Genomic DNA, 47,654 nt, shown 5'->3' on the forward strand with positions numbered 1-47,654 from the left:
AGAGATGCGGTTCTATGTCCCTCGTGGCACTGAAGGCACAGGAATGGCTGGCTTGCTGTAAGGAGATGCCGATGTTGACTGCCATGAGGTCTGTGGCAGGAAGAGCAGTCATCTGTGTTGTCAGCATGCTCAAATACGAAAGGTCCTTCTTTGTCAGCGTGGCACTGTGTGCAGGTTGCCTTTACAGTTTCTTTTCTCAGGTTCTTTTCCCCAAGCGTTCCATGCGGCTCATGACAATCTGTGCACAGAACCTTTTTTTCAAGCACAGGGTGATGGCTCGGAAGGGAAAACTCTAACTTTATAGCCTCGTGACATTTTGTACACATCTGAAATGTCTCCCTCGGCTTTACTATGAGGTCAGGACCTTCATGAATCTTGTGGCAGTCAGAGCATGAGACATCATTTATTGCATGTAAGCTCGTATTCCAGTTATGTAGATTGAATGTAGCATTTGCAGTATGGCATTTAAGGCATATGAGGCTCATTGCAGGTGCAGGAATTGGCTCCTGCTTAATAAGAGTCTTTTCAAGTCCTGTAAGTGGTATAAATGTCTCATACTTACACGCTGTCTCTATGCCTTTTTCTTTATCCGCCGTAACTGTTTCTTCTGTGATACCTTCTACTGCGAGTGAGCCTGGGCCATGGCAGGACTCACAGTCAACGAGGGGAAGCCCTGATTTTGCTGAAAGCTGTGCACCCATTGTGCCTGCCTCAAAATCCCTTTTTATCTTGTCATGTGTGTGGCATGCCTTAAGACAGTTGTTTGTGCCTATGTAGTTGGCGTCGAATCTTCCAACTATCATTTTTTCGTATTCTTTTATGGGCATTATGGGCTTAGATATTCTGAGGCTCTCGCACCCCGAAATAGCAATAAACAGAACGAAAGAGGCAAAGGAAGCAATAACGAAAAACTTTTTAAAAGAAACCATCTTACCTCCTAAAAAAAAGCAAGTATGTGATAAAATATCAAATTAAAATGGGGAATGTCAAGGGTAATTATTTTCCATGTCAAACTCATGAATAAGTTCAGATACATATGAGACTGAAATGTTGTATATAAATTATTTTTATTTCCCACCCACTCGCCCCCTGTCTTAAGGTATGGGGGCAAAGCCCCCATACCCCCTATTATTGTCATTCCGACTTGTTCGGAATCCATCTTTCTTTTAAGAAGGATTCCCGACGCGCTTCGCTTGCGGGGAAACCCTTCCCCAGAAGTCTCTATCAGATATGCTCTTTGAGCTTGGAGCAGTTAAAAAGGATATTATAGAAAGGGTATCTAAAAAGAGAATAGAGAGGCTCATATACCAGATTTTGCTCTGGCAGGACGGAGAGTTTCAGTTCGAGCTGGACGACCTCGATATAGACGGAAAGGTCGATGTTACCGACCATGGATGGGAGATGTCAAAGGGACTCTCGCCTGAATATCTTCTGATGGAGGGAGCAAGGGTTTATGACGAGACCACACACGGAGTTTTTATCCCTGAGGAAGAGTTCTCTGCCGAAACATCCGATGACGAATGGGACAGGGAATGGGCAGGCAGAGAGGAGGACAGGAGAAAGGACATATCCTCTTTGAAGGCACTCACACAGGAACTGAGATTTCCAAATTCAACCTCTGAGATAACCCTCCTCATACTCAGGTTTGCAAGCGATATATTTCAGAGGGGAGTGCTTTTTACGGTTGGAGAGCGGGATATACGGGGGCTTGGGCAATTCGGTCTCGATATGGAGGAGGCAGACAAAAAGATAAGACATATAATCTTTCCTTATAACAAAAGTCCCTTCCTTTCGGGCATTATAAGGGAAGGCCGTTCGTATAAAGGGGCTATAGAAAAAGACCTTGTTGTGGAATTAATATTTACTGAGCTGGGAGAGGAATGGCCTCAAAAAGCTGCATTCTTTCCGATTATTGCGAATGAAAAGGTGGTGGCACTGCTTTATTGCGATAACCAGTCTTCGGGTGAAGAGTTAGCAGAGGCAGAAGGGCTTGAGATATTCGTAAGCCAGGCAGGTCTTGCGCTGGAAAAGGCAATTCTTCATCGCAGGCTCAAAGAGCTTGAGAAACAGGAGCAAAAATGAAAAACATCCTCATCGTTGAAGATTCCACAACAACCAGAGCGATGATAAGGAGCCTTCTCGAGGATACAGGAGATTTCGACATGGTAGAGGCCGCAACAGGCTTCGATGCCCTTAAAAAACTTCCGACGAAAAACTTCGACCTCATTATAACCGATATAAATATGCCTGACATAAATGGCCTCGAGTTTATAAGCTTCGTAAAGAGCGACCCGAGATATGCCAACATTCCACTACTGATAGTCAGCACAGAGAAAAGCGAGGAGGATAAAAAACGCGGCATGGCATTGGGTGCAAATGCATATATCACAAAGCCATTTAAGGCAAAGGAGCTTCAGGATATGGTAAAGGACCTTCTAAAGTCATGAAAGGCTCGGAAAAAGAATTTATAGTGGAGTCCGAGGAAATCCTCGAAGATGCAGGCAGACTTCTTCTTGAGATTCAGGACACACATAAAACAGGCATTGACCCCGATACTGTAAATGCCCTGTTCAGAAGCCTGCACACCCTGAAGGGGCTGTCAGGCCTGTTCGGATACAGTAGTGTCACTGAAATCAGCCACGCACTGGAGTCCATACTCGATGAGATAAGACTCGGAAAATTAGAAATTACCGAAGATTCCATTAGATTCCTTTTCAAATATATCGATACCTTGAAATACATAATCTCCGAGCTAAGACAAGACAGGCAGATAGATGTAGAGGCATACCTAAAAGATATCTCCGACTTTAGAGTATCCATCACATCCGTGTCCTCATCCCAAAGTCTTGAGGGCGTTATCGATAGCTCAATCCTTAAGGTTCTATCAGAGTACGAGGAGCACAGGCTTAAGACAAATGTTAAAGAGGGCAAGGGGATTTATCTTGTGAGAGCTGTTTTCAGCCTCGATGATTTCGATAAATCACTGGAGAACTTAACAAAGGTCATAAAGTCCATAGGAGAGCTTATCTCTACCCTTCCAACATCCCAGAATCTGCCTCCAAATTCCATAGGGTTTAATCTCTTATTGGGAACCCTCCTGCCTGCCGAGGAAGTTAAAAAGACAGTAAAGTTCGATATGACCGAGCTTTTAGCTCAGAAGATTTCTCAACCTCAGGCTCCGCTCATAAAAGAGACATCCGTTAAAACAGTATCCTCGACAGTAAGGGTGGATATAGAGAAGCTCGATAGAATCTTAAACACAATCGGAGAGCTCACCCTCGCAAAGGGCGCAGTGGCAAGAATCAGCAATGAGATGGCTGAAAATTACGGCTATACCCCTGTTGTCATAGACATCCACAAGGTGTCTCAAACCCTCGAAAGAAGGCTCGTTGAACTTCAGGACCAGGTGCTCGAGATAAGGATGGTGCCTATAGGACAGATATTTGGTAGGCTTTCGCAGGTCATAAGGAGATACTCAAAGGATGTGGGAAAGCAGATAGAGCTTCTCATGTATGGCGAGGATACGGAATTGGATAAATCCCTTGCCGAAGAGATAATAGACCCGCTTGTGCATATTGTGCGAAACGCAATAGACCATGGCATAGAGCCTCCTTCGGAAAGGCTAAGTAAGGGCAAAAAGGAAATAGCAACTGTCTCCTTAAAGGCATTTCAGAGGGGAAACCATGTCGTTATCGAGGTAAAAGACGATGGTGCAGGAATAGATGCCGAAAAGGTCAGAAAAAAGGCTTTAGAGAAAGGATTGATAGAGGAGGGCATGAAGCTTCAAAAAAAGGAATTGATAGAGCTCATATTCATGCCGGGCTTTAGCACAAAAGAAATCGTAAGCGAGGTCTCGGGAAGAGGCATAGGACTCGATATAGTCAGAGATAAACTGTCCAGTTTTGGAGGCTTTGCAGATGTTGACACAGAAAAAGGCATAGGCACGACATTTACGCTTACCATGCCTATAACGCTTGCAATAATCAAATCCCTTATCGTAAGGGTAGGCAGGGAGAGGGTTGCCATACCGCTGACATCGATAACAGAAACATTTATTGTGGAGCATAGTTTAATCCAGAACATCGAGGCAAGGGAGGTCTATAACCTGAGAGGTGCCATGCTTCCCTTGATAAGCCTTAAGAGAATGTTTAGAGTTAATGACATTGCATCCAAGGAAGGAGAAAAAAAGTCCTTTGCAGTCGTTGTTGGTTTTGGCGAAAGAAGGACAGGGCTTTTAGTAGATGAGCTTATGGGACAGCAGGAGATAGTTATAAAAAGCCTTGGAGATTACCTGAAAGGGCTAAAGGGGTTTGCAGGCGCAGCCGAGATAGGTAAGCACGAGGTCATATTAGTTATCGATGTAGAGGGTGTAATAGAGGAATCCTTACTGAAACAAAAAAGTGGTATCCATGTATAAGGAATTCTATAACCTACATTTGAAACCTTTCAGCAAAACACCTGACCCGAATTTCCTTTTCTTAAGCCGGACTCACGAAGAGGCACTGGCAAGACTGCAATATGCAGTGGAGGAAAAAGAACTTATTCTCTTAACAGGAGAGATTGGCTGTGGAAAAACCACCCTTACCAGGGCACTCATAGACTCACTTGGAGAAAAACATAGGATAATACTTATTCTTAATCCGAGATTGACTCCATCTCAGTTTCTTAGGGTTATTGCAAAGAGATTCGAAATCGATGTGCCAACGAATTTCAAAGACAGTCTGCTCGATGCCATATACGAAAAGGTTTATGCGGATTACGAGGCAGGAATCACTCCTGTTATAATCATAGACGAATCACAGCTTGTCCCTGACAAGCAGACCTTCGAGGAGATAAGACTCCTTACGAATTTCCAGCTGGATGATACCAATCTTCTGAGCCTCATCCTCGTAGGACAGCCTGACCTTAGGAGAAAGCTCAATTATAAGACATACCAGCCGCTCAGACAAAGGATAGGGCTTTTCTATCATGTAGGGCCGCTTGCAGAAGACGAGATAAAAGGATACCTGAAGCACAGGGTCTCTGTTGCAGGCAGAGCCGACACCCTGTTTACAGAGGATGCTATTTCTGCCATCTACAGGTATTCAGGCGGCATACCGAGAATGATAAACAGTATAGCAAATGCCGCACTCATCGAGGGCTATGGTATGGGCTGTCATCTGATAGATATTTCACTCATAGAGTCAGCAGGAAGAGAGATGGGATTAGACCAGAGGAATAATTAATTCAGAAAATCCCCCATTTCTTTTTGACCTTTGCCCCTAAGATAGAGGCATGTATCTCTTTAATGGCATTCGATAATTCTGTCTGTTTTGCCTTCAGCTCCTTTATTTCCCTTGACAGCTCTAAGAAGGAGTTTTCTACTAAGGAGGAAAGTCTCGAAAAGCTCTTCAGGCTTAGCTCGGCTCTTGAGTCCTGAGCATCTTTCGATAACCTTTCGATTGCATCCTTTATGGAGCTAACAGTGGTTTGCAGGTCAAAAAAACCTTCTTTCAGTCCCTCTAATTCGGGGTAACCACTTACCACTGCCTCCTCTGGAATACTTGCCCTTAATATTTCTTGCTCTATCTCGGGAATTTCTTCCTTCAATCGAGGAGCTATCTCCTCTTTTATTTCAGGAGCCATCACCTCTGTTGTCTCGGAGATGAGCAGTTCCCTGATGTCGGAAATTACCTTCTCGTTTATTTGAGGAGTAGGCTCTTTTATCTCGAGAGCCTGCTCCCGAAGTTCGATTATCTGCTCTTCTTCTAAGGTTTCCACTTCCTCGGGGAGTTCTTCTGTAATGGGGACCTCTACAGGTGCTTGGAGAACTGCCTCTGAAGGTGCAGTCTCCTCTTCCATTGGAGCTATCGATATTCTGTGCTTTTTCGAGATATCTTTCATCAGCTCCTTAGTTATCAATTGAAATGTCTCCTCGACCCCAGTGCCATCTATAGCAGATGCAGACACATATGAATAGTCCTTTGTGTTGAGGTCCCTATTGAGCTCTTCTATGGAGAAGATATTATTCAGGTCTCTTTTGTTGTATTGGAGGACAACCGGTATATCGTCGGGGTCTATGTTGTTTGAGGTGAGGTTTTCCCTCATATCGAGAAGGCTTTCTATATTTTGTTCCCGCATGTCTTTTTGAGAGTCAGCGACGAACACAACTGCATCGGCACCCTTAAGCACGAGTTTTCTCGTTGCATTATATCTTACCTGTCCTGGCACTGTATAGAGCTGAAACCTTATGCAGAAATCCTTTATCTTTCCAAGTGTAATAGGCATGAAGTCAAAAAACAGTGTTCTGTCCGATTCTGTTGCTAAGGATATGAGCTTGCTTTTTCCTTCCTTATCTAAGATTGGATGAAGATACTGGAGGTTAGTGGTCTTTCCACTGAGGCCCGGGCCATAATAGACCACCTTTAGAGTTATCTCTTTTGAGGCGTAATTAAAAAGAGCCATTTCAGACTATAGCAAACACACCGTTTCTCGTAGTGTGTTTGACTCTGTACATTGCCTCGTCAGCTACCCTCAGAAGGTCCTCTTTTGTCTTTGCAGATTCAGGGTATGCGGCTACCCCAAAGCTCGAGGTTACCTTGAGGCTATAGCCTTCTCTCCTTAAGAATGTATTTTGCTCTATTGCCTTTCTGATTCTCTCTGCAATTATAACCGCATCCGCGGCATTGGTCTGTGGTAGGACAATGACGAACTCATCGCCGCCATATCTTGCAACTATGTCTATGGTACGAAGCTGGTTTATGAGTATCTGACCCATCTCCACTAAGACCTTGCTTCCAACGAGATGGCCGTAGTTGTCATTGATGAGCTTAAAGTAATCTATATCCATGAATATCAGAGACAGGGGCGAATGGTATCTATTGCTCCTTATGACCTCTGTCTCTATGGTTCTGTTCAGGTATCTCGTATTAAAGAGCTTTGTAAGGTCATCCGTTACCACAAGCTCTTCCATCTTCTGGTAAAGGGATGTCCTTTCGAGAGCAAGTGCGGTCTGACTCGTAAGCCTCAAAAGGAGATTAAGGTCATCGTCGTTAAACGGCTCGCCGGTCTTTTTATTTATGACCTCAAGCACAGCAATGGTCTTTCCCTTGCTTTTGATTGGCACACACATGAGGGATTTAGTATTGAAATGTGTTTCCCTGTCTATCTTCGAGCAGAACCTTTTGTCCGTTGAGACATCAGGCACAACCACAGGAATGCCTTCTTTTGCGACCCACCCTGCAATGCCCTCTCCGGGCTTTAACCTGAACTTCTTTATTGTCTTTTTTGCCCTGCCCTCTGTCTTTTCAAATACGAGGTCCCCTGTCTCCTCATCCACCATAAGGATTGACCATGCCTCTGCCTTTGTCAGGTCTTTTAGCTTTTTCATTATCAAGACTAATATCTTATTCGTCTCGATGGATGATGTAAGGACTTTATTTATTTCCTCAAAAAACGAAAGCTCCTTTGTAACGATATTGAGCTTGGATTTAAGGTCAAGGTTTTTTTTATATAGCTCTTTTTCTCTTAGTATGCGGTTTACATGGTATATGAGTTCCTCCGCAGAAGGTTTATGCACCGCAAAAGAAAAGGGCTTTTTAAGCCAAGGAAGTAGGCTCTTTTTTGAATTCTCAAATGATACGACCAGTTTCGGGATGTCTGCGGATGACCTGATGATGTCGCTAACACCTTTAGAGGCATTATCGATTACTAAGATGTCTGCTTTATCGAGCCCAGCTATGACCTTCTTCTGACCTAATGTAAAACTTCGTACCTCATAGCCTCTCGATAAAAAAAGCTCTTTATGGCTATCGAGGTTTTTACCTATTAAAAAAATCTTAGGCATTTACACACCACAGCATTTCTTGTATTTTTTCCCGCTTCCGCATGGACACGGCTCGTTTCTGCCTGTTTTTTTACCTCTTACTACTGGCTCTACACTACCCATATCTTCGCCCTTATTATAGCTTAATCTATGTTTATTTGCAGTCTTTTTTAAATCTGCCTGTACGCTGACCTGAATCTTAAACAGCCTACTTAGGGCTTCCACAGAGAGTCTCTCTGTCATGTCGGCAAACATGGAGAATGCCTCTTTTTTGTACTCTGTAAGCGGGTCCCTCTGTCCATATCCCCTCAGTCCAATGCCCTCTTTTAGATGGTCCATTGCAAGAAGGTGGTCTTTCCACTGAGAGTCAACTATCTGAAGCAGGAGCACCTTTTCGAGGTGCCGCATCATCTCAGAGCCTACCTCTTTTTCCTTGTTCTCGTAGGCAGTCTTTACTTCATTAATAAGGAACTCCCTTAAAGGCTCGGTTTCTTTAGTCAGGCTCTCAAAAGGCACTGATATGGAGAATATGCCGTATAAGGCATCCTTGAGTCCGTTAATGTTCCATTGCTCTATGTGTTTTCCTTCGGGGCAGTAAATAAATAGGAGTTCATCTATAGCATCCTCTGCCATCTCGAAAAGCCTTTCCCTAAGGTTTTCTCCTCCCTGAAGGATTTCACGCCTGAATGCATATATCTCTGTTCTTTGTTTGTTCATCACATCGTCGTATTCAATGAGATGCTTTCTTATATCAAAGTTATGTGCCTCGACCTTTTTCTGAGCATTCTCCACTGCCTTAGAAACCATCCTGTTTTCAATGGGTATGTCTTCTTCCATACCGAGCCTGTCCATCAGTCCCTTAATCCTGTCAGAGCCGAATATTCTCATGAGGTCATCTTCGAGGGATAGGTAAAACCTCGATGAGCCCGGATCCCCTTGTCTTCCTGAGCGCCCACGAAGCTGATTATCTATTCTTCTTGCCTCATGTCTTTCTGTGCCCAATATATGAAGTCCGCCTGCACTTATGACCCTTTCCCTGTCTTTTAAGCATATCTCTTTTGCACGCTCGGATGCCTGTTTTTGCTCCTCTAAAGGCTCTTTTTCGTCTGCAAGGAGTTCCTTTGTCAATCCTGCTGGATTGCCTCCGAGGATTATATCCGTGCCTCTGCCTGCCATGTTTGTGGCTATCGTAACTGCTTCACTTTTTCCTGCCTGTGCAATAATCTCTGCCTCTTTTTCATGGTATTTTGCATTGAGCACAGAGTGGGGGATGCCGATTTTTTTAAGCATCCTGCTTAGAACCTCTGATTTCTCGATAGATATAGTGCCAACCAAGACAGGCTGTCCTTTCTTATGCCTGCCTTGTATTTCATTTACGATGGCAGAGAACTTATTTTTTTCGGTTTTATAAATAAAATCCGATGCATCCGTTCTTATCATAGGCATATGGGTCGGAACGACTATGACATCGAGGTTATATATCTTGGCAAACTCCTCTGCCTCTGTGTCAGCAGTGCCTGTCATGCCTGAAAGCTTTCTATACATCCTGAAGTAATTCTGAAATGTTATTGTAGCGAGTGTCTGGTTTTCGGACTCTATCTTTACAGCCTCTTTTGCCTCTATTGCCTGATGAAGGCCATCCGACCATCTTCTGCCAGGCATAAGCCTTCCTGTGAATTCGTCCACTATTAGGACCTCTCCGTCTTTCAGGACATAGTCCACATCCCTCTTGAAAAGGTTATGAGCCTTTAGTGCCTGAAGCACATGATGAACAAGCTCTATATTCGATGGGTCATAGAGGTTTCCTGCACCAAGCAGTTGTTCAGTCTTTATATTGCCTTCCTCTGTGAGTATTGCTGTTTTTGCCTTTTCATCTATTGTGTAATCCGTGCCTTTTATGAGTTTAGGCACAATCTGATTTATCCTATAGTACTTACCAGTGGATTCCTCGGAAGGCCCTGATATGATAAGTGGGGTTCTTGCCTCATCGATGAGTATGCTGTCAACCTCATCCACGATTGCATAGTTAAGCTCTCTTTGGACATAGTGGGAGATATCGTACTTCATGTTGTCCCTGAGGTAGTCAAAGCCAAACTCGTTGTTTGTGCCGTATGTTATATCCGAGTTATAAGACATCTGTCTTTGCTCATCGGTCATGCCATGGACAATAACGCCTACACTCATACCGAGGAAGTTATAGATTGGTCCCATCCAATGTGCATCCCTTCTTGCAAGGTAATCGTTCACTGTGACTACATGGACACCCTTGCCTTCAAGGGCATTGAGGTAAACAGGCAGGGTGGCAACGAGGGTTTTTCCTTCGCCTGTTTTCATCTCTGAGATCTTACCTTCGTGAAGCACGATTCCACCTAAGAGCTGGGCATCAAAATGCCTCATCTCAAGTGTTCTCTTTGAGACCTCCCTTACAACGGCAAATGCCTCTGGCAAGATGTCATCGAGGCTTTCTCCTCCTCCTTCATCGAGCCTTTTTCTAAACTCATCTGTCTTAGCCCTAAGCTCTGCATCGGAAAGAGAGGCTATCTTTGGCTCAAGAGAGGTTATCTCTTCTACAAGAGGCCAGAGCCTCTTAATCTCCCTTTCGTTTTTTGTGCCAAAGATCTTTCTTAAAAGTATTTGAACCATATATCTTATAATAAATTACCTATGAGATTATTGCAATGGAGCGAATTGCCTCATCAAAAATCTTGACGAAAAGGGATACTCAGGTATTGGGGCTTTGCCCTAAACCCTACTTCTTTTCTTAAATGCATAAGAAAAGAAGCAACTGAGATTTAACAAAAGGGCTTCCTTAAGCAGTTACTGGCTTTTCTACCATTACTTTTTCAAATGCCTGAATAATAAGCTGTTTGGTGTCTGCTTTTTCTGAAGCTGAAAGAACTTCAATTCCAACAACATTGCCGTCTTTATCATAGTCCATGATTATATCTTCGGTTATCTCATCAGTATTAGCGATATCGGTTTCTTTTAGCCTGATATAAATCGCATCTGCTTCATGGGAATAATGTATTCTCATTAGTCTCCTCCTATATATTTCTTAACCTTGTCGGTTAAGTATACCGTGATAAGGCTTTCACCCTCTGTTACTACTCTAATAAGCTTATCACCCATTATCTTTTGATATATTTTACGGTTTTTCTTTCCAGTTACCACCTTATCAGGATTGTTAATAGCTTTTTCAACTAACTCTTTTGAAATTTTTCTCTCAATCAGTTGTATTTCTATATGGTCTGTCCACCTCCATTCCATAATAAATTATAGCATATTGATGTGTATAGATTTTCTTTTCATGTCAGGAAAGATGTGGGAAGGTTTTCTATGTTCTTTTTAGGGGTAATGCCATTATCTTTAAGGAATTGCAATGGTTTGCATGGTCTTATATATCACCAGTCAATTCCCTGTGACCTTAAAAACTCCTGAGCAGGCTCATAACCTAATCTTGCGGCTATTTTATAGTCATTAATAGCTCTCTGATAATCGCCTAAAAGACTATAAGCAAGCCCCCGATTGTAATAAGCCTTGGCATATTCAGGGTTTAACTCAATTGCCTTGTTAAAGTCCTTTATTGCCTCTTGATAATTGCCTACAAGACTATACGCAGAGCCCCGCATGGTATAAGCTACCGCATCTTCAGGGTTTAGCTCAATTGCCTTGGTATAGTCATTAATTGCCTTGTTATAGTCATTGATAGCCCTCTGAGAATCGCCTAATTTAGCATAAACAAGCCCCCGACTGTAATAAGCTACCGCATCTTCAGGGTTTAGCTCAATTACCTTGTTATAGTCTTTTATTGCCTCTTGATAATTGCCTAATTTTCCATAAGCAAGCCCCCGATTGTAATAAGCAGAAGCATAATCGGGCTTTATTTTTATTGCCTGCTTATATGCCTCAATAGCTTCTTTATACATGCCTGATTCGGTATAAACAACACCAAGATTAGTATATGCAACGCCTAGATTAAGACAAGCATATGCATCAGCAGGCTTTAACCGAATTGCTTGTTTGTATGCATTTATTGCATCTTTATTCATACCTAATCCATGCAAGACAACACCAAGATTAAAATGAGCATCAGCAAAATCAGGCTTTATCTGGATAGCCTGCATGAGTGCCTCTGTTTTTTCTTCATCCATACCTAACTGACCATATGCATTACCAAGATTAAAATAAGCTTCTTCATCATCAGGTTTAAACTGAATGGCCTGTTTATATGCTTCTATGGCTTCTTTATATCTTCCTAACTCGGCGTAAGCGAGACCAAGAAAAACATAGCCCACTTCGGAGGTAGGGGCAATTTTTACCATTTGGTTGAATACCTTAACTGCTTCTCTATGCATGCCGTATTTACTGTATGCAACGCCAAGATTAAGATGAGCATCAGCACTATCTGGATTTTTCTCAACCTCAGCCTCAGCCTTCTCAAGCTCATCTATAGGCTCAAGGCTTGAAGTCGTGGGTTCTGGCATTGATATTTCAGGAACAGGTTTTGTTTCATTTAATCCTCTGGCAATTAATCCCTTCTTTTTCTGAGGGTCAAACTTTACAAGGGAATCGGTTTTTTTAATTAATGGGTTTTTATTTTCTTTTTCCATTAAGCCAAATCCTTTGCAAGATTTTTGAATTCCTGTTTTACTTTCCTGAGGTCTTCTTCCTTTTGCTTTATTTCAGCCATTAACTTATCTTCCATTTCTTTTAATAAGTCTCTGTCCTGTGCGGAAGCCTCATCCGCTCTTTGTTTAAACTTATAAGTATCACTTCCCTTTATTGATAAAAGCTCTTCCTCAAGTCTTGAGATAATCTCATCAAGCTTTTCACTTTCATTTTGCAATCTTTGGAATTCTTCTTCTAAGGTCTCTCTGAAAAATGTTCTTTCAGGAGCTTTTAATCTCATGGCTAATTCTTCCATCTTCTCTAAGTCTTTATCATTATAAGCCTGATTTATCTCTGCCATTATTTTATGGAATCTCTCTTTTTCTTCTGGAGTTTGTGCCATGTCAGGATGATATTTTTTAGCAAGCTCTCTGTATAAAGATTTTAGCCTTTTTTCAGACTCTTCATCCAGTTCTGGCTTTTCTTTGACAGCCTCGTATTCTTCTGTATACCGCTCTGCCTCTTCTTTTTCCTCTCTGATTTGCTCATAGTCACTTCTGAAATGCTCTTTTATCGTCTTTTCCAAATCAACAAGATTTTTAACTTTCCCTGTTTTCAGTAGCTCAATCCTTTTAAGATACTCCTTTATTGATAGCTCCAACCCATCAAGGTTTACATACAGAATACCAATTTGACTATGGTATTTTGCCTCAAAGAATGCAAGCTCTCTTTTCAAACTGACAACCTCTTCTGATAGCTCAGATATAATGTCTCTTTTAAAAGTTATTTCTTCCTTTGTTTCAGCTATTGATGCTTCTGTTGATTCCTCAAGTGCTAATTCTTCAGTTTCAGGTGGGTCTGGCGGGTCAGGGATAGAAGTAAACTCTTTTTGCAGATCTTCTTTATATTCTGTATCATCAAATACAGTATCATCAGAGACATACGTTCTTCTTTTAAGTTTCTCTGCTTTTTCTGCAGCCATAAAGGCACGAAGCATAAGCCATTCAGGACCTAAAAAAAGAATAAAAGCAATAAATACAAATGTAACTGTGCCTAATAAAGATTCGATAAAACTATACTTAATCCACCCAGCGATAAAAATAAATACAGCTATAAATGGCCAAAATGCCATGTAAAACCCAATAGTCAAATATAATACAATCGGAATAAGAATAGCTTTTAACCATTCACCTTGAAACACTAACCATATACCTACAATAAGAGGACCGAGTTGAAGTGCTATGCTCCATAACAAAGCAATTCCTGCATATAAATAGGCTTTAGCATTATTTGTTTTATGAAGGAGTTCTCCGGTTGAGTGGAATATAGACCAATGGCGTGTCTTGATGCCTCTCACTTTTTAATCACCTTACCACAATTTTTCTTAGCCTTTTAGTCTTCTCTTCCATTCCACCAAGTCAATAAACCCATAACCCCTTAATCCTAACACAACCCCCCTCTCTCTTTAAAGGGAAAAGGCAGCTGATAGAGCAGGAAAGCAGAAGTAACTGAGATTCTGGAATAAGTTCAGAATGACATTTTAAAGCGGATGGATTCTGGACAAGCCAGAATGACGGATGTGGAAATGGAAATAGTGAAGCATTTCAGGTGAAGGATTTCAGGTGAAGGATTTCATCTTGACTGCTTCCAAAAGACAATGCTATAGTGCGACAGGGTAGAGGGGTCCCCGAAAAATCGCAAGATTTTTCGGGGCAGAGATGAAAAAGGCGGCAATTTGAACAAAATGAAAAAGATTGAACACTCTGACGATAAAAATGAAGATAATTCAAGCACTTAGGGAATTCAACTTGAACCTATAAAAAAAGGAGATGGCAACGAATGTAATGACAACAAAGGACTGGATTCCCCGAACAAGCATGCCCTCTGACTTGTTCAGAGGGTCGGGGAATGACAAAAGGTGTGAGGCAACGAATGGATGGGTGACATGGGGATTCGGAATAAGAGGCAGATAATAAGCTGGTGTTTTTATGACTTTGCAAACTCCAGTTATTCGGCTGTTATCTCAGCAGTGGTATTCCCTGTATTTTATGCAAATTACATTGTTGGCTATGGAGGGGATTTATGGTGGGGTAGGGCGGTCTCTTTGAGCATGGCGGCTGTTGCACTCAGCTCTCCTTTTATTGGCGGGATTTCGGATTTTGGGGGGATGAGAAAGAGGTTCCTTTTCATCTATACACTTATAGCAGTGATTTCGGTTTCAATGTTTTCGGTCATTGAAAAGGGCATGGTAGTCGAGGGGTTTTTGCTCATTGTCATTGCCAACATAGGCATGGAAGGCGGTGTGGTTTTCTATAACTCCTTTCTTACAGACATAGCTCCTAAGGGGTATCAGGGTAGGGTGTCTTCATGGGGCTATGCAGTTGGCTATGCAGGCTCTGTCATTTCCCTTGTCCTTGCCCTCCCACTTCTAAGAAAAGGGCTTTATGCCGAAATCTGGCTCTTGGTGGCTTTATTTTTTTTAGTCTTTTCAATCCCTACTTTCCTTTATCTTCCTCCTGACAGAAAGCAAGGCAGGCTTATCCCTTCTGCATCAAAGGGCATGAAGTCTTCATGGAGGACATTAAAAAACATATGGGAAAACAGGGAATCGAGAAAGTTTCTCATAGCATATCTTATTTACGAAGACGGTGTGAATACGGTTATCGTGTTTTCAAGTATTTTTGCGGCAAGCACATTTGGTTTTAATGCCGTTGAGCTGATAGGGCTTTATCTTGTCGTTCAGGTAACAGCACTTTTAGGTGCATTCCTTATGGCAAAGCCAATTGATTTATGGGGGCCAAAAAAAGTGGTCTCTTTATCGTTAATCCTCTGGAGTGCTGTGGCAGTGTCAGCCTATTTTGCAGACTCAAAACAGGAATTCTATCTTGTAGCCTCGATTGCAGGCTTAGGGCTTGGAACCGTTCAGGCAAGCTCAAGGGCATTCTTTGCCCAGTTCATTCCTCAGGGACATGAATCAGAGTACTTTGGCGTTTACTCTATGGTTGGAAAGTCCTCTGCAATTATTGGACCATACTCATTTGGCTATATATCCACTTTTACAGGAAGCCAGAGACTTGCGGCATTATTTATCGCAGTGTTTTTCCTTGCAGGATTAATGCTCATCCGTATGGTCAAAGATGGATTGCCTAATGTGGCTAAGTGATAAGAGCTTTTTTATTCGGTGGCAAAAAAGACAACGGCTTGAATCTTCTTTGTATCCATTATAGCCTGTGCCTTGCTCAATGCGGATTTTTTGCTATATGATTCAGAAGAAAGTACCCTATAAATGGTCTTGCCGTCTTTTGAAGTTCCTTTAGAGACGAATGTCTCCTCAGCCTTTGCCTTTAGGTCCAAGACAAGGGAATGTCTCCTCAGCCTTTGCCTTTAGGTCCAAGACAAGGGCATTTGCGTTTTTCTCGCTTGAAAACGCACCAAACTGAACATAATAAGCTGGTTTTTTAGGAACTTGCCCTTTAAGTTCTATCTGAGGTGCCTCTATATCTGCCAGTATAACCTCGGGCTCGATTGTAATATGGGGTTTTTTCAAAGGCTTTGATGCAGTATCAGCAGTACTCAGCACTTCAGCAGGTCTTCTACCTATGTCAACCTGGGGTTTTCTTTGGAGATACCAATAAACCGCAAAACCTAAAACCGCAACAACGAGCACTGCTATCGCAGGCACTCTGATATTACGACTCTTAGAAGAGACTTTCAGTCTTTTTTTCTTTTTAGTACTCTCCTTTTTTCCCAAGACTGGTTCGGATATAGGCGTGAAGACCTCTGCTGTTTCCTCGGTCTCGGATGGAAAAAACTCATCAGGCTCTTTAATGGGCTTAACAGGCTCTGTTTTGGGCTTTTGTGGAGGAGTGGGTTTTTCTATAATCAGCTTTTCTTCCTCAGGCATTGCAGATGGCTCTTTTTCGGTCTCCTCGAACATATCTTTTTTTATGATGGGTTCTTTGACCCTGAAGTCCTCGAAGGCTTCTTCTTGTGGCTCTTCCACCTGTGGTAAATCCCATGTAGTTGACACTACAGGCTCTTCAGGCTCAAAAGGAGGAACCTCTTTTTCTTCAGGCATGGCTAAAGGAGCAATAATCGAGTTGACCTTTGAGGCAATATCATCCGAAGTGAAAGGTTTTTTTAGAAAATCGACAATGCCATAAAGACTTTTGTATCTTGGGTCGAATTTACTTTCCCTTATGGTCAAAAGCACAATTGGAGTATCCTTTAAGGCAGGAATATTACGAATAGACTTGCATATCTCAAGCCCTGTGCCTGGGGTTGCAAGGTTTAGGAATATCAGCAGGGGAGTGACTTTTTTTGCCATTGTAATCGAGGCATCTCCGCTCGATGCGGAAAACACAAGATAGCCTTCCGGCTCTAAAGTTTTTGAGATTAGCGATGAAGACGCTGTATCATTGTCTATGACGAGAACCGTTTTTTTCATAGCGTTACCATTTTAACATATTTCTTTTTTAAAGTTGCTCCCAATATTTCGTTGGCATATCCATTGCAAGTTTTAGTGCTCCGTTTGAGCCTGCATACATAGGGTCTTCAACACATATTACCTTACACTCGCCAAATATACCTTTAAGAGATACCTCTAAAGACTGGTTAATGCTCCGAATCTGACTTCCGCCTCCTGCAATGATAATGTTGTTCTTTATCTTTGCCTGAAACTCAGGGTCAAACCTTGCAACCATAAGAGAGACCGTCTCTATAATAGGCGGAAGAATGCTCTCGCAGGCTCTCTTTAGCTCGTTTGTTATGTCATGCATAATAGGCTTTCCCTCGACTGGCAATTCAACCTGAACAATGCTGGTCGCATTGCCTACGAAGGAGTGTTTTTCTTTGTATTGTCTAACCATGTTTACATTGAACTTTGAGCCGGGGTATTTCTCGGAAAGATAGCTGAAAAGCTGTTCGTCGATATAGTCGCCTGCAGTAAACAGGGTCTTTTGGTCTTCCTCTGTTGGCATGGCGCCATGCATAATGCAGAGGTCCACTGTTCCTGCTCCAATGTCTATTATCATTGCGTTATTGAGAAGGTCTAACCCATAAGCAACTGCAAAGGGCTCTGTAACGACCATCAGGGAGCTCACATAGCCTGAAACCGCTTTTCTGATGGCAAGCTTGTTGACCTTAAGTGTGTCAGCAGGCACTCCAACTATTGCATAAATCTTTTGCTCTTTCGAGGGCTTTGCAATCTGTATAAGATGTCCGATTAGCTCTCTAACAGCCTCTTCGTTTCTCTCGATGCCCTCCTTTATGACGCCCCGCTCAAGAGGCCTGTAAAGCTCGAGAGATAGCCTGTTTTCAAGGGCATCGGAGCCAAAAAGTATGCTCTTTCCTACAACCTTTGCCGATATAAAGTCCCTTGGCCATCCGACATAGCTCTGAACCCATTCCCTCTTGCCATTGCTTGCCGAGACAGAGCTTCTCGATGTGCCAAGGTCTATTCCAACATACAGGATGTTATTGCCTGTTTCCTCTTTTTGCTTCATATGTTGTTTCTCCTTTTTTCATATAATTTAGTATTCCATATTCAAGGTATCTGGCTATGTCGTTTCTGTAATTGTCTGTATGCAGTTTCAGCTCCTCCTGCTTGTTGCTAAGGCATGAGACCTCTGTTAGCACTCCTGGCATCTCTATGCCAAGGAGCACCATAAAGGGCGCCCTCTTTATGCCATAATTAAAGACCCTACTACCCTGACCTCTGATATTAAAATAAAGACTGTCCTGAATGAAAGATGCAAATTTTCTGGACTCCTCCTGCTTCAATGTATCACCTATCTTTTCAATGACCTCCTTGAACTCGCTTAGCCTGTAATGGGAGTCTGCATTTTCCTTTGCGGCAAGCTGAAGAGTTTCGTCATCTGCCGAGGGGCCAAAATAGTAGGTTTCAATCATGTTTATAGGTTTTGAAGGCAGATAATTGACATGTATAGAGATGAAAAGGTCAGCCATATTGGAGTTTGCAATCTCTATCCTTTTTGTAAGGGGAATCGTCTCGTCTCTGTTTCTTGTAAGAAGGATATTGAAGTCTCCATGAAGCTCAAGCCTTGCTTTAAGCTTTAAGGCTATGTCTAAGGCAATGTCCTTTTCCATAATTCCGAGACCGCCTCTTGTGCCCGGGTCAGAGCCGCCATGTCCGGGGTCTATGACAATCGTCTTTACGCCAAGACCAAACATCTGCTTTACAGGTATCTCCTTTTTCTCAAGCATGGAAAGATACTCAGACGGAATGACTCTTTCTTCTGCTGAGGAATGAGGTTCACTGTTTTTTATAGGAGAAACACTGATTGTTTGAGTTTCATTGGAAAAGTAAAAAGTCGAATTCAGAAAATCCGCATTGCCTATAACCACTAATATCATGATATAGAGGAATAGGAAGTGCCCTCTCAGGAAAATGGGCATTTTCCATGATACAGTCGGGTTTTTTCCGACAATCCTTAGGTTATCCTCATATACTGCCTTGAGGATTGTGTGCCTGCCTTTTCTCAGTCTTGTAAAAAGCATTCTCTATTATCTAAAAAACCTCTTAAAGTATCAAGAGGAAAATTATCTTAAAACAATAGAATTATTCCATAAAGGCATTGGGGAATTCAAGGGGGCGAGGGGAGATTATTGAATTATCTCAAATTCATATGTGTTGAACCCATACAGGGGGGTTGGACAGAGAAATCCGAAAAATGTTAATTTCTATACTATGAAGAAGTTTTCCATAACCACATTTGGCTGTCAGATGAATGTGCATGATTCAGAAAAAATCGCAGGGCTTCTCTGCAAACAGGGAATGAGCCAGACCGAAGACAAAAAAGATGCAGACCTCATAGTATTTAACACCTGTTCCATAAGGCAAAAGGCTGAGCAGAAATTCCTAAGCGAGCTTGGAAAAACTAAATCCCTTAAAAGAGGAATGCCTACCCTTAAGATTGCAGTTACAGGCTGTATAGCCCAGCAAATGGGTGAGAAACTATTCAAAAAGGCACCGTATGTGGATTATGTGCTTGGCACTCAGAATATTCATCTAATCAGTGACCTCATAAAGGGAAATACCTGTAAATCCGCACTCAATGACAATCCATTTATTTCAGAGCAGAAACTACCTACTCTTAGAAAGGAAAAATTCAGGGCATGGGTCTCCATAATGTATGGCTGTAATAATTTCTGTAGTTACTGCGTAGTCCCATATACAAGGGGCAGGGAGACTTGTAGAAGCACTGAAAACATACTTAAAGAGATAAAAGAGCTTGTAGGGGAAGGCGTGAAAGAGGTAACCCTTCTTGGACAGAATGTAAACTCATATAGCTCTGATACGGATTTCCCCGGACTTCTCGAGAAAATAAATGCAATCCCCGGGCTTGAGAGGCTCAGGTTTGTTACATCACATCCAAAGGACCTCTCGGATAAGCTTATAACTTCGATGGAAAGCCTCGATAAGGTCTGCGAGCACATACATTTACCCTTACAATCAGGCTCAACAAGAATCCTTAGCCTTATGAACAGGGGATATTCATATGAGGAGTATAAGATAAAGGTGGATAAGCTAAGGCAGGCTATTCCTGATATAGCAATAACATCCGATATAATTGCAGGGTTTCCTCATGAGACAGACAAAGACCATGAAGATACGATTAATGCTCTTAGAGAAATCGAATTCGACGGGATATTTGCCTTTAAGTTCTCTCTAAGGCCTGGCACAAAAGCCTCTTTAATGGAAAGACATATCCCTGAGCACATAAAGGCAGAAAGGCTTTCCGAGATACTTAAACTTCAGGATGAAATCACGCTTATGAAAAATAAAGAGCTTGAGGGTAGGGCGGTAGATGTTCTCATAGAAGGCATTAGCAAAACGAATCCAGCCTTGCAAACAGGAAGGACGAGGGGAAATAAGATAGTGAACTTTAGTGTTATAGATAAAGAAAGAAAATTTCTTCTTAAAGAGGGGTCATTGACCCAAGTTAAGATAATAAGGGCGAGGAGGCATTCACTTGAGGGGGATGGAGTCCTTAAAGGTTCAACCTGATTCTTATAAAGTCCTCTATGCTTAACCCCGCGCCTTCGAGGATTCTTCTGAATGTCTTGGGCCTTATGATTTCTCCTGAATGATAAGAAACTATCGTCTGTCTTCCCGAAAGGGGATGTCTCCATTTCTGATGACTTCCGGACTGGTCTACTTTTTCAAATCCAAGGGACTTTAAAACCCTTATTATTTCATCGGCGGTTACACGGGGCTGTTTTTGTCCCATCAGACAGCGACCTCAAAAACCTTTGCATCCTTTGAGAGTCCTTCCTTTGTGGGCCTCAAGTAGAGCTCGAGGGCTTCCATGATGTTTTTGCGGGCTTCTTCTTCAGTCTTTCCATATGTCACACAGCCGGGCAGTTCGGGACAGTATGCAACAAATACATCCTCATCGGGTTCAATTACCACTCTGATATTCATAATTCACCCCCTTTTTTCTTTCTGCATTTTCTAATTCTAACATAAACGGGCTTGGCGTTTGTCTCTTAAGTTTTTCCCAGAGGGGATATTTGGAATATAAGGCGATTTTCATGCTTGAGAAATTTCAGGTCTAAGTTTTAGTATAATATCAAATGAATGGCATGCCGATGAGAGTCTCTCTTTTAACCTTAGGCTGTAAAGTAAATCAGGCTGAGACCTCACTTATGGAAGGGATACTTAGAGGCTCAGGGTTTAAGGTTGTGGGGCTTGATGAGAAACCTGAGCTATGCATTATCAATACCTGCACAGTTACCTCAAAAAGCGATTACCAATCCAGACAGCTTATAAGAAGGGCATATAAGGTAGGTGCTAAGGTCATCGTAACAGGCTGTTACTCAGAGCTTAATATGGAGAATGTAAAAAATATGCCTGAAGTAAAGGAAGTGGTATTAAATAAAGATAAATTTAATTATATCAGCATGTTAATAGGAAATAATGGAAGTATTACATTAAATTATTCAGGAGCTCGCACAAGGTTTTTCCTAAAGGTTCAGGATGGTTGTAACTCATGCTGTAGCTATTGCGTAATACCAAAGGCAAGGGGTAGCTCAAGGAGTGTAGAAATGGATAAGGTAATAGGTGAGGTTAAAAGGGCTGTCTGCTTTGGGTACAAGGAGATTGTTCTTACAGGGATTCATCTTGGTGTATATGGAGAGGACTTAAAGCCAAAAATTAACTTATCAGGACTTATCGAATCCATCCTTAATGAGACCACAATTGAAAGGCTCAGGCTAAGCTCTATCGAGATAACAGAGATAGATGACAATCTTATAAGGCTTTTTCTTCAAAAAGACAAGAGGCTTTGCAGGCACCTTCATATACCTTTACAAAGTGGCGATAACAGGATACTAAGCCTGATGAACAGAGATTATACTATAGAGTATTATCAGGCTCGGCTCAGACACATAAGCAGTTACCTGCCTGATAGTGCATTTGGCACTGACATAATTGTAGGATTTCCCGGAGAGGGCAATGAAGAGTTTATGAATACCATTAGGGTCTCGGAAAACCTTCCTTTTTCATATATTCATGTGTTTCCTTTCTCTCTGAGAAAAGGAACTAAGGCATGTGAAATGCCTGATATTATTACGGATTTAGAAAAGAAAAATCGTTGCACCCAGTTAAGAGGGCTTTCTGAAAGGAAAAAACAGGACTATATGCTTGGGCATATCGGCAAAACCCTTGATGTTCTTATAGAAAAAAGGTATGCCGATGGATTTAGTCGTGGAACTACAAGTAATTACCTGAAAGTAGAGGTATCATCCGTGACACTCAAAAGAGGAAGCGTTGTGCCTGTAAGAGTTACTGGGGCAGGCAAAGGAGTGCTTTTAGGTAATCCCTTAAATTGTTCTTAATATATTGAATTAAAAGCCAATTTAGCCTGCTCAAAGTTTGTTCATGTTGTGACAAATCAAGTGCCTGCAATGAATGAAAAGAGCTTTAGACAGGTTTAGTAACAAGTTATTAACAGAGGTTGTTAATAGAGAATGTCTGATAAGATATATTATGTCAAGTCAGAATAACTGCTAAAGTCTTTTAAGCTCTCTAAGGGCATCTTTCTTTGTGCGTATAACCCCTGAAAATTCAAGCATTTTTAGCTCTTTAATAACCTTTCCTAATTCAGGGCTCGGTTTAATGCCTGTTTCCGCCATTATCTTTACTGTCGAAAGTATCCCTTTTTTCATTATTCTAAGGAAGCGGTTAGCATCAGGAATAAAACCAGTTTTCCCTGTTAGTATCAAAAGGTCAATCAAAGGGGCTACTGCCTCCTGAGAAAAGCTACCTCCGGCAAAAGGGCTAACAAGCTCACGCGGTAAGGTAGCAGGTAACCTACCCTTGAACTTACCCATTAGCTCCCCTACAATATCAAGCCTCTTTCTGAGACTTGTGCTTAAGCTTAGGAGGTCCCTCTTAGAGCTATATAAAAGCCCTTCGAGCCTCAAAAGCCCAATATAAGTAAGACCCTGTGGAAACCCCACTGCCATATCAGGTGCATGAACTTTAGGAACCCTCTTAAGGTTTTCTTCTATCTTAGAAATAGTATTAATATTACGCTCTAAGGCATTATAAGATAAGGATATAATCTCAGTTAACACTCCATCTTCTAATGCCATTCTTAATGCCCTTATAGGACATTTCCCATTAAGCAAAGCTAAAAACTCTAAAGTAATCCTTTCATGTGCAGGATACCTTATATCTCCTGATAGTTCCTTCAAGGTCTGCCTTGTTTTTTTAGCAATCCTAAAACAGAATTCAGATGAAAAACGATAAGCTCTTAAGAGCCTTAAAGGGTCATCCTTAAAGTTTTGCTTTAAGATTTTCCTGATAATGCCTTTCTTAAGGTCTTTTATGCCGTCAAATGGGTCTAAGAGACCCATTTCTGGGGACCATGCAAGGCTATTAAATGTAAAGTCCCTTGTTTTAAGGTCATCTGTTATATCACCTCTAAGTCTTGAAAAATCCAGTGTAACTCTGTTTTTAAGGACTATTCTAAGCATGTGCTCTTTTTTAAGCTCTATGAGCTTCCCATTTAGCTTATCTCTAATGGAACTGACTGTTTTTTTAAGATTTTTCTTTATGACGAAATCTATATCATTTGAATGAACACCCTGACTTATGAGGTCTCTGAGAAAGCCTCCAACAAGGTATATGTCTTTAGTTCCGGCAAATACTTTTTTTATAAGCAGGTTTTTATAGAGGTCTTTTTTCTGGAGGCTCATTACCTGATGCCAAACATCCTTTTTGTAGAAAGGACTGTGTTTAAAAGCAGTATTGCTATAGTAACAGGACCTACCCCGCCTGGGACAGGTGTTATATAAGATGCCTTAGGAGAAACACTTTCGAACTCAACATCACCAACGAGTGTTCCATCAGGAAGACTGTTTATGCCAATGTCCACCACTATAACGCCTTCTTTAACCATATCTCCGGTTATAAGAGCAGGTCTTCCAACTGCAACGCAGAGTATATCGGCAGTTTTGGTCTTATCAATAAGGTTTTTAGTTTCCCTGTGACATACTGTAACAGTTGCTCCTTTTGCGAGCATCATAAGAGCTAAGGATTTACCAACAGTCAGGCTCTTGCCTACAACTGTAACATCTTTTCCCTTAAGCGAGATTCCATAATGCTCGATGAGCCTTATTACGCCATAAGGCGTGCACGGAAGGAACGAGGGGGTTACAGAGCCTTCCTCCACCCCTCCAAAAAGCTGATATGTCGATTCCTCTGCAGCAAGCCGTCCTATGGATATAGCACCAAGTCCATCTACATCCTTTTCAGGTGTGATTGTATTTAAAACTGCCCTTGGGTTAATGTATTTTGGCAGAGGCAGAAACACTAAAATACCACTTACCCTTTCGTCTTTATTCATCCTTTTAATCAAGTCCAGCACCTCGTTAAGAGATGCATCTTCAGGGAGACGATGCGTATGGTCTTTGATGCCGAGCTTCCTACACAGGCTTGTCGTAGTTAAAAGATACTGCTCGGATGCAGTGTTTGAGCCAACAATCACCATTGCAAGTCCAGCTGAAATCCCATGTGCCTTAAGCCTGTCTATCTCGGAACGTATATCTTTGTATATAAGGGATGCAACAACCGAGCCCTTCATTAGTTCAGGCATAATCCTCCTCGTTAGAGAAAAATAAAGTTAATTATAACACATGAAATGTTTCACCTGAAATGTTTCACTGTTCCCATTTCCACATTCGTCATTCCTGCTTGTCAGGAATCCAGTCTTTTTCTGTCATTGCCTATGACATTGACCCCCTTTAGAAAATTTCAGTTTATCTAACAATTAGATAAATTAATGAGCAATATCGTTGAAAATCCAATAATTTACAGTTTATAATTAAAACCTTACTCAGAGACCTCTAAAAAAGGAGAAGCACGGTGGTTAAGGACATGGAGGCATTAGAAAGGATATACGCCAATCATAAGGATGAAGGCAATATCATTGCTATTCTTCAGGCTCTTCAGGAGGCATTCGGTTATATCCCCGAGGAGGCTGTTAACTGGCTCGCAGACAGGCTCTGGATTCCAAGAAGCAATTTTTTTGGCATTGCCACATTCTATGCCCAGTTCTATCTCAGCCCGAGAGGCAAAAACATTATTACTGCCTGTAGTGGAACTGCATGCCATGTCAAAGGCAGTGAAAGATTAATCAATACCATAGGCAGAGAGCTAAACCTTTTAGAAGGGAAAAACATAACAGAAGACAATATGTTTACGCTCGAGAAGGTCAACTGTGTTGGTGCATGCAGTATTGCTCCTGTTGTGATTATCAATAAAAAGGTTCATGGAAAAGCAAGTGCGGATAAAATCATAAAAGAGATAAAGGGACTGCAAAAGAAATGAGAAATAAAGACATGCTCATAAAGGTCTGCATGGGCACAGGTAGCATTGCCGCAGGTGGAGCCGATGTGATGAGGACATTCAAGAAAAGTCTCGATAAAGCGGGCATTAAGGCAACTGTCGAGCCTCGTTGCAGTATCCACAAGGTTGGCTGTCGGGGACTTTGTGCTAAAGATGTGTTAGTTGACATAATTAAAGGTGATGAAAAGACAACATACCAGTTCATAACCCCTGACAAGGTAGAACGGATTGTCATAGAGCATATCGTTAGTGGCACGGCTGTTAGAGAATGGCTTGTTCAAGAGGACTACTATAATTTCCATAAAAAACAGGTAAAGGTCGTGCTTTCCAATTGCGGTGTCATTGACCCGGAGGATATAGATGCGTATAAAGCAACAGGTGGGTATGAGGCTTTAGAGAATGTTCTTAAGACTAAAGCACCTGAAGAGGTTATAGAGACAATCAAGAAATCAGGTCTTCGTGGAAGAGGTGGGGCAGGGTTTCCAACTGGTCTTAAATGGGAGCTCTGTAGAAAGGCTCTATCGGAAGAGAAATACATTATCTGTAATGCCGACGAAGGCGACCCCGGGGCATTTATGGACAGGTCTGTTATAGAGGGAAACCCTCATGCTGTGCTTGAAGGAATGCTCATCGGTGCATACTGTATTGGCTCTAAAGGTGGTTATGTCTATATAAGGGCAGAATACCCGCTTGCAGTTGAAAGGCTTAAGATTGCCATTAAACAGGCAAGAGAAAACAACATTTTAGGGAAAAACATTCTGGGTAAAGGCTTTAGTTTCGATATAAAGATAAAGCTTGGTGCAGGTGCATTTGTCTGTGGCGAGGAGACTGCTCTTATAGCCTCAATAGAAGGCCAAAGGGGAATGCCCCGTGCAAAGCCACCCTTCCCTGTTTATTCAGGGCTCTGGGGAAAACCCACTGTTATAAACAATGTGGAGACACTGGCAAACATCCCTTACATAATAAGAAAAGGTGCGGATTGGTTTTCCTCTTATGGCACAGAGATCTGGTGGCTGTATCCCGGCAAGTATGGTGGATATCAAGGTTGACTATGAATCCCTTGCACTTGTTGGCTCTATAGTTGGCTCAGGAGGTATGATTGTTCTCGATGAGGACAACTGCATGGTGAACATGGCAAAATACTTTCTTACATTCACACAGGCAGAATCATGCGGAAAATGCGTTCCATGTAGAATCGGCACAAAACGCCTTCTTGAGATTCTTGAAAAGGTAACAAGGGGTGAGGGGACAGAGAAAGACCTCTTACTGCTTGAAAAATTGGGCAATGATATAAAAGCCGCATCCCTTTGCGGTCTTGGACAGACTGCTCCAAACCCTGTGCTAAGCACCCTGAAATACTTTAAAGACGAATACGAGGCACACCTTCAAGGCAGATGCCCTGCAAAGGTTTGCAAAGACCTCCTCACTTATTATATCCTTGAGGAATTCTGTAAAGGCTGTGGAGCATGTATGAAGGTATGTCCTACAAAGGCAATAACAGGCGAGAAGAAAAAGCCCCATAAGATAGACCCCTCGGTATGCATAAGGTGCGGGGCATGTTTTGATGTATGCAAATTCAAATCAGTGGCAAAGAAATAAATATGATAAAGCTTACAATAGACGGAAAGACTCTAACAGTGTTAGAGGGCACAACCGTGCTTGAGGCAAGCAGGATGACTGATATCACAATACCAACCCTGTGTCATCATCCAAAGCTTACTCCATTTGGAGGCTGTCGGCTCTGTATAGTGGAGATAAAGGGCATTCCGAGGCCTGTAACATCATGCACAACGCCTGTCGCAGAAGGAATAGAGGTTATAACCTCAACCCCTAAGCTTGATGACCTGAGAAAGACCCTGCTTGAGCTTATACTCTCGGACCACCCTAATGACTGCATGATATGCGAAAAAGCAGGAGACTGCACACTTCAGGAGCTTGCATACTTTTACGGCATAAAGGAAAACAGATTTAAAGGACAAAGACGGCTCTACGAAAAAAAAGATGGAAATCCATTTATAGAAAGGGATATGGAGAAATGCATTCTATGCGGAAGATGCGTAAAGGCATGCGATGAGATTCAGGGAGTTTCTGCTATAGATTTTGCATATCGTGGATTTAAATCGAAGATAAGTCCTCCTTACGAGCATGCCCTTGACTGCGAGTTCTGCGGTCAGTGTGTGGCAGTGTGTCCAACAGGCGCTCTTACTGGAAAGATGTGGGCACTCAGGGGAAGGCATAAAGACATAAAAGAGGTAGACACTGTATGTGGCTATTGCGGCACAGGCTGTAACATAACACTTCATGTAAGAAGAAATGAAGTGATTCGGGTAACCTCAAAAGAAGACAGATGGAACGAGGGCTGGCTATGCGTTAAAGGCAGGTTTGGCTACTCCTTCATAACAAGCCCAGACAGGCTTAAAAAGCCCCTTATAAAACAAAACGGCACATTCAAAGAAGTCTCATGGGATGAGGCACTCGGCTATTCGGCAGAAAGACTTAAGGAGATAAAAGGTAAGTATGGCTCGGATTCGATAGCAGGGCTTTCCTCTGCAAGATGCACTACAGAGGAAAACTATCTTTTCCAGAAATTCATGAGAGCAGTCATCGGCACGAATAATGTTGACCACTGTGCCCGTCTCTGACATGCCCCTACCGTAGCCAGTCTGGCTACAATCTTTGGCTCAGGGGCAATGACTAACTCCATAAGAGAAATAGAAGGCATGGAGGTCATCTTCATAATCGGCTCTAACACAAAGGAGACACATCCTGTCATTGCAAACAGGATGCTTAAGGCAGTAAGATTAGGAGCAAAACTTATCGTAGCAGACCCAAGAAAGGTCCCGCTTGTAAGATTCTCCGAGATATTCCTCAGGCTTAAAGCAGGCACGGATGTAGCCCTCGCAAACGGCATTGCACATGTAATATTAAAAGAAGGCATTTATGACGAGAGTTTTATCAGGGAAAGAACGGATGGATTCGATGAATGGAGAAAAACTATAGAGGCATTCACTCCAGAGAATGCCTCGATGATAACAGGCGTGCCAAAGAAAGATATAATCAGGGCAGGCATGCTTTATGGGGCATCGAGAAAAGCAGGGATCTTCTACACTATGGGAGTTACACAGCACACTCATGGAACCGATAATGTGAATGCAATTGCCAATCTTGCCCTTCTTACTGGAAACATAGGAAGGGAGCATACAGGTATAAACCCCTTGAGGGGACAAAACAATGTTCAAGGTGCATGCGATGCAGGATGCTTGCCGAATGTTTATCCCGGGTATCAAAGGGTTGACCTGCCTCCTGTAAAAAGGAAATTCGAGAATGCATGGGGCTCTACGCTTTCAGCAGTCGAAGGGCTGAAATCTACTGAGATGATAGAGGCATCTTTTGAGGGAAAACTCAAGGCACTTTATATAATGGGCGAAAATCCTCTTCTTACGGACCCCAATTCAGCACACACACTTAAGGCACTCAAAAACCTTGAATTCCTTTTAGTTCAGGACATATTCCTTACAGAGACAGCCTCGATTGCAGATGTGGTTTTACCTGCAGTGTGTTTTGCCGAAAAGACCGGGACATTCATAAACACAGAAAGGAATGTTCAGCTCGTAAGAAAAGCAGTAGAGCCGCCAGGGGATGCAAAAGAAGACTCGTGGATAATCTCCGAGATTTCAAACATGCTGGGTTATTCCATGAGATATACATCATCCGAAGAGGTTTTTGAGGAGCTTGGCAGTCTCTGGCCTGCTCTTCAGGGCATATCATATGGAAGGATTCGGGTAGATGGTGTTTTCTGGCCATGCCCAACAAAAGACCATCCGGGAACTCCTTACCTTTACAAAGCAGGGTTTCCACGGGGCAAGGTCTCATTCACCCCAGTTGACTATAAAGCATCGGCAGAGGTGGCTGATGAGGAATATCCATTTGTCCTTACAACAGGCAGAAACCTCTTTCAGTATCATGGAGGCTCTATGACACGGAGGGTTCGGCATATAGAGACTCATGCAGGTGAGCCTTATGCGGAGATAAACGAGGAGGATGCCTTAAGGCTTGGCATCAAAGATGGCGAGACGATAAAGGTCTTATCGAGAAGAGGACATATAAAGATAAAGGCAAGGATAACAGGCAGGGTCTCTGTAGGAACGCTATTCATCCCTATGCACTATAGGGAAGCCGCTGCAAATGTGCTCACCAACGATGCAGTTGACCCTCATGCAAAAACACCTGAATTCAAGGTCTGTGCAGTTAATATAGAAAAATAAATTATTTAAAGGAGAAACTTATGGTTAGTAAAACCGAACTGAGGAAACAATTACTTTTTGAAGACTTCGCTGAGTCCGAGCTTGAAAAACTGACATCCATCGTAAAAGAGCTTTCATTAAAAAAAGAGGGGTTACTATTCAAAGAAGGCGATGACACAAAGGGTATTTATATGGTTCGCTCTGGAAAGATAGAGATTAACAAGGTAACTCCTGATGGATGGAAGCAGACACTGGCTGTCCTGATGCCAGGGAATTTCTTTGGAGAGCTTTCAATACTTGAAAAGAGAAAGCATGAAGCAAATGCAGTGGCACTGGAAAATACAGAGCTGTTTAAGCTCCAGAAAGATGACTTTGAAAAAATAGAAAAAGAAGATGCTTATCTGGCATCGCAGATAATAAAAAAGATTGCTTTGATTATGAGCAAGAATCTAAGGCGTATGAACGAGAAATTCTTAAGCGCCTTGATAAATTACTGAAAAGGAGGATTTTTTTCTATGCCTATTGACCCTACGAAACATGCAGACTGGCAGGTAGCAGAAGACGCCGAAAAGACGATGAAGACTGTTTATCGGTTAGGAGAGGAATTAGGACTTGAAAAACAAGAACTGCTTCCACACGGACATTATGTTGCAAAGGTTGATTTCAAAAGCATCCTTAGCAGGCTTAAAAACAAGCCCGATGGTAAATACATAGATGTAACAGCCATCACCCCTACCCCCCTTGGAGAAGGCAAATCCACTACTACGATGGGACTTACTCAAGGTCTTGGAAGGAGAGGCAAGAAGGTCGTATCCGCAATAAGACAGCCCTCTGGCGGACCAACGATGAACATCAAGGGCTCAGCCGCAGGAGGCGGACTTTCCCAATGCATTCCCCTTACGCCATTTTCATTAGGGCTGACAGGAGACATAAACGCCATTATGAATGCCCATAACCTTGCACTCGTTGCCCTTACATCGAGACTACAGCATGAGTTCAACTACACAGACGAACAGCTATCGAAAAGGGGTCTTAAGAGGCTTAACATCGACCCTCGAAATGTCGAGATGAAGTGGATTATGGATTTCTGTGCTCAGTCACTGAGAAAGATACTAATAGGCATTGGCGAGAAGATGGATGGCTTCATGATGGAGTCAGGCTTTGCCATTGCAGTGTCCTCAGAGGTCATGGCTATACTTGCAGTCTCTACAGACCTCAAGGACATGCGTGAAAAGATGGGCAGGATTGTGGTTGCATATGATAAGCACGGCAAGCCTGTTACAACAGAAGACCTTAATGTGGCAGGTGCAATGACTGCATGGATGGTCGAGGCACTCAATCCAAATCTCTTACAGACAATCGAGGGACAGCCTGTTTTTGTCCATGCAGGGCCATTTGCAAATATAGCAATAGGCCAATCATCCATAATAGCAGATAGGATTGGGCTTAAGCTCGGAGACTATCATGTCACCGAGTCAGGCTTTGGAGCGGATATTGGGTTTGAGAAGTTCTGGAACCTCAAGTGCAGGTTCTCAGGCTTAAAGCCCCATGCCGCAGTGATTGTTGCAACTATAAGGGCACTTAAATGTCATGGTGGAGCACCGATTCCTGTGCCGGGAAGACCAATGCCAGAGGAATATAAGACAGAAAATGTAGGCTGGGTTGAAAAAGGCACTGAAAACCTCATCCATCATATAAAAACTGTTAAGAAGGCAGGCATTAACCCTGTTGTGTGCATAAATGCCTTTTTTACTGACACCGAAGCAGAGATAAAGGTTGTGAGTAGGCTTGCAGAGTCAGCAGGCGCAAGGGTTGCTGTCTCCAAGCATTGGCAGTTTGGCGGAGAAGGTGCTCTTGACCTTGCAGATGCAGTTATAGATGCCTGTAACGAGCCGAATGATTTCAGGTTCCTCTATGAACTCAGTATGCCTCTTAGAAAAAGAATCGAGACTATTGCAAAAGAGGTCTACGGTGCAGATACTGTTGAGTACTCTCCCGATGCCCTACAGAAAGCAAAGAGGATGGAGGATGACACCGAGATAGCAAAGCTGGGCATATGTATGGTCAAGACCCATCTGAGTCTTTCGGATAATCCCAACATCAAGGGAGTGCCAAAGAACTGGAAGCTTTTCGTAAGGGACATACTTACATATAAGGGAGCTGGTTTCGTAGTGCCTGTGGCAGGTGCAATTAAGCTTATGCCTGGCACAAGCTCTGACCCTGCATATAGAAGGGTTGATGTGGATGTGGAAACAGGCAAGGTCAAAGGGCTGTTCTAACTGCCTTATGATAAAGGCAGTTATCTTTGACTTTGGAGGGGTTCTTGCAGAGGAAGGCTTTAGAGAAGGGCTTAAGGCTATTGCAAGAAGTAATGGACTCGACCCAGATGTATTCTTTAAAACAGGAGAGGATCTCATATACGAAACAGGTTATGTAACAGGCATGGCAAGAGAATCCGATTACTGGAAGGCAGTAAGGAAAAAAACAGGCATCAGTGGAAAAGACAATGACCTCAGAGAAGAAATCCTGAGAAGGTTTACATTAAGACAATGGTTGATAAGGCATGTCAAAGGGCTAAGGGCATCAGGCATGGTTACAGCTATCCTAAGCGACCAGACCAACTGGCTCGAGGAGATTGCCAACGAAACCAATCTGTACGATGGATTTGATTATGTGTTTAATTCATTCAGAATCAAAAAAGGCAAAAAAGACCCATCTGTTTTCAAGGATGTCTGTAATGCTATGGGACTGAATCCTTCTGAGGTCATCTTTGTAGATGACAACCCTGAAAACATAAAGAGGGCATCTTCCGAGGGTCTGAATGTCATACATTTCAAGGATAAAGATGACTTTTTAAAAGGGATACGGAGATTTATCCACTTTCAATAATCTATCCCCTTTTCAGGCTTTATTCCCTTGTCAAAGGCATGCCTTATTTCCTTCATCTCAGTCACAGTATGAGCCCTTTTTATCACATCGGGGTGTGCATCTCTTCCTGTAAGAATAAGATGCATTGAAGGAGGTTTATCGTTAATTAGCTCAAGCAACTGAGAAAGGTCAACAAGCCCTAACTGAAGGGCATTATTTATCTCATCCAGTATGAGAATATCGAAATTTTCTGAAAGCATCTTTTCTCTTGCAAGTTTTATTGCAGACTGTGCAGAAAGCCTGTGTTTTTCATGTGCCTTTGGATTATAAAATCCCTTTCCCATAAGATGGAATTCTACATTAAGCTTTTTAAGTGCAGGCATCTCTCCTGAAGACTTGCCTTTTATAAAATAGATTATACATACCTTCATGCCATGCCCTACTGCCCTCAAAGCCATGCCTAATGCTGAGGTCGTCTTTCCTTTGCCATCTCCTGTAAGGACAATAATGATGCCTGTTTTTCTCATGGACTTAGATGTGCTCATATGTGTCATTGAAGCCTATCTGGCTTCCATTGCCATAATCTTTTAATTGCCAATAAGGAGGGGATGTGATAATGAGATGGACAGATTCGTCTTTGAGCTCTTTCATCTTTCGGCTATCACCGAGGATTATTTTATGAAGGGTTTTCATGACAATTATTATACAGCAGTGGCAACTGCGCTTTCTCTTTTATTTTTAACTTCCGCCCTGCATAAAAAGAAGCCATCCTCTTACTTTGATATTCTATTGACCTTTCGTCTAAGTTTTTTAAATCGTGTTTTGGGAAAAATTCTATCTTTTGCCTCCCGACATAATTATAGCTACTACTTACATTATTTGGTGCTTCTATAAGGCGCTCTATTATAGGTAGACTTTTAAGAGCAAGTTTCTCTTTATCATCATCTTTTGAAAAATGGTCTATGCAGTTACGAACGCATCCCAAAAGCAAGTCTATAAACTGGATAAAATTTGAATACTGGTTTGAAGAATCTTTATGGTCAGAGTTAATGAAATTAATTTCTTTTGTTTTGAAGGTAATTTTCCCATCCTGCTCATCTATAGAAAATATTGAATGCCATGGAAAATAAGAATGGGTCTCTAATGCTTTGTTTTCATCATGGTAAATGCTATCAATAAAAATTTTTACATATCTATTAAAGTAAGTTTTAACAGGCTTTAATATTGCAGTTCGGAAAAATCTGTTGTATATGATATTTTGTCCCCCATTGCCGAATTTGGACTTATCCAGTTTTGTTAAATCTATGCCCAATATATGAAAATAGATTTTATCTCTATCTCTTAAAAAATAATCTAACCATCTATCTGCAACAAAATACTTGTCTTTCGATTTACTAATATCGCTAAAACGAACCTCTGTATCGTTTTTGCTATGGTATCGGCATAGCGGGTTACATTTTCCCCATATTTTATCTTTTTGGGGGTTGCCGCAACGGCTATTTAGTAAATCATCCAAAAGAATTTGTTCTTTAGGTTCTGGAACTACTAATATCCCTAAATAAATCCATTCACCTATTACAACTGATTCATCACAGAACAACTTTAGAGTAATAGACTCTGGTTTTTCCGGCTCTTTAAGTCCGAATAAGTCAGAAGAACAAGCTATAGGTGTTGTGTAAATGATATGAAACCTCTAAAATTTAGGTTAGCTTCTTTTTGCAATAAGGTTACTTTAGATGCTTGTTGGTTTCCGCTGTTTTTATTACCTGCCACCCACCACCCCTATGAGGTGTTACATGAACCTCGCTTTTTACCATATCACCCTCCTTATTAAATTTCTCCTTATTCAACCACAATATCTCGTATTTGTCAAGCTAAAAATGTTATATATAATACTACATATAGAAGCAAGGGGCTTCAGGGAAACCTTTATCCATAACCTCATCTTCAGCATAAGAAGATATATTACCCTCCTTGCCTTCTCAAGCCTGCTCTCCAAAAGCTCACAGACTGCCCGGTAGACCTCGTTCAGTTCGTTCTGTGTCAGGACTAAAATGTTAAAGACGCTACAACCCTGATATAAATTACTCATTCTCTTTACTACTGATTGGCAAGGGACGAATGCGAATACGGGTTTGTGGTGAGAGAGCATTGTCTATGAGAAATCTCATGCAGATGTTAATAACGGTATTTCACGCTCCCGCACAGCCTCGGAGGCGTATTTCAGTGCTTCCTGAACATCTTCGTGCTCCAAATCCGGGAACATCTTGAGAATTTCTTCTTCCAGCATGCCTTCTGCAACCATGCCGACAATAGTTGCTATAGGTATACGGAGCCCACGAATGCATGGAGCACCACCCATCTGGTCTGGATTGACTGTAATTCTGGTAAATCTCATCTTATACCTCCTCAGATATTATACCAAAAGCACCCTCACAACCACTTTCCTTCTCAAGCCTACCATCCAAAAGCTCACAGACTGCCCGGTAGACTGTAAGAATTATATATCCTTTGATGGACATATGTCATAAAGCACGCATTCCTCATGCCTTGGCTTTCTTGCCTGACAGACCTTTCTTCCATGAAATATGAGAAGGCTCGAAATAGCACCCCACTCTGCCTTTGGGGTTATTGCCATCAGGTCTTTCTCTATCTTTATAGGGTCTTCATTTTCCGTAAGCCCGAGCCTGAATGAAAGCCTTTTGACATGGGTGTCAACTGCAATGCCCTCGTTTATGCCGTAGGCACTACTTAGCACAATATTGGCTGTCTTTCTTGCAACACCTGGAAGTGTTATGAGTTCTGCCATGGTCTTTGGAACCTCGCCCTTAAAATCCTTTATAAGTTTCAAAGCACAGTTCTTAATATTCTTAGCCTTTGTCCTATAGAAGTTTATAGAGCTTATATCTTTTTCAATCTCTCCAATAGAGGCATTTGCATAATCCTTTACCGAGCTATATTTTTTGAATAATTTTTCGGTCACACGATTTACATGAACATCGGTTGTCTGGGCAGAAAGAATAGTTGCGACAAGTAGCTCAAATGGGTTTTTGAATGTGAGCACTGTGCCAATGGGGTATTGTTTTTTAAGGAGATTGATTATCTCTAAAGTCATTTCTTTAAGCATGCACCTAATTTCCTTTAACAATAATTATAGCTTCTCAAGAAATTATATCAAGTCCCTGCTCTATCTCGCTACATACATCTTCATCTATGGAAATCTCGAATCCATTCTCAAAGAACCTTACCCTGTCTTTAAATCTTTCAAGTATTCTCTGAACAGGAACTTCAGCCTCTTTTGAAAAAACAAACCTGAGTTTTCTATCTGTCTGTCTGATGGAGGTAATAAGAAGACCCTCTGCCTTCAGCCTGAACGACCTTTTCTTTCTTCTCGATGCCCTTAAGCTCGGATACTGCTTCTTCGAGCATCTCTATGTACATGTCAAAGCCAACTGCCATAATATATCCTGACTGCTCAGGACCAAGGAGATTCCCTGCGCCTCTTATCTCAAGGTCTTTCATTGCAAGCCTCAACCCTGCACCTAAATAGCTTAGCTCCTGAACTGCTTGAAGCCTTTTCCTTGCATCCTCATGGATAACATTCCATCCAGGAATAAGAAAATAGGCAAATGCCTTTTGATAGCTTCTTCCAACACGGCCCTTTAGCTGATAAAGGTCTGCAAGACCCATCTTGTCTGCCATATTTATGATTATTGTATTTGCGGTTGGTATATCCAATCCCGAGCCTATGATTGCAGAGGAGACAAGCATATCCACACTGCGATTCAGAAACTCAAACATAATCTTTTCGAGCTCTCTCGAAGTCTTCTGTCCGTGTGCAACGGCAATCCTTAAGTCAGGCATGAGATTCCTCAGATACCCTGCGACCTTCATTATGTCTTGAACCCTGTTATGAACGAAAAACACCTGTCCTTGTCTTTGTATCTCCTTACTTATAGCCTCTTTTATGATATTGTCTGAAAACACAGAAACAACACACCTCACAGAAAGCCTTTCCTCTGGAGGGGTCTCTATGATGCTCATACCCCTTATGCCCGAAAGAGCCATCTGAAGGGTCCTTGGTATTGGGGTTGCAGAAAGCGTAAGTATATCCACGCCTTTTTTAAGCTCCTTAATCCTTTCCTTCTGTGCTACGCCAAATCTGTGCTCCTCATCGATAATAAGGAGCCCAATGTCCTGAAATACTATATTTTTTGCAAGCAGGGCATGTGTGCCAATAACTATATCTACCTCGCCTTGGCCAATTGCCTTTATGGTTTTTTGCAGTTCCCTTTTAGATTTAAACCTGCTTAGATAATCGATTCTTACTGGGAATGCAGAGAACCTGTCTTTGAATGTTCTCAGGTGCTGTTCGCAAAGAAGCGTTGTAGGCACAATAACAGACACCTGTTTTCCGTCATAAATAGCCCTAAAAGCCGCCCTCATGGCGACCTCGGTCTTTCCATAGCCAACATCTCCTGTAAGAAGCCTGTCCATCGGCTTTCTGGATGCCATATCCTTTTTAATCTCCTCTATAGTTCTTATCTGGTCAGGGGTTTCCTTATATAGAAAGAAGCTATCGAATTCCCTGTGAAGCTCTGTGTCCTCGCTAAAACTAAAGCCCTCTGAGACCTCTCTTTCTGCATAAAGCCTGAGGAGTCGCTGAGCCATCTCTTTTATCTTCTCTTTAACCTTTTCCTTTGTCCTTAACCATTTCTTACTTCCCAGTCTGTCGAGCTTAGGAATAGCCCCTTCTTTTGAGTGATACTTATGAACCTTATCTATTGCCTGTAAAGGAAGATAAAGCCTGTCTCCACCTTCATATTCGATGCTCATCAGGTCATATTCAGAGCCCTCCACAGTCTGCCTTAAAAGACCCAGAAACCTTCCAATGCCATGCAGGTTATGAACAACATAATCTCCTTCGTTAAGGTCCGATAGGGATGCAATTAGGCTTGAAGTGCGGGAGCTCTTCATTGGCCTGAATGGAGGCTTTTTGAATATCTCGCTTTCGGTAAGTATATAAAGCCCTTTCATAAAGAGCCCTGCCGAAAGCTCGCCATTTAATATCGAGATTCGACCTTCATAGGATACCTGCTCTTTTATATCCAAAAGAGGCGCAATGAGTCCGCCTTCTTTTAAGATTTCCCCTACTCTTTCAGCCTGCCACACCGAAGAAGAAACGATTATTACCTTATTTTCTTTCATTAGTCTTTCAACGGATGTGGCAAGCTCCTCTATGCCCTTTCTTTCCTCAGGCAGTATGCCACACCCCTTTATAGAAAGAAGCCTTGCATCTACGCCCTCGTCCCTGATTGCATATTTTGAAAGGACATGCCCCTCTCCTATTTCCTCTTGGGCAGATTCCGCAAAGAAGACCTCGTATCCCTTTATCAACTCCATTATATTTACTCCTGCCTTTGGCTCATTTGCAGGCAGGATGGCACAGTCCATTATGCTGGATATTGATTTCTGGGTCTCTGTGTCAAACACCCTCATGTTTTCTATGACATCGCCAAAGAATTCCACCCTGACAGGGTTTTCCTCTGTAGATGGAAATATGTCAAAAATCCACTGCCTTACACTGAACTGCCCTTTCTCTGTAACAAGACTAACATGCTCATAACCTAAAACCCTAAGTCTCTCTGTAAGGCGCAATCTATCGAGTTCCATAGAGGTTTTAAGGTAAAGGACATCTTCCTTGAGGGAGGATGGTAACCATAAATTCGAAAGTGCATCTTTGCTTGTAATAACAGATGCCTTTTTAGCTTCGACAGAGAGTTTATATACAACCTCAGCCCTTTTGCCCGATGCTGTGGAAGTATCAGGCTCTGGAAGAAACACACAACCAGTGTCATCGGTATGGAGAAGTCTTTTATAAAACAGTATGTCCCTGAGTAGCCTTTCGGCTAACTCCTCGTCCTCTTCAATCATAATGAATGGCTCTTTAAGCAGTGAAAGAAAAATCGCAATGGATGAGCCACCGAGATTATAGATACGCTTTGGATAAGGTATGAGAGGGGATATGAAACTCTTGATATGCTGAGGAAGGCTCATAAGGCTAAAAGGTATTTTTTAATGCCTGTATCTTTTCGATTATCCCTGTTGTAGAGGCACCTTCTATATAAGGAAGGCTCACGGTCTGACTGACAAGGTCTGAGCCCACAACCTCCTCCTTCTTCCAGTCGCCACCCTTGACAAGCACATCGGGTCTAAGGAGTTTTATCAGCTCATAAGGAGTATCCTCCTCAAAGACAGTGACATAATCCACCATCTCTAAAGCCGAAACAACCTCTATGCGCTCTACCTGAGGAGTAACAGGCCTTCCGGGCTTTATCCTCGAGACCGATTTGTCGGAGTTTACCGCTACTATAAGAACATCTCCTAATTTTTTTGCCTCCCTGAGATACCTTATATGTCCAATATGAATAATATCGAAACAGCCGTTTGTAAAGACCACCTTTTTGCCCCTTGACTTTGCATCCATAAGAGATGATTTGAGCTCGTCGTGATTCAGCACCCTACCCACTATATAGCCCCTTTGGCAGAGGGCACTGCCCTCTCGAGAATCATCTTTTTTGCCTTCTCCATCGTCTCCCTATCTCCTTTATAGGAAAGCATGTTAATAGCCTCATCTATTGGAAACCATCTGGACTTATCAACCTCACGGTCATGGTCTTCTGTTGTGCCACTTATGTAGCTCATAAGATAATAATGAACTGTCTTTTTACACCTTGCGTTTTCTTCTCTCATAAAATACCAGTAAGATATATCGCCTATCTTGTCGATAAGCCTTCCGTTTAAGCCTGTCTCCTCTTTTACCTCTCTCATGGCAGTGCTTTCAGGGGTCTCTCCTTTGTCAATAATGCCTTTTGGCAGACTCCAGATATTACCTCCCTTTATGGCAATAAGGGCAACCTCTATACTTCCATCTGCCTCTTTAAATACGACTCCACCTGATGAGACCTGTATCTTCAACCTCGAGGGCTTCATGGAAGGCCCTTTCCTTCAAAAAGCCTCATTATGTCGTTGTAAAGGGCAAATGCCATAAGTGTGATAATAACAGCAAGCCCTATCCTCTGGGCAATGAGCATTGTGCGCTCATCGAGAGGCTTTCTTCTTATAGCCTCTATGCCCAAAAACATTATATGTCCGCCATCGAGCACTGGAATAGGAAGCAGATTAAGGATTCCTAAGTTTACGCTTATTATAGCCATGAAGGTAAAGAAATTCAGCACTCCCCTCGATGCCTGCTCTCCTGCCATCTGCACTATGAGTATAGGTCCTCCGATTGTCTCGGCAGGTATGACCCTCTGCAAAAGCTTTATAACCGATATGATTGTAAGTGCAGTGACCTCATATGTCTTAATAAACCCGTTTTTGACTGCATCGGGGACACCGAAACGCTTTATAAATGTATTTCCCAACGGCTTTATGCCAATGAGCCCAATTTCATTTTCCTCGCCAAATATATTTTTAACTACCTTTCTTTCAGGCACTATTTTTAATGAGATAATGTCTTGTCCTCTTTTTATCTTAAGGTCAAGACCTTTCTCTGGGCTTCCGTGTATTATGCCTGTCATCTCATCCCACTCGGTTATATTTTCTGCATTTATCCCTATGACCCTGTCGCCTTTTTGAATTCCTGCATGGCTTGCTGGAGAATCCTCGATGACCTCTCCGACATCAGGATAAAGAATAGGGATGCCGTTTGCAAATATAAAAATAAAAATGACTACTGCAAATAACATATTGAAAAGAGGCCCTGAAAACAATATCCAGAACCTTTTTCTGACAGGCTGAAGGTTATATGCAAATGCCTTTTCCTCTTCCTTTAGTGTAACGCCCTGTTCTTCCCCAAGCATCTTCACATATCCGCCGAGTGGAAATGCCGATATGAGATACTCCGTATCTCCAACCTTTCTTCCGATAACCTTTGGCCCAAAGCCTAAGGAAAACTTCAAAACCCTTACACCCATGAGCTTTGCAAAGAGAAAGTGTCCAAGCTCATGCACGAATATCAGGATTCCTAATAAGACGATTGCCAGAAGAAATGTCATTATGTCTTCCTAAACACCCTTTCTTTAGAGCCGATAAGGTCTCCTGAGAGTTTTCTTGCCCAATTGTCAGCCTCTATGACAGATTCGATGCCTGTTATGTCTTTCTTTGTATGCGACCTGATTGTATCTTTTATTATAGCAGGAATATCGTTAAACCCGATTCTTCTTTTAAGAAAAGCCTCAACTGCCACCTCGTTTGCGGCATTAAGCACAGCAGGAACTGTTCCGCCCATCCTGAGTGCTTTGTATGCATAAGAAAGGCATGGGAAACCTTCTGGGTCAGGTGACATAAAAGTTAGTTTTCCCACATCCGAAAGGTCAAGAGGAGGTATTACATCATTGAGTCTTTCGGGATACGAAAGGGCATAGGCAATAGGTGCTTTCATATCAGGCAGAGACATCTGAGCTATATTACATCCGTCATTTAGCTCTACGATAGAGTGTATTATGCTTTCGGGATGGATGAGGACCTTTATCTTAGAAGGCTCTATGCCAAAAAGATAATGTGCCTCCATGACCTCAAAGCCTTTATTCATGAGTGTTGCGGAATCCACTGTGATTTTTCTGCCCATCTTCCAGCTTGGATGCCTGAGTGCATCCTCTACTGTTACATTTATAAGCTCGTTTTTTTGCATGCCTATGAAAGGCCCGCCTGATGCAGTAAGGACGATTCTCCTTACATCCTTAATGTTTTTTCCTTCGAGGCACTGGAGAATCGCACTGTGCTCGCTGTCAACAGGAAGAATCCTTACATTTCTTTTTTTTGCCTCTGCCATAACAATCTCACCTGCTGAAACGAGGGATTCTTTATTGGCAAGCCCTATGGTCTTACCTGCCCTTATAGCAGAAAGGGTTGGGACCAACCCGGCAAAGCCAACAATGGCAGAAAGGACAAAATCCGATTTTTTGTATCCAGCTACTCTTTTGATTCCCTCGGTTCCTTCAAAGACTGAGACCAAGGTTTGCCTTTTTATCGCATCAGCTGATTTGCCATCTAAGACGGCAACTATCTCGGGCTTAAACTCTTTTATCTGATTAAGAAGCAACCTGTGGTTACATCCTGCTGTAAGTCCTACGACCCTAAAGCTATCCCTATGCCTTCGGATGACATTAAGGGCACTTCTTCCTATAGAGCCTGTTGAGCCTAATATAGTTATTCGTTTCATGGAAAATGCAATTGATATTATAACGCATTTCACCCTCTTATGACATCAAGGGCTTCCATATTTCATGTAAGTTGAGCCTATGAAGGCTTCCTCGATGAGCCAAAAACGACTCCTACAGACGATATAATCGCAAGGATGCCTCCAAGCAGTCTTAACATAGGCACTGTTCCGTAGTTACAGGGCATAGAAGGGCTTTTACAGTAGCCAATAGCCTCTGGTATGAGGATAACCGATAAGGCACTGATAAACGATACAAACATTAGCCATCTCAGGGTCTCAGTGGATTTCGAGAAAAATACTCCGATGGCTATGGAAAGGATTATGCCTCCAAGAAACATCTCTGAAACGCCCATATATGTGCAAGCCATTCTTGACTTCCCAGTAAACTCGCATACCGGAAGGATATACTTTGGCGTAAGAAGGACAGATCCGCCTACTATAAAAAGCACTGTGCCAAACACCCTGTTTTTCATAATTTTTCGTCTTTTTTGGGTGTAATGTGTTTCTGCCAGTTCTTACCCTTATTTGGAAAATCGCTTCTATAGTGTGCTCCTACAGAGCCTTCCCTTAGAAGTGCGGCATCTGTTATAAGGTTAGCCACCTCGAGCATGTTTTTAAGCTCAAGCTCACGCCTTGTAAGAAACTGCTTATCGAGTATATAAGACCACTCCGAGAGTTTTTTCTTTGCAGTAGTTAGAGAATCCTTGCACCTTATAATGCCAACCTTTTCCCACATGAGTTTTCTTAGCTCTCCTCTAATCACATCGTGTGCAGGGATTGAGTGAAATATAAAATCTCTGACCTTTGCCTTTGGCGTTCTTATGCCTAAAAACCCTCTTAAGACTGCCTCACCTGCCCTTTTTCCATAGACAAGTCCCTCGAGCAGGCTATTGCTTGCAAGCCTGTTTGCTCCATGAACACCTGTGCATGCTGCCTCGCCTGCGGCAAAAAGCCCTTTTATGTTCGTTCTTCCATAGATATTGGTCTTAACCCCACCCATCACATAATGTGCCGCAGGACACACCGGGATTAGGTCATTTGTTATATTGCAGTCAAACTGAAGGCATGTGCTATAGATTCTCGGAAACCTCTTTTTTATAAAGCCTGCCTTTAGGTGTGTGAGGTCAAGGTATACATGAGTGCTTTTGGTTTTAAACATTTCTGTAATTATTGCCCTTGAGACAACATCCCTCGGTGCAAGTTCTGCCATTGGATGGTATCTCTTCATAAAAAGTTTTCCTTTTATGTTTCTAAGGAGACCGCCCTCTCCTCTCATTGCCTCACTAAGAAGGAAATGCGGTGCAGATGGAAGATAAAGGCTTGTTGGATGAAACTGTATAAACTCCATGTCCTCGAGCCTTGCCCCTGCCCTATAGGCTATTGCCATGCCATCTCCTGTTGCAACCTGAGGGTTCGTGGTTATAGAGAAGATCTGTCCTCCTCCGCCTGTAGCAAGAATCGTAGCCCTTGAAAACACTGCTAAGACCTCTCTGTCCCTCAAGACATATGCACCAATGCATGTGCCATCATGCATAATCAGGTCAACTGCCATTGAAAACGCAGACCTTTTTATAGATGTAAAAGACCTGACCTTATTAAGAAGAACCCTTGTAAGTTCCTTACCAGTTGCATCTCCGTGGGCATGAAGGATTCTTTTTCTTGTGTGTGCCGCCTCAAGAGTGAATGCAAGCCTTGAGCCTTCTTTATCGAACTTAGCACCCCATGAGATAAGCTCAAGGATTCTTTGAGGACCCTCCTCAACTAAAATCCTTACTGCTTCTTTTCTACAAAGCCCATCACCTGCTTTAAGTGTGTCCCTGTAATGAATTCCTACCTCGTCTTCATCGCTTAAGGCAACTGCAATACCGCCCTGTGCATAACCAGTTGTGCTTTCCGATGGGATGTCCTTTGTGACAACGAGGACCTCTCCATGAGGGGCAAGCTTTATTGCGGCACTCAGACCTGCCACACCGCTTCCGATTATTAGAAAATCCGTGTATTCCTTATTCATAACCCTTCCATAAGTTCCTTAAAATCCGATATGAAAGGGAATTCTGCAGAAGGTTTTTTCCTTTCCTTTGAATTTGCTCCTGTCTTAAGGAGGATGTATTTTATGCCGTATCTTTTTGCAGTTCTGAGAATCTCCTCTGTGTCATCTATAAAAAGGCTCCTTCCCTTGTCAAATCCAAGCAAAGCCTCTGCCTTTTCCCAGAACTCAATGCTTTCTTTTGGGTATCCGAGGTCAAATGAGGCAACCACTGAATCGAAATACCTTCCTATACCTGTTTTTTTGAATTTAATATCAATTGACTTGTAATGGGCATTTGTGACAAGAAAAACCTTTTTTCTATGCCTTTTTAATGTCATTAGGAAGTCTTCCACATGGGGATGAACCTCAACAAGGTGTTTTATCTGCTCCTTCAGTGCAGGTATGTCAAGCTCAAGCTCCCCTGACCAGAAATCAATATCAGTCCAGTTAAGAGTGCCCTCATGCCTTTTATACTTTACGAGCAGTTCTTTTTTTGCCTTTCCAAAGGTGATATTGTTTTTCTCTGCATATTTTTCAGGCACAAGGTGCTCCCAGAAGTAATCATCAAAATACTTGTCAAGGAGTGTGCCGTCCATGTCGAGAAGGATGTATTTTATGTCTTTAAAAGAGATGTGTTTCATCCTGCTAAATAGTTTAACAGTTTTAAGAAAAGATTGGTGAACCGCCAAAAGATTTGAATTTTTTAGAAAAAACTAAGGAAGGCTTAATATTCCTCGGTAGTCCACATATCCCTTGAGAACCTTACTGTCTGGTTTCTGCCACCGTCTTTTGCCATATAAAGGGCAATGTCTGAGAACTTTATCGACTGCCAGAAATTTGGGGTATCTTTCGGGAATTCCGAAATACCTATGCTGATGGTTTTCTGTATAAAGCCTCGGGGCATTTTTACCCTTGTAGCTTCAATCTTTTTCCTGATTTTCTCGGCAATATCCATCGAATCTCCGTCTTTTATATCCTGAAGAACAGCTAAGAACTCCTCGCCTCCGAATCTCACAACAATATCGGATGCCCTCACAGAGTCCTTTATGATGTTTGCTGTTTCTTTCAATACTATATCGCCCACATCATGGCCATAGGTGTCATTGACCTCCTTGAAGAAGTCTAAATCGCACATAAGAAGCCCCAGACCCTCGCCTCTTCTTCGAACAGTTGCCACAAGGGTCTCTGAGTATTCCTCGATGAATCTCCTGTTATAAAGCCCTGTCATCGAGTCCTTGAGGGAGGACTCCTTAAGTGTATCCATTAGTCTTTTTGCCTCAAGCACAGGCAAAGCTTCTTTTATATACTTATGTGCCTTTAAAACCCTCTTTTCCATTTCATTGGGAGAGGAGTTGAACTCAAATACAAACTGCGTGATACCTCCTGTGCTGTCTCCTATTATCATGGGCACACAGACATACTGTCTATCCGATGACTTAAGAAACTGCCTGCATATATCAGGGTAACTAAATGAAGAGACAATATCGCCTGTCTTTTTTGCCCTACAGAGATTACAGTTTACGAGAATGTCCTTGTTGCAGATGTCTTCTATCTCTTTTGAGGACACATTCATGGGTCTCATCAGGTTTTTGCTGTTTGAGACCTCGTATATCTGGAAAGAGTCAAGACCTAAAGAGTGGAAGGCATTTCCGAGCCTAATGTAGATGTCTTGTGGAGTGTCGTCTTCTTCTATGACCTTTTTAAAGGAATTCATGTCATGGATTGTATCTAAGAGCTTATTGAAGCGAGTCGAAAGCATGCCGATTTCATCGTTTGTGGTAATAACTATCTTTTTAGTCAGGTCAATATCGCCCCCTATAAAGGTTTCTATCTGGTCTATCATTGCATTTATGGGCTTTGTAAGGGACCTCGAAATCCAGAATGCAAATAGCAAAAGTAGGAGTATGGCTATAACTGCCACTAAAAGTATCAGTTCTCTTGAGACAGGGTCATCTGTGGCAATAAAACCGATTGCCGCAATAAGCACAAACCACAAGGCAACCCCAGAAGAAAAAAGCAGGAACTTCTTTTTGATTGGCATGTTGGAGAATGTAATAAAGTTGATCAATCGTGTGAGCATGTCTGTGTCACCTTTAGCATTCTTCCCCCTAAAGTTGTAGTTATTATAACAATCCGATTTAGACATTGTAAATAAAAATTTTTATCGGTTTGATTGCTAAAGGGGCAGGCATAGCCTGCCCCTTTAAGAGTATTATTTTAGGATTTTGAAAGGATCCACGAAGAAAACAATCAAAACCACGACGAGGGCGTAAATAGCAAGCGACTCAATCATCGCCAAACCGATGATGAGCGTTGTCGTGATTTTACCGGATGCCCCTGGGTTTCTGGCAACTCCCTCACATGCCCTGCTTAAGCCGAGTCCCTGAGCAATGGCAGCTCCAAAGGCAGCAACGCCTATTGCTATTCCACAGCCAAGAACAGCCATGGCAAAGTAATTTAGCTTGGCATCGGATACCGGAGCGGCCACTGCTTCTGCTGGAGCCGTTGTTCCTGCTGCCTCGGCAAAAACAAACGGCACAAGCATCATGCACAAAACCATGCTCAGAAGTGTAGCTGAAACGATTTTTCTCATGCAGTTTCCTCCTTTCTTATTAGATTAATGTGCCTCTTCTACAGCGCCTGCAAGATAAAGCGTTGTAAGGAGTGTGAACACAAATGCCTGAACGACACTAACAAGCACGCCCAGACCTAATATAATCATTGGAGCTATAATAGGTGCAATCATTGCCAGAACGAAAAGTATTATATGCTTTGCAACCATGTTTCCAAAAAGCCTCACAGAAAGCGTAAGAGGCCTTGCCAGATGCCCGATGCCCTCTATGAAGAACATCAATATCATAAGAGGTAATGCCATGATAGAGCGAATAGGACCTAAGAAATGCTTGAAATAGGAAAAGCCATGAGCCCTGAGACCAAAAAAGTGGGTTGCCAGAAACACCGGTATTGCCATAGATGCCGTCATATTTATATTACTCGTTGGGGATGCAAACCCTGGAATCAGACCCATGAAATTGCATACGAGAATATACATAAACAGCGTCCCTATCAAGGGGAAAAGCGGTTTTCCCCAGTGATGCCCGATATTGTCCTCTGCAAGCTTAAGCATTCCCTCTGCCACTGTTTCAACCACATTCTGAGTGCCCCTCGGCACAAGTCTGAGCGCCCCCCTTATGGCAAGCGAAACACCTATGAGGATTATGGATGCAAGAAACGCATACGAAACATAAGGCGGAACCTTATGCTGGTCTATTATTAAATCCATCAATACAGGTTCTGTCATAAAATTACCTCCGCAGAAGAAAATTAGTCTATCATACTTAAGGTGTCCCTTAAAGTCAAGCACTATTTATTAACATGTCTTAATTTTTTAGTTGACACTTTAGTGCGGTTTGAGTATAAATAATATCCGTTATGTTTGTTGCAAAAGAATATTTACCGATTCTCGTATTTATGCTCATTGCAGTTGCCTTTGGACTTGGGGCATTGCTCGTAGGCAGTATCTTCAGACCAAGAAGGCCCTACCCTGAAAAACTCATGCCCTATGAATCAGGCAACCCTCCTGTTGGAGAGCCGAGATACAGGTTCTCTGTGAAGTTCTATATAATTGCAATGCTTTTTGTCGTATTCGATGTCGAAGCAGTATTCCTTTATCCATGGGCAATAGTGTTTGGCAAGATAGGGCTTTATGCATTTATAGAGATGATGATTTTTATAGGCATCCTCCTCGTTGGATATATCTATGCATGGAGAAAGGATGCATTTAAGTGGGATTAGAAGAAAGATGCTTTATTTAAAGAGGTATTTATTCCTTGCATTCGTGCTTTCTGTCCTTATGTCACCAAACTTACTTTTTGCAGAAGAGCTTTTAAATACCTGTAATTCCAATCCTGCATCCTATCTTCAGGTAGCATCAGGAGGAGGAAGTAATACCTGTTCTTTATCCATCTCAGGTCCCGATGAGGTTACAAGACAAGGAA

Annotated in this window: 45 protein-coding genes and 2 pseudogenes; 15 read left to right on the forward strand and 32 right to left on the reverse strand. The window is 42.2% G+C overall.

From position 1 onward, the window contains the following. The coding region (locus HY805_03410; GenBank protein ID MBI4823263.1) for a DmsE family decaheme c-type cytochrome at nt 1-929 on the reverse strand (929 nt) is incomplete at its 3' end. A gap of 301 nt (nt 930-1,230) precedes the next feature. On the opposite strand from HY805_03410, the gene HY805_03415 reads away from it, so the two are divergent. From HY805_03415 to tadA, 4 genes are read left to right on the forward strand one after another with little or no spacing between them, the layout of a single operon-like run. Further along, nucleotides 1,231-2,082, forward strand: coding sequence for a DUF4388 domain-containing protein (locus HY805_03415; GenBank protein ID MBI4823264.1), 852 nt, complete (start codon nt 1,231-1,233; stop codon nt 2,080-2,082). Further along, nucleotides 2,079-2,447, forward strand: a complete 369-nt coding sequence (locus HY805_03420) for a response regulator (GenBank protein MBI4823265.1) — start codon at nt 2,079-2,081, stop codon at nt 2,445-2,447. Before HY805_03415 ends, HY805_03420 begins: the two co-directional genes overlap by 4 nt. Beyond that, nucleotides 2,444-4,417, forward strand: coding sequence for a chemotaxis protein CheA (locus tag HY805_03425; GenBank protein ID MBI4823266.1), 1,974 nt, complete (start codon nt 2,444-2,446; stop codon nt 4,415-4,417). Before HY805_03420 ends, HY805_03425 begins: the two co-directional genes overlap by 4 nt. Further along, nucleotides 4,410-5,225 (forward strand): Flp pilus assembly complex ATPase component TadA, encoded by an 816-nt coding sequence (gene tadA, locus HY805_03430; GenBank protein MBI4823267.1) that lies wholly within the window; start codon nt 4,410-4,412, stop codon nt 5,223-5,225. The genes HY805_03425 and tadA overlap by 8 nt, the downstream gene beginning before the upstream one ends. A gap of 1 nt (nt 5,226) precedes the next feature. On the opposite strand, the gene HY805_03435 is transcribed toward tadA, so the two are convergent. From HY805_03435 to HY805_03465, 7 genes are all read right to left on the reverse strand, one after another. Further along, complete coding sequence (locus HY805_03435; GenBank protein ID MBI4823268.1) at nt 5,227-6,444, reverse strand: GTPase domain-containing protein; 1,218 nt, start codon at nt 6,442-6,444, stop codon at nt 5,227-5,229. Nucleotide 6,445: 1 nt separating this feature from the next. Next, a complete protein-coding gene (locus HY805_03440; GenBank protein ID MBI4823269.1) occupies nt 6,446-7,825 on the reverse strand; it encodes a sensor domain-containing diguanylate cyclase in 1,380 nt (459 codons plus the stop codon). Next, nucleotides 7,826-10,447 carry a preprotein translocase subunit SecA gene (secA, locus tag HY805_03445; protein MBI4823270.1) on the reverse strand — a complete coding sequence of 874 codons (2,622 nt, stop codon included), beginning with the start codon at nt 10,445-10,447 and terminating at the stop codon, nt 7,826-7,828. Nucleotides 10,448-10,613: 166 nt separating this feature from the next. Next, entirely contained in the window at nt 10,614-10,838 is a 225-nt protein-coding gene (locus HY805_03450; GenBank protein ID MBI4823271.1) for a DUF2283 domain-containing protein, read from the reverse strand. After that, entirely contained in the window at nt 10,838-11,071 is a 234-nt protein-coding gene (locus tag HY805_03455) for a DUF4258 domain-containing protein (GenBank protein MBI4823272.1), read from the reverse strand. The genes HY805_03450 and HY805_03455 overlap by 1 nt, the downstream gene beginning before the upstream one ends. A gap of 134 nt (nt 11,072-11,205) precedes the next feature. Then, complete coding sequence (locus HY805_03460; protein MBI4823273.1) at nt 11,206-12,414, reverse strand: tetratricopeptide repeat protein; 1,209 nt, start codon at nt 12,412-12,414, stop codon at nt 11,206-11,208. Continuing rightward, complete coding sequence (locus HY805_03465) at nt 12,414-13,769, reverse strand: DnaJ domain-containing protein (GenBank protein ID MBI4823274.1); 1,356 nt, start codon at nt 13,767-13,769, stop codon at nt 12,414-12,416. Before HY805_03465 ends, HY805_03460 begins: the two co-directional genes overlap by 1 nt. A gap of 588 nt (nt 13,770-14,357) precedes the next feature. Here HY805_03465 and HY805_03470 point away from each other — a divergent pair. Then, nucleotides 14,358-15,575 carry an MFS transporter gene (locus HY805_03470; GenBank protein ID MBI4823275.1) on the forward strand — a complete coding sequence of 406 codons (1,218 nt, stop codon included), beginning with the start codon at nt 14,358-14,360 and terminating at the stop codon, nt 15,573-15,575. A gap of 11 nt (nt 15,576-15,586) precedes the next feature. Here the strand turns inward: HY805_03470 and HY805_03475 are convergent, their stop codons facing one another. Genes HY805_03475 through HY805_03490 form a run of 4 tightly spaced genes read right to left on the reverse strand, consistent with a single transcriptional unit; the run spans nt 15,587 to nt 18,931 of the window. Further along, nucleotides 15,587-15,766, reverse strand: coding sequence for a hypothetical protein (locus tag HY805_03475; GenBank protein MBI4823276.1), 180 nt, complete (start codon nt 15,764-15,766; stop codon nt 15,587-15,589). After that, complete coding sequence (locus HY805_03480; GenBank protein MBI4823277.1) at nt 15,744-16,859, reverse strand: response regulator; 1,116 nt, start codon at nt 16,857-16,859, stop codon at nt 15,744-15,746. The genes HY805_03475 and HY805_03480 overlap by 23 nt, the downstream gene beginning before the upstream one ends. 28 nt (nt 16,860-16,887) lie before the next feature. Then, nucleotides 16,888-17,916, reverse strand: a complete 1,029-nt coding sequence (locus HY805_03485; GenBank protein ID MBI4823278.1) for a rod shape-determining protein — start codon at nt 17,914-17,916, stop codon at nt 16,888-16,890. Beyond that, nucleotides 17,888-18,931 (reverse strand): N-acetylmuramoyl-L-alanine amidase, encoded by a 1,044-nt coding sequence (locus HY805_03490; protein MBI4823279.1) that lies wholly within the window; start codon nt 18,929-18,931, stop codon nt 17,888-17,890. Before HY805_03490 ends, HY805_03485 begins: the two co-directional genes overlap by 29 nt. Nucleotides 18,932-19,121: 190 nt before the next feature. Here HY805_03490 and miaB point away from each other — a divergent pair, with 190 nt between their 5' ends. Beyond that, the gene (gene miaB, locus HY805_03495) at nt 19,122-20,441 is read left to right on the forward strand and encodes a tRNA (N6-isopentenyl adenosine(37)-C2)-methylthiotransferase MiaB (protein MBI4823280.1); all 1,320 of its coding nucleotides are present in this window, start codon (nt 19,122-19,124) and stop codon (nt 20,439-20,441) included. On the opposite strand, the gene HY805_03500 is transcribed toward miaB, so the two are convergent. Together HY805_03500 and HY805_03505 are read right to left on the reverse strand one after the other, a co-directional pair. Continuing rightward, complete coding sequence (locus HY805_03500; protein ID MBI4823281.1) at nt 20,425-20,664, reverse strand: type II toxin-antitoxin system HicA family toxin; 240 nt, start codon at nt 20,662-20,664, stop codon at nt 20,425-20,427. The two genes, miaB and HY805_03500, sit on opposite strands and share 17 nt — an antisense overlap. Next, nucleotides 20,664-20,858, reverse strand: a complete 195-nt coding sequence (locus HY805_03505) for a type II toxin-antitoxin system HicB family antitoxin (GenBank protein ID MBI4823282.1) — start codon at nt 20,856-20,858, stop codon at nt 20,664-20,666. Before HY805_03505 ends, HY805_03500 begins: the two co-directional genes overlap by 1 nt. A gap of 161 nt (nt 20,859-21,019) precedes the next feature. On the opposite strand from HY805_03505, the gene mtaB reads away from it, so the two are divergent. Further along, a complete protein-coding gene (gene mtaB, locus HY805_03510) occupies nt 21,020-22,273 on the forward strand; it encodes a tRNA (N(6)-L-threonylcarbamoyladenosine(37)-C(2))-methylthiotransferase MtaB (protein MBI4823283.1) in 1,254 nt (417 codons plus the stop codon). A gap of 171 nt (nt 22,274-22,444) precedes the next feature. Here mtaB and HY805_03515 read toward each other — a convergent pair whose 3' ends face one another. Both HY805_03515 and HY805_03520 read right to left on the reverse strand, forming a co-directional pair. Further along, nucleotides 22,445-23,638 carry a CCA tRNA nucleotidyltransferase gene (locus HY805_03515; protein ID MBI4823284.1) on the reverse strand — a complete coding sequence of 398 codons (1,194 nt, stop codon included), beginning with the start codon at nt 23,636-23,638 and terminating at the stop codon, nt 22,445-22,447. Beyond that, entirely contained in the window at nt 23,638-24,537 is a 900-nt protein-coding gene (locus tag HY805_03520) for a bifunctional 5,10-methylenetetrahydrofolate dehydrogenase/5,10-methenyltetrahydrofolate cyclohydrolase (protein ID MBI4823285.1), read from the reverse strand. The genes HY805_03515 and HY805_03520 overlap by 1 nt, the downstream gene beginning before the upstream one ends. Nucleotides 24,538-24,818: 281 nt before the next feature. On the opposite strand from HY805_03520, the gene HY805_03525 reads away from it, so the two are divergent. The 6 genes and pseudogenes from HY805_03525 (at nt 24,819) to HY805_03550 (ending at nt 32,422) form a co-directional block, all read left to right on the forward strand. Further along, nucleotides 24,819-25,271, forward strand: coding sequence for an NAD(P)H-dependent oxidoreductase subunit E (locus HY805_03525; protein MBI4823286.1), 453 nt, complete (start codon nt 24,819-24,821; stop codon nt 25,269-25,271). Between the two features lie 11 nt (nt 25,272-25,282). Continuing rightward, nucleotides 25,283-26,888 (forward strand): annotated as a pseudogene (locus HY805_03530) (4Fe-4S binding protein). A gap of 2 nt (nt 26,889-26,890) precedes the next feature. Then, nucleotides 26,891-29,554, forward strand: a complete 2,664-nt coding sequence (gene fdhF, locus HY805_03535; GenBank protein MBI4823287.1) for a formate dehydrogenase subunit alpha — start codon at nt 26,891-26,893, stop codon at nt 29,552-29,554. A 20-nt stretch (nt 29,555-29,574) separates the two neighbouring features. Continuing rightward, a complete protein-coding gene (locus HY805_03540) occupies nt 29,575-30,030 on the forward strand; it encodes a cyclic nucleotide-binding domain-containing protein (protein MBI4823288.1) in 456 nt (151 codons plus the stop codon). Between the two features lie 18 nt (nt 30,031-30,048). Next, nucleotides 30,049-31,812, forward strand: a complete 1,764-nt coding sequence (locus HY805_03545) for a formate--tetrahydrofolate ligase (protein MBI4823289.1) — start codon at nt 30,049-30,051, stop codon at nt 31,810-31,812. After that, complete coding sequence (locus HY805_03550) at nt 31,778-32,422, forward strand: HAD family phosphatase (GenBank protein ID MBI4823290.1); 645 nt, start codon at nt 31,778-31,780, stop codon at nt 32,420-32,422. Before HY805_03545 ends, HY805_03550 begins: the two co-directional genes overlap by 35 nt. Here the strand turns inward: HY805_03550 and cobO are convergent. From cobO to atpB, 16 genes and pseudogenes are all read right to left on the reverse strand, one after another. Further along, entirely contained in the window at nt 32,416-32,946 is a 531-nt protein-coding gene (gene cobO, locus HY805_03555; protein MBI4823291.1) for a cob(I)yrinic acid a,c-diamide adenosyltransferase, read from the reverse strand. The two genes, HY805_03550 and cobO, sit on opposite strands and share 7 nt — an antisense overlap. Beyond that, nucleotides 32,942-33,094 (reverse strand): annotated as a pseudogene (locus HY805_03560) (site-specific DNA-methyltransferase). Before HY805_03560 ends, cobO begins: the two are co-directional and overlap by 5 nt. Continuing rightward, the gene (locus HY805_03565) at nt 33,078-34,001 is read right to left on the reverse strand and encodes a hypothetical protein (protein MBI4823292.1); all 924 of its coding nucleotides are present in this window, start codon (nt 33,999-34,001) and stop codon (nt 33,078-33,080) included. Before HY805_03565 ends, HY805_03560 begins: the two are co-directional and overlap by 17 nt. Before the next feature lie 567 nt (nt 34,002-34,568). After that, the gene (locus HY805_03570) at nt 34,569-34,799 is read right to left on the reverse strand and encodes a DUF433 domain-containing protein (protein ID MBI4823293.1); all 231 of its coding nucleotides are present in this window, start codon (nt 34,797-34,799) and stop codon (nt 34,569-34,571) included. A gap of 102 nt (nt 34,800-34,901) precedes the next feature. Continuing rightward, nucleotides 34,902-35,528, reverse strand: a complete 627-nt coding sequence (gene nth / locus HY805_03575; protein ID MBI4823294.1) for an endonuclease III — start codon at nt 35,526-35,528, stop codon at nt 34,902-34,904. 194 nt (nt 35,529-35,722) lie between these two features. Then, the gene (gene mfd, locus HY805_03580) at nt 35,723-38,458 is read right to left on the reverse strand and encodes a transcription-repair coupling factor (GenBank protein MBI4823295.1); all 2,736 of its coding nucleotides are present in this window, start codon (nt 38,456-38,458) and stop codon (nt 35,723-35,725) included. A 4-nt stretch (nt 38,459-38,462) separates the two neighbouring features. After that, on the reverse strand, nt 38,463-38,888 hold the full coding sequence (gene rfaE2 / locus HY805_03585; GenBank protein ID MBI4823296.1) for a D-glycero-beta-D-manno-heptose 1-phosphate adenylyltransferase: 426 nt from the start codon (nt 38,886-38,888) through the stop codon (nt 38,463-38,465). 41 nt (nt 38,889-38,929) lie between these two features. Next, nucleotides 38,930-39,379 carry an NUDIX hydrolase gene (locus HY805_03590; protein ID MBI4823297.1) on the reverse strand — a complete coding sequence of 150 codons (450 nt, stop codon included), beginning with the start codon at nt 39,377-39,379 and terminating at the stop codon, nt 38,930-38,932. Between the two features lie 11 nt (nt 39,380-39,390). Continuing rightward, the gene (gene rseP / locus HY805_03595; protein MBI4823298.1) at nt 39,391-40,461 is read right to left on the reverse strand and encodes an RIP metalloprotease RseP; all 1,071 of its coding nucleotides are present in this window, start codon (nt 40,459-40,461) and stop codon (nt 39,391-39,393) included. Further along, nucleotides 40,461-41,627: a 1-deoxy-D-xylulose-5-phosphate reductoisomerase gene (locus tag HY805_03600; protein ID MBI4823299.1), complete on the reverse strand. Its 1,167-nt coding sequence runs from the start codon at nt 41,625-41,627 to the stop codon at nt 40,461-40,463. Before HY805_03600 ends, rseP begins: the two co-directional genes overlap by 1 nt. A gap of 77 nt (nt 41,628-41,704) precedes the next feature. Further along, entirely contained in the window at nt 41,705-42,100 is a 396-nt protein-coding gene (locus HY805_03605) for a DUF4418 family protein (GenBank protein MBI4823300.1), read from the reverse strand. Continuing rightward, a complete protein-coding gene (gene nadB / locus HY805_03610) occupies nt 42,097-43,638 on the reverse strand; it encodes an L-aspartate oxidase (GenBank protein MBI4823301.1) in 1,542 nt (513 codons plus the stop codon). Before nadB ends, HY805_03605 begins: the two co-directional genes overlap by 4 nt. Continuing rightward, entirely contained in the window at nt 43,635-44,297 is a 663-nt protein-coding gene (gene yrfG / locus HY805_03615; GenBank protein MBI4823302.1) for a GMP/IMP nucleotidase, read from the reverse strand. Before yrfG ends, nadB begins: the two co-directional genes overlap by 4 nt. 83 nt (nt 44,298-44,380) lie before the next feature. Further along, on the reverse strand, nt 44,381-45,736 hold the full coding sequence (locus HY805_03620) for a sensor domain-containing diguanylate cyclase (GenBank protein ID MBI4823303.1): 1,356 nt from the start codon (nt 45,734-45,736) through the stop codon (nt 44,381-44,383). Between the two features lie 132 nt (nt 45,737-45,868). Next, nucleotides 45,869-46,249, reverse strand: coding sequence for an ATP synthase F0 subunit C (gene atpE, locus HY805_03625; protein MBI4823304.1), 381 nt, complete (start codon nt 46,247-46,249; stop codon nt 45,869-45,871). A gap of 24 nt (nt 46,250-46,273) precedes the next feature. Continuing rightward, nucleotides 46,274-46,957, reverse strand: a complete 684-nt coding sequence (atpB, locus tag HY805_03630) for a F0F1 ATP synthase subunit A (GenBank protein MBI4823305.1) — start codon at nt 46,955-46,957, stop codon at nt 46,274-46,276. Nucleotides 46,958-47,088: 131 nt separating this feature from the next. On the opposite strand from atpB, the gene ndhC reads away from it, so the two are divergent. Together ndhC and HY805_03640 are read left to right on the forward strand one after the other, a co-directional pair. Continuing rightward, on the forward strand, nt 47,089-47,451 hold the full coding sequence (ndhC, locus tag HY805_03635; GenBank protein ID MBI4823306.1) for an NADH-quinone oxidoreductase subunit A: 363 nt from the start codon (nt 47,089-47,091) through the stop codon (nt 47,449-47,451). Between the two features lie 7 nt (nt 47,452-47,458). Continuing rightward, a partial coding sequence (locus HY805_03640) for a hypothetical protein (protein ID MBI4823307.1) occupies nt 47,459-47,654 on the forward strand: 196 nt, incomplete at its 3' end.

The organism is Nitrospirota bacterium, assembly GCA_016207905.1.
Taxonomy (GTDB): domain Bacteria; phylum Nitrospirota; class Thermodesulfovibrionia; order Thermodesulfovibrionales; family JdFR-86; genus JACQZC01.

Bases quoted from the DNA above. Each gene is read 5' to 3' on its own strand.
- HY805_03415 (MBI4823264.1), top strand. From the start codon at position 1,231: ATGCTCTTTGAGCTTGGAGCAGTTAAAAAGGATATTATAGAAAGGGTA.
- HY805_03420 (MBI4823265.1), top strand. From the start codon at position 2,079: ATGAAAAACATCCTCATCGTTGAAGATTCCACAACAACCAGAGCGATG.
- HY805_03425 (MBI4823266.1), top strand. From the start codon at position 2,444: ATGAAAGGCTCGGAAAAAGAATTTATAGTGGAGTCCGAGGAAATCCTC.
- tadA (MBI4823267.1), top strand. From the start codon at position 4,410: ATGTATAAGGAATTCTATAACCTACATTTGAAACCTTTCAGCAAAACA.
- HY805_03435 (MBI4823268.1), bottom strand. From the start codon at position 6,444: ATGGCTCTTTTTAATTACGCCTCAAAAGAGATAACTCTAAAGGTGGTC.
- HY805_03440 (MBI4823269.1), bottom strand. From the start codon at position 7,825: ATGCCTAAGATTTTTTTAATAGGTAAAAACCTCGATAGCCATAAAGAG.
- secA (MBI4823270.1), bottom strand. From the start codon at position 10,447: ATGGTTCAAATACTTTTAAGAAAGATCTTTGGCACAAAAAACGAAAGG.
- HY805_03450 (MBI4823271.1), bottom strand. From the start codon at position 10,838: ATGAGAATACATTATTCCCATGAAGCAGATGCGATTTATATCAGGCTA.
- HY805_03455 (MBI4823272.1), bottom strand. From the start codon at position 11,071: ATGGAATGGAGGTGGACAGACCATATAGAAATACAACTGATTGAGAGA.
- HY805_03460 (MBI4823273.1), bottom strand. From the start codon at position 12,414: ATGGAAAAAGAAAATAAAAACCCATTAATTAAAAAAACCGATTCCCTT.
- HY805_03470 (MBI4823275.1), top strand. From the start codon at position 14,358: ATGGGGATTCGGAATAAGAGGCAGATAATAAGCTGGTGTTTTTATGAC.
- HY805_03480 (MBI4823277.1), bottom strand. From the start codon at position 16,859: ATGAAAAAAACGGTTCTCGTCATAGACAATGATACAGCGTCTTCATCG.
- HY805_03485 (MBI4823278.1), bottom strand. From the start codon at position 17,916: ATGAAGCAAAAAGAGGAAACAGGCAATAACATCCTGTATGTTGGAATA.
- HY805_03490 (MBI4823279.1), bottom strand. From the start codon at position 18,931: ATGCTTTTTACAAGACTGAGAAAAGGCAGGCACACAATCCTCAAGGCA.
- miaB (MBI4823280.1), top strand. From the start codon at position 19,122: ATGAAGAAGTTTTCCATAACCACATTTGGCTGTCAGATGAATGTGCAT.
- HY805_03500 (MBI4823281.1), bottom strand. From the start codon at position 20,664: ATGGGACAAAAACAGCCCCGTGTAACCGCCGATGAAATAATAAGGGTT.
- HY805_03505 (MBI4823282.1), bottom strand. From the start codon at position 20,858: ATGAATATCAGAGTGGTAATTGAACCCGATGAGGATGTATTTGTTGCA.
- mtaB (MBI4823283.1), top strand. From the start codon at position 21,020: ATGCCGATGAGAGTCTCTCTTTTAACCTTAGGCTGTAAAGTAAATCAG.
- HY805_03515 (MBI4823284.1), bottom strand. From the start codon at position 23,638: ATGAGCCTCCAGAAAAAAGACCTCTATAAAAACCTGCTTATAAAAAAA.
- HY805_03520 (MBI4823285.1), bottom strand. From the start codon at position 24,537: ATGCCTGAACTAATGAAGGGCTCGGTTGTTGCATCCCTTATATACAAA.
- HY805_03525 (MBI4823286.1), top strand. From the start codon at position 24,819: ATGGAGGCATTAGAAAGGATATACGCCAATCATAAGGATGAAGGCAAT.
- HY805_03540 (MBI4823288.1), top strand. From the start codon at position 29,575: ATGGTTAGTAAAACCGAACTGAGGAAACAATTACTTTTTGAAGACTTC.
- HY805_03545 (MBI4823289.1), top strand. From the start codon at position 30,049: ATGCCTATTGACCCTACGAAACATGCAGACTGGCAGGTAGCAGAAGAC.
- HY805_03550 (MBI4823290.1), top strand. From the start codon at position 31,778: ATGTGGAAACAGGCAAGGTCAAAGGGCTGTTCTAACTGCCTTATGATA.
- cobO (MBI4823291.1), bottom strand. From the start codon at position 32,946: ATGAGCACATCTAAGTCCATGAGAAAAACAGGCATCATTATTGTCCTT.
- HY805_03570 (MBI4823293.1), bottom strand. From the start codon at position 34,799: ATGAGATTTACCAGAATTACAGTCAATCCAGACCAGATGGGTGGTGCT.
- nth (MBI4823294.1), bottom strand. From the start codon at position 35,528: ATGCTTAAAGAAATGACTTTAGAGATAATCAATCTCCTTAAAAAACAA.
- mfd (MBI4823295.1), bottom strand. From the start codon at position 38,458: ATGAGCCTTCCTCAGCATATCAAGAGTTTCATATCCCCTCTCATACCT.
- rfaE2 (MBI4823296.1), bottom strand. From the start codon at position 38,888: ATGGATGCAAAGTCAAGGGGCAAAAAGGTGGTCTTTACAAACGGCTGT.
- rseP (MBI4823298.1), bottom strand. From the start codon at position 40,461: ATGACATTTCTTCTGGCAATCGTCTTATTAGGAATCCTGATATTCGTG.
- HY805_03600 (MBI4823299.1), bottom strand. From the start codon at position 41,627: ATGAAACGAATAACTATATTAGGCTCAACAGGCTCTATAGGAAGAAGT.
- HY805_03605 (MBI4823300.1), bottom strand. From the start codon at position 42,100: ATGAAAAACAGGGTGTTTGGCACAGTGCTTTTTATAGTAGGCGGATCT.
- nadB (MBI4823301.1), bottom strand. From the start codon at position 43,638: ATGAATAAGGAATACACGGATTTTCTAATAATCGGAAGCGGTGTGGCA.
- yrfG (MBI4823302.1), bottom strand. From the start codon at position 44,297: ATGAAACACATCTCTTTTAAAGACATAAAATACATCCTTCTCGACATG.
- HY805_03620 (MBI4823303.1), bottom strand. From the start codon at position 45,736: ATGCTCACACGATTGATCAACTTTATTACATTCTCCAACATGCCAATC.
- atpE (MBI4823304.1), bottom strand. From the start codon at position 46,249: ATGAGAAAAATCGTTTCAGCTACACTTCTGAGCATGGTTTTGTGCATG.
- atpB (MBI4823305.1), bottom strand. From the start codon at position 46,957: ATGACAGAACCTGTATTGATGGATTTAATAATAGACCAGCATAAGGTT.
- ndhC (MBI4823306.1), top strand. From the start codon at position 47,089: ATGTTTGTTGCAAAAGAATATTTACCGATTCTCGTATTTATGCTCATT.